Annotated in this window: 45 protein-coding genes and 1 pseudogene (2 of these 46 running past the window's edge); 32 read left to right on the top strand and 14 right to left on the bottom strand. The window is 70.5% G+C overall.

The features are described from left to right. Positions 1-415, top strand: the end of a protein-coding gene (locus ACYVK7_RS01705; protein ID WP_460885936.1) for an aminotransferase-like domain-containing protein. It extends 995 nt beyond the left edge of the window; the window shows 415 of its 1410 coding nt (coding positions 996-1410); the start codon falls outside the window, past its left edge; its stop codon occupies positions 413-415. An 87-nt stretch (positions 416-502) separates the two neighbouring features. Here ACYVK7_RS01705 and ACYVK7_RS01700 read toward each other — a convergent pair whose 3' ends face one another. From ACYVK7_RS01700 to ACYVK7_RS01690, 3 genes are read right to left on the bottom strand one after another with little or no spacing between them, the layout of a single operon-like run. Further along, positions 503-1879, bottom strand: coding sequence for an NAD-dependent succinate-semialdehyde dehydrogenase (locus ACYVK7_RS01700; RefSeq protein ID WP_460885935.1), 1377 nt, complete (start codon positions 1877-1879; stop codon positions 503-505). Beyond that, positions 1876-3156 (bottom strand): ectoine hydrolase, encoded by a 1281-nt coding sequence (gene doeA, locus ACYVK7_RS01695; protein WP_460885934.1) that lies wholly within the window; start codon positions 3154-3156, stop codon positions 1876-1878. Before doeA ends, ACYVK7_RS01700 begins: the two co-directional genes overlap by 4 nt. Further along, entirely contained in the window at positions 3156-4415 is a 1260-nt protein-coding gene (locus tag ACYVK7_RS01690; protein ID WP_460885933.1) for a diaminobutyrate--2-oxoglutarate transaminase, read from the bottom strand. Before ACYVK7_RS01690 ends, doeA begins: the two co-directional genes overlap by 1 nt. A gap of 192 nt (positions 4416-4607) precedes the next feature. Here ACYVK7_RS01690 and ACYVK7_RS01685 point away from each other — a divergent pair. The 6 genes and pseudogenes from ACYVK7_RS01685 to ACYVK7_RS01660 form a co-directional block, all read left to right on the top strand. Further along, positions 4608-6308, top strand: a pseudogene (locus tag ACYVK7_RS01685) (glycoside hydrolase family 2 TIM barrel-domain containing protein); the annotation flags it as partial. Positions 6309-6368: 60 nt separating this feature from the next. Continuing rightward, positions 6369-7592: a beta-galactosidase small subunit-related protein gene (locus ACYVK7_RS01680; protein WP_460885973.1), complete on the top strand. Its 1224-nt coding sequence runs from the start codon at positions 6369-6371 to the stop codon at positions 7590-7592. 85 nt (positions 7593-7677) lie between these two features. Further along, a complete protein-coding gene (locus tag ACYVK7_RS01675) occupies positions 7678-8793 on the top strand; it encodes a mannonate dehydratase (RefSeq protein ID WP_460885972.1) in 1116 nt (371 codons plus the stop codon). Between the two features lie 102 nt (positions 8794-8895). Further along, positions 8896-9312, top strand: coding sequence for a VOC family protein (locus ACYVK7_RS01670; RefSeq protein WP_460885932.1), 417 nt, complete (start codon positions 8896-8898; stop codon positions 9310-9312). A gap of 73 nt (positions 9313-9385) precedes the next feature. Beyond that, complete coding sequence (locus ACYVK7_RS01665) at positions 9386-9994, top strand: DinB family protein (protein WP_460885931.1); 609 nt, start codon at positions 9386-9388, stop codon at positions 9992-9994. Positions 9995-10004: 10 nt separating this feature from the next. Beyond that, positions 10005-10859, top strand: a complete 855-nt coding sequence (locus tag ACYVK7_RS01660) for an alpha/beta fold hydrolase (protein ID WP_460885930.1) — start codon at positions 10005-10007, stop codon at positions 10857-10859. Here the strand turns inward: ACYVK7_RS01660 and dhaL (ACYVK7_RS01655) are convergent. The 3 genes from dhaL (ACYVK7_RS01655) to dhaL (ACYVK7_RS01645) all read right to left on the bottom strand — a co-directional run bounded on the left by dhaL (ACYVK7_RS01655) (position 10849) and on the right by dhaL (ACYVK7_RS01645) (position 13402). Then, positions 10849-11481, bottom strand: coding sequence for a dihydroxyacetone kinase subunit DhaL (gene dhaL / locus ACYVK7_RS01655; protein ID WP_460885929.1), 633 nt, complete (start codon positions 11479-11481; stop codon positions 10849-10851). The two genes, ACYVK7_RS01660 and dhaL (ACYVK7_RS01655), sit on opposite strands and share 11 nt — an antisense overlap. Positions 11482-11566: 85 nt before the next feature. Then, positions 11567-12571, bottom strand: a complete 1005-nt coding sequence (locus ACYVK7_RS01650; RefSeq protein ID WP_460885928.1) for a dihydroxyacetone kinase subunit DhaK — start codon at positions 12569-12571, stop codon at positions 11567-11569. A gap of 180 nt (positions 12572-12751) precedes the next feature. Further along, positions 12752-13402, bottom strand: coding sequence for a dihydroxyacetone kinase subunit DhaL (gene dhaL / locus ACYVK7_RS01645; protein WP_460885927.1), 651 nt, complete (start codon positions 13400-13402; stop codon positions 12752-12754). 261 nt (positions 13403-13663) lie between these two features. Here dhaL (ACYVK7_RS01645) and ACYVK7_RS01640 point away from each other — a divergent pair, with 261 nt between their 5' ends. The 3 genes from ACYVK7_RS01640 to ACYVK7_RS01630 all read left to right on the top strand — a co-directional run bounded on the left by ACYVK7_RS01640 (position 13664) and on the right by ACYVK7_RS01630 (position 16368). After that, entirely contained in the window at positions 13664-14422 is a 759-nt protein-coding gene (locus tag ACYVK7_RS01640; RefSeq protein ID WP_460885926.1) for an IclR family transcriptional regulator, read from the top strand. Beyond that, a complete protein-coding gene (locus tag ACYVK7_RS01635) occupies positions 14392-15462 on the top strand; it encodes an RDD family protein (RefSeq protein WP_460885925.1) in 1071 nt (356 codons plus the stop codon). The genes ACYVK7_RS01640 and ACYVK7_RS01635 overlap by 31 nt, the downstream gene beginning before the upstream one ends. A gap of 90 nt (positions 15463-15552) precedes the next feature. Next, on the top strand, positions 15553-16368 hold the full coding sequence (locus tag ACYVK7_RS01630; RefSeq protein ID WP_460885924.1) for a DUF1206 domain-containing protein: 816 nt from the start codon (positions 15553-15555) through the stop codon (positions 16366-16368). Positions 16369-16374: 6 nt separating this feature from the next. Here the strand turns inward: ACYVK7_RS01630 and ACYVK7_RS01625 are convergent, their stop codons facing one another. Together ACYVK7_RS01625 and dnaB are read right to left on the bottom strand one after the other, a co-directional pair. Continuing rightward, a complete protein-coding gene (locus tag ACYVK7_RS01625; protein ID WP_460885923.1) occupies positions 16375-17541 on the bottom strand; it encodes an AI-2E family transporter in 1167 nt (388 codons plus the stop codon). Between the two features lie 95 nt (positions 17542-17636). Further along, entirely contained in the window at positions 17637-20225 is a 2589-nt protein-coding gene (dnaB, locus tag ACYVK7_RS01620) for a replicative DNA helicase (protein WP_460885922.1), read from the bottom strand. A gap of 373 nt (positions 20226-20598) precedes the next feature. Between dnaB and ACYVK7_RS01615 the strand changes: the two genes are divergently transcribed. Next, complete coding sequence (locus tag ACYVK7_RS01615; RefSeq protein WP_460885921.1) at positions 20599-21942, top strand: MATE family efflux transporter; 1344 nt, start codon at positions 20599-20601, stop codon at positions 21940-21942. A 55-nt stretch (positions 21943-21997) separates the two neighbouring features. Here ACYVK7_RS01615 and ACYVK7_RS01610 read toward each other — a convergent pair whose 3' ends face one another. Then, positions 21998-22903, bottom strand: coding sequence for a winged helix-turn-helix domain-containing protein (locus tag ACYVK7_RS01610; RefSeq protein ID WP_460885920.1), 906 nt, complete (start codon positions 22901-22903; stop codon positions 21998-22000). Positions 22904-23487: 584 nt separating this feature from the next. On the opposite strand from ACYVK7_RS01610, the gene ACYVK7_RS01605 reads away from it, so the two are divergent. Beyond that, on the top strand, positions 23488-27411 hold the full coding sequence (locus ACYVK7_RS01605; protein WP_460885919.1) for a S8 family serine peptidase: 3924 nt from the start codon (positions 23488-23490) through the stop codon (positions 27409-27411). An 87-nt stretch (positions 27412-27498) separates the two neighbouring features. Here ACYVK7_RS01605 and ACYVK7_RS01600 read toward each other — a convergent pair whose 3' ends face one another. Next, positions 27499-28590, bottom strand: coding sequence for an inositol-3-phosphate synthase (locus ACYVK7_RS01600; protein WP_460885918.1), 1092 nt, complete (start codon positions 28588-28590; stop codon positions 27499-27501). Then, complete coding sequence (locus ACYVK7_RS01595) at positions 28587-29234, bottom strand: PadR family transcriptional regulator (RefSeq protein WP_460885971.1); 648 nt, start codon at positions 29232-29234, stop codon at positions 28587-28589. The genes ACYVK7_RS01600 and ACYVK7_RS01595 overlap by 4 nt, the downstream gene beginning before the upstream one ends. Positions 29235-29684: 450 nt before the next feature. Between ACYVK7_RS01595 and ACYVK7_RS01590 the strand changes: the two genes are divergently transcribed. The 7 genes from ACYVK7_RS01590 to ACYVK7_RS01560 all read left to right on the top strand — a co-directional run bounded on the left by ACYVK7_RS01590 (position 29685) and on the right by ACYVK7_RS01560 (position 39385). After that, entirely contained in the window at positions 29685-32096 is a 2412-nt protein-coding gene (locus ACYVK7_RS01590) for a transglycosylase domain-containing protein (protein ID WP_460885917.1), read from the top strand. A gap of 305 nt (positions 32097-32401) precedes the next feature. Beyond that, positions 32402-34876 (top strand): transglycosylase domain-containing protein, encoded by a 2475-nt coding sequence (locus tag ACYVK7_RS01585; RefSeq protein WP_460885916.1) that lies wholly within the window; start codon positions 32402-32404, stop codon positions 34874-34876. 155 nt (positions 34877-35031) lie between these two features. Then, on the top strand, positions 35032-35322 hold the full coding sequence (gene rpsF / locus ACYVK7_RS01580; protein ID WP_460885915.1) for a 30S ribosomal protein S6: 291 nt from the start codon (positions 35032-35034) through the stop codon (positions 35320-35322). Positions 35323-35433: 111 nt separating this feature from the next. Continuing rightward, a complete protein-coding gene (locus ACYVK7_RS01575) occupies positions 35434-35985 on the top strand; it encodes a single-stranded DNA-binding protein (RefSeq protein WP_357463929.1) in 552 nt (183 codons plus the stop codon). A gap of 79 nt (positions 35986-36064) precedes the next feature. Continuing rightward, positions 36065-36301 (top strand): 30S ribosomal protein S18, encoded by a 237-nt coding sequence (rpsR, locus tag ACYVK7_RS01570; RefSeq protein WP_116673133.1) that lies wholly within the window; start codon positions 36065-36067, stop codon positions 36299-36301. 17 nt (positions 36302-36318) lie between these two features. Then, positions 36319-36768, top strand: coding sequence for a 50S ribosomal protein L9 (gene rplI, locus ACYVK7_RS01565; protein WP_460885914.1), 450 nt, complete (start codon positions 36319-36321; stop codon positions 36766-36768). A 412-nt stretch (positions 36769-37180) separates the two neighbouring features. Beyond that, the gene (locus ACYVK7_RS01560) at positions 37181-39385 is read left to right on the top strand and encodes a hypothetical protein (RefSeq protein ID WP_460885913.1); all 2205 of its coding nucleotides are present in this window, start codon (positions 37181-37183) and stop codon (positions 39383-39385) included. A 74-nt stretch (positions 39386-39459) separates the two neighbouring features. Here ACYVK7_RS01560 and ACYVK7_RS01555 read toward each other — a convergent pair whose 3' ends face one another. After that, on the bottom strand, positions 39460-40236 hold the full coding sequence (locus ACYVK7_RS01555) for a DUF305 domain-containing protein (protein ID WP_460885912.1): 777 nt from the start codon (positions 40234-40236) through the stop codon (positions 39460-39462). Between the two features lie 308 nt (positions 40237-40544). Between ACYVK7_RS01555 and ACYVK7_RS01550 the strand changes: the two genes are divergently transcribed. Together ACYVK7_RS01550 and ACYVK7_RS01545 are read left to right on the top strand one after the other, a co-directional pair. Continuing rightward, the gene (locus ACYVK7_RS01550) at positions 40545-41873 is read left to right on the top strand and encodes an LVIVD repeat-containing protein (protein ID WP_460885911.1); all 1329 of its coding nucleotides are present in this window, start codon (positions 40545-40547) and stop codon (positions 41871-41873) included. Between the two features lie 156 nt (positions 41874-42029). Continuing rightward, positions 42030-42809, top strand: coding sequence for a DUF305 domain-containing protein (locus tag ACYVK7_RS01545; protein WP_460885910.1), 780 nt, complete (start codon positions 42030-42032; stop codon positions 42807-42809). A gap of 8 nt (positions 42810-42817) precedes the next feature. Here ACYVK7_RS01545 and ACYVK7_RS01540 read toward each other — a convergent pair whose 3' ends face one another. Continuing rightward, complete coding sequence (locus ACYVK7_RS01540) at positions 42818-43636, bottom strand: CPBP family glutamic-type intramembrane protease (protein WP_460885909.1); 819 nt, start codon at positions 43634-43636, stop codon at positions 42818-42820. 61 nt (positions 43637-43697) lie between these two features. Then, on the bottom strand, positions 43698-44513 hold the full coding sequence (locus ACYVK7_RS01535) for a hydrolase (protein WP_460885908.1): 816 nt from the start codon (positions 44511-44513) through the stop codon (positions 43698-43700). A 286-nt stretch (positions 44514-44799) separates the two neighbouring features. On the opposite strand from ACYVK7_RS01535, the gene ACYVK7_RS01530 reads away from it, so the two are divergent. The 11 genes from ACYVK7_RS01530 to ACYVK7_RS01480 all read left to right on the top strand — a co-directional run. Further along, positions 44800-45957 carry a hypothetical protein gene (locus ACYVK7_RS01530; RefSeq protein WP_460885907.1) on the top strand — a complete coding sequence of 386 codons (1158 nt, stop codon included), beginning with the start codon at positions 44800-44802 and terminating at the stop codon, positions 45955-45957. Between the two features lie 169 nt (positions 45958-46126). Beyond that, positions 46127-47650, top strand: a complete 1524-nt coding sequence (locus ACYVK7_RS01525; RefSeq protein WP_460885906.1) for a sensor histidine kinase — start codon at positions 46127-46129, stop codon at positions 47648-47650. Then, positions 47647-48354 (top strand): response regulator, encoded by a 708-nt coding sequence (locus ACYVK7_RS01520; protein ID WP_460885905.1) that lies wholly within the window; start codon positions 47647-47649, stop codon positions 48352-48354. The genes ACYVK7_RS01525 and ACYVK7_RS01520 overlap by 4 nt, the downstream gene beginning before the upstream one ends. Positions 48355-48454: 100 nt before the next feature. Then, on the top strand, positions 48455-50155 hold the full coding sequence (locus ACYVK7_RS01515; RefSeq protein ID WP_460885904.1) for a carbon starvation CstA family protein: 1701 nt from the start codon (positions 48455-48457) through the stop codon (positions 50153-50155). A 3-nt stretch (positions 50156-50158) separates the two neighbouring features. Continuing rightward, entirely contained in the window at positions 50159-50440 is a 282-nt protein-coding gene (locus ACYVK7_RS01510) for a cory-CC-star protein (RefSeq protein WP_357463877.1), read from the top strand. Next, positions 50434-51435 carry an ArsA family ATPase gene (locus ACYVK7_RS01505; RefSeq protein ID WP_460885970.1) on the top strand — a complete coding sequence of 334 codons (1002 nt, stop codon included), beginning with the start codon at positions 50434-50436 and terminating at the stop codon, positions 51433-51435. The genes ACYVK7_RS01510 and ACYVK7_RS01505 overlap by 7 nt, the downstream gene beginning before the upstream one ends. Positions 51436-51643: 208 nt before the next feature. After that, the gene (locus ACYVK7_RS01500; protein ID WP_460885903.1) at positions 51644-52114 is read left to right on the top strand and encodes a hypothetical protein; all 471 of its coding nucleotides are present in this window, start codon (positions 51644-51646) and stop codon (positions 52112-52114) included. 644 nt (positions 52115-52758) lie between these two features. Continuing rightward, positions 52759-53658, top strand: a complete 900-nt coding sequence (locus ACYVK7_RS01495) for an ABC transporter ATP-binding protein (RefSeq protein ID WP_460885902.1) — start codon at positions 52759-52761, stop codon at positions 53656-53658. Between the two features lie 74 nt (positions 53659-53732). Continuing rightward, entirely contained in the window at positions 53733-54935 is a 1203-nt protein-coding gene (locus ACYVK7_RS01490; protein ID WP_460885901.1) for an ABC transporter permease, read from the top strand. Then, positions 54932-56713: an outer membrane protein assembly factor BamB family protein gene (locus ACYVK7_RS01485; RefSeq protein ID WP_460885900.1), complete on the top strand. Its 1782-nt coding sequence runs from the start codon at positions 54932-54934 to the stop codon at positions 56711-56713. The genes ACYVK7_RS01490 and ACYVK7_RS01485 overlap by 4 nt, the downstream gene beginning before the upstream one ends. Before the next feature lie 265 nt (positions 56714-56978). Beyond that, on the top strand, positions 56979-57671 hold the 5' end (the start) of the coding sequence (locus ACYVK7_RS01480; protein WP_460885899.1) for an outer membrane protein assembly factor BamB family protein. Its footprint extends 984 nt past the window's final position; only the first 693 of its 1677 coding nucleotides appear in the window; it begins with the start codon at positions 56979-56981; its stop codon lies beyond the right edge, outside the window.

Here is a 57671-nt window from a genome sequence, read left to right as displayed (position 1 = left end):
CATCCTCGCGGACGCGCAGGCCGAGGCCATGTATGTGAGCGGCCTGCTGCAGGCGGTCGCGCTCGACGTGGTCACCCAGCCGGCCTGGCGCACTCATCTGCGTGGCTTGCGCCAGCAGCTCGCCGCCCGGCGGGACCTGCTGCTCGGCGCGCTCCGGGAGCATGTTCCCGCGGCCCGGGTGGAGGCGGTGCCGCAGGGCGGGCTGAACGTCTGGGTGCGGCTCCCCGACGCCACCGACGTCGCGCGCCTGGTCCGCGACTGCGAGTCCGCCGGCGTCATCGTGGCCGCGGGTGACGAGTGGTTCCCCGCCGAGCCGACCGGTGCGTACCTGCGGCTCAACTACTCCGGGCCGAACCCCGGGGCTTTCCCCGAGGGGGCCCGGGTGATCGGGGAGATGCTGGCGCGGCAGGGCTGAACTCGTGCGCGGGTCCGCTTCGAGAATGCGATCGGGCACGCTCCGGGACACCGAACCATGCGAGATCGCATTCTCGAAGCGGACTGATCAGCCTGTCTTGGGCCCGACCCAGACCTGCTGGGCGTTCACGAACTCCCGGATGCCGTGCGGCCCCAGCTCCCGCCCGTAGCCCGAGCGCTTGATGCCACCGCTGGGCAGTCGGGGGTCGGACTTCACGATCCCGTTCACCGTCACCTGCCCGGCGAAGACGTGCCTGGCCATCGCCTCGCCCCGCTCGGCGCTGGTCCAGACGCTCGCCGCCAGCCCGTACGGGGTGTCGTTGGCCAGCGCGAGAGCCGAGTCGGCGTCGTCGGCGACCATGACCACGGCGACCGGACCGAACGTCTCCTCGGCGCACGCGGCCATGCCGGGCGTGACGTCCGTGAGCAGTGTGACCGGGTAGAACCAGCCGTCGCCGTCGGGCAGCTCGCCGCCGAGCACGCACGTCGCGCCGGCGGCGACGCTCTCGGTGACCTGGCGATGCAGGTTGTCCCGCAGGTCGGACCGGGCGATCGGTCCCACCTGGGTGGCGTCGTCGCGCGGATCGCCGACGACCAGAGCGCCCAGCCGTTCGGTGAGGAGCTCGACGAGCTCGTCGTGCACCGGCCGCTCGACGATGATGCGTTTCGCGGCGATGCAGGACTGGCCCGCGTTGATGATGCGGGACAACGCGATGACGTCGGCGGCCTGGACCAGGTCGGCGTCGGCCAGGACGATGCAGGGGTCCGAACCGCCGAGCTCCAGCACGGTGGGCTTGATCTCGCTCGCCGCCATCGACGCGACCGCCGAACCGCCGCGTTCGGAGCCGGTGAACGACACCGCCTGGATCCGCGGGTCGCGGATCGCCTGCTCCACGTCGGACGTCTCCGCCAGCAGCGCCTGGAAAATGCCGGGCGGGGCGCCGACCGCCTCGAAGACGCCCGCGATGGCCTCGGCGCAGCCCGGCACGTGCGGGTCGTGCTTCATGACGCAGGTGTTGCCGGCCATCAGCGCGGGTGCGCAGAAGCGGAAGGCCAGCCAGAACGGAGCGTTCCACGGCAGCACGCCGAGGATCGGTCCGAGCGGCAGGTACTGGACGTAGCTGGACGTCGCGTCCGAGTCGAGGACCTCGGTGGCCAGGTGCGCCTCGGCGTGCTCGGCGTAGTACTCCGCCGCCCAGGCCGCCTTGTTGACCTCGCCCCGCGACTCGGCCATGGGCTTGCCCATCTCCTCGGTCATCACCATGCCGAGCTTGTCCACGTTCTCGCGCAGGTAGGCGGCCACCGCGCGCAGCACGTCGCCGCGTTCCTCGAACGACGTGGTGCGCCAGCTCTCGAAGGCGGACTGGGCGCGGTCGATCGTCGCGGTGATCTCCTCCGGCGTGGCGGCGGCGACACGCCGCACGACGGCGCCGGAGGTGGGGTCGGTAGCGGTGAGGAAGCTCATGGTTCTCCTGTTCCTACGGCTGCTCCTGCGGCTGGTGCGACGGTGGGGTCCACCGCCTCGGCGGGCACGGTGTCCGGTTCGAGGTCGGCCACCGACGTCAGGGTCGTGGCGTCGCCGGAGTGCACCACGAAGTCCTCGTCCAGCGTGAAGAACGACTCGCACCCGTCGTCGGTGATCCGGATGGTGTCGGAGATGCCGACGGTCTTGTCGCCGTCGACCCCCCACATCCACGGGATCACGTGGAAGGTCATGCCCGGTTCGAGCACCGAGAAGTCGCCGGGGTTCAGCGACAGGATGTAGCCCTCGTCCCAGGACGGCGGGAAGGCGATCCCGATCGAGTACCCGGACCGGGTCACCAGCCGGGCGCCCACCTCGTTGTCGGAGATGATGCGCCGCACTATCGAGTCGGCGTCCGACACGGTCATCCCCGGTCCCATCAGGCTCTTCAGCTCCGCCAGGGCCGCCTTCATCCGCTCCTGCGACCGGTACATCGAGTCCGACAGCTCACCCGTGACCGCCGTGCGCATCATCGCCGTGTGGTACCGGCGGTAGCAGCCGCCGATCTCGAGGAGCACGTGGTCGTCCGGCTGGATGACGCGGCCCTCCCAGGTGGCGTGCCCGATCATCGACCGGGGCCCGGACGCCACGTATGGCATCACCGACGGGAACTCACCGCCGGCCCGGAACATCGCCGACGAGACGGCGGCGGCGACGTCGTTCTCGGTGGCCCCGGGGATCGCGGCGGCGAGGCCGGCGGCCATGCCGGCCTCGGTGGCACGGGCCGCCTTGCGCATCACCTCGATCTCGACATCCGACTTGCGCAGCCGTCCCGCCTCGACGATGCCGAAGCAGTCCAGGAGCACGCCGTGCTGGAACGACGTGTGGATGCGGTCCTGCTGGTAGGCGGGGAAGAAGTAGCTGTTGCGCTCGTAGCCGACCCGCTTGTGCCCGAGCCCGGACTGGTTCAGCGCCAGCACGAGCTCCTGGATGGCGTCGCCCGTGTCGGGGTACGGCCGCGTGTGCTCCACCCAGGTACGCTCGACGACGTTGGACTCCTCCATGGCCCGGGTGATCATCAGGGGTTCGCCGTCGAGGGGGACCACCAGCGCCTGGAAGAACGAGTACCCGGTGGTCTGGTAGTCGGTCAGGTACATCAGGTTCTCGGGGTCGGTGATCACCACGGCGTCCAGCCGTCGCTTGGCCATCCGTTCCCGCAGGTCGTGGAGCCGGCGCTCGTACTCCTGGGGCGGGAAGGTCATGTCGTCGCGGGCGCGCATCACGCCACCCCCGCCGCCGTCGTGATGGCCTTGTCGAGGATGTCCAGACCCTCCGCGAGGTCCTCCTCGGGGATGGTCAGGGGCGGGATCAGCTTGATCACCTGGCCACCGGTCCCACAGGGGCCGATGAGCAGCCCCGTCTCGAAGGCCGCCTGCTGCACCCGCTTGGCAAAGGCGCCGTCGCCGGTGTCGAGGGCCTGCATCATGCCGCGGCCGCGCACCTCCCAGCCCTGCTCCGGGTGGGCGGCGGCGATGGCCTCGAGGCGCTCCCGCATGACCGCACCCTTGGCCGCCACCTCGTTCATGAGGACGTCGTCGGTGAAGTAGTCGAGGGCGACGGTGCCGGCGACGAACGACAGGCCCTGGCCACGGAACGTCCCGGTGTGCGCGCCGGGGGACCAGTTGTCGTCGACGGACGGCTTGTTCAGGTTCATCGCGATCGGGGTGCCGAAGCCGCCGAGGCCCTTCGCCAGCGTGATGATGTCGGGGTCCAGCCCCATGCCGTCGAACGAGAAGTAGCTTCCGGTCCGGCCGCAGCCGGCCTGGATGTCGTCGATGATGAACAGCGCACCGACCTCACGGGCGAGGTCCTGGACCTGGTGCAGCCACGCGGCGGTGGCGAGGTTGACGCCGCCCTCCGCCTGCACCACCTCGACGAGAAAAGCCGCTGGTGGCGTGAGGCCGCTGGACGCGTTGCGCAGCGCGGCACCGTAGTCGGCGACGGCGGTGTCGCCACCGGGTGACGTCTCGAACGGCAGGCGTACGACGTCGGTCAGGGGCACACCGGCCCACTTCCGGAACGCGTCGTTGGCGGTGGCGGCCAGCGCCCCCAGGGTCATGCCGTGGAACCCGTTGCTGAAGGCCACGATCTCGCGGCGACCGGTGGTCAGGCGGGCCAGCTTGAGGGCCGCTTCTACGGCGTTCGTCCCGGTCGGGCCCGTGAACTGCATCCGGTGGTCCATGCCACGCGGCCGCAGGACCACGTCCCGGAACTTCTCGATGAAGTCCCGCTTGGTGGTCGTGTAGGTGTCGAGGCTGTGGGCGACGCCGTCGCTCTCGAGGAAGGCGATCATCGCCGCCTTCATCCGCGGGTCGTTGTGCCCGAAGTTCAGCACTCCCGCCCCGGCGAAGAAGTCGATGTAAGACGTGCCGTCCTCGGCCGTCTGTCGTGCACCTGACGCCGAGGCGAACACGGTGGGATACGCGCGGCTGTAACCGCGGACGCTGGATTCGGACTGCTCGAACGGGGTCATGTCCATGCCGCACCTCTTCAGGTCGTACAAAAGGGTCTGTTGTGGTCTCCTCGTTGCCGGCGCGTGCCGGGATGGCAAAATGCGAAACTTCCTGCGACGGAGGTGTCATCACCTCGGTGCAGGAAGCCAACACCTACAGCGTGAACCCCAACCTGTTCCGGGGCAACCCCCCGACAGATCCCGCCGCCTGGAGGAGACATGACCCTTTCTCACGAGTCCGTCGCCACACCCGACGGCGTCGTCGCCGCACGGTTCCGCCCGCCGGCCGGCGCCTCCAGCGCGTCGACCAGCCCGCTCGACGGGGAGTGGCGGTTCAGGCTGTTCCCGCACCCCGACACGGGTGTGGACCGCGGCGAGCGGGGCGACGACTGGGACCGCCTGGCCGTGCCGGGGCACTGGCAGCTCGCCGGGGCACCGCACGCCTGGCCCTACGGCGTCCCCGCGTACAACAACGTGCTCTATCCGTTCCCGGTGGATCCGCCGCACGTGCCGGACGACAACCCGACCGGCGAGTACCGCACCACCGTGCGCCGGCCCGCGGACTGGCCGGCCGGCGGTCGCACCGTGCTGCGGTTCGAGGGTGTGGACTCGTGGTTCCAGGTGGCGCTCGACGGCGAGGTGGTCGCCACGTCGCACGGGTCGCGGCTGCCCACGGAGATCGACCTCACCGACCGTCTGGGGGACGGTGACCACCTCCTCGCCGTCCGGGTCACGAAGTGGTCGGCCCTGAGCTACGTCGAGGACCAGGACCAATGGTGGCTGTCGGGCATCTTCCGCAGCGTCTCCCTGGAGCACCGGCCAGACGGGGGGCTCGACGACGTCCGCGTGCACGCGGACTACGACCACACGACCGGCGTCGGCACGCTGCGGGTGGACGCCTCGACGGTCGTGGGTGCGTCGGTTCCGGTCGCGGCCCGCGTGGCGGTACCCGAGCTGGCCGTCGAGGTACCGGCCGGTGAGGAGGTGCGCGTACCCGTCGAGCCGTGGAGCGCCGAACGGCCCCGCCTCTACGACGTCGTCGTCGCGACCGACACCGAGACGGTCACGCTCGCGGTCGGCTTTCGCAGGGTCTCGATCGAGGACGGGGTGTTCCTGGTCAACGGCCGGCCGGTCAAGCTCCGCGGCGTCAACCGGCACGAGTTCGACCCGCTGCGCGGCCGCGCGGTGACGCCCGAGCGGATGCTCGAGGACGTGCTGCTCATGAAGCGACACCACATCAATGCCGTCCGCACGAGCCACTACCCGCCCCACCCGCACTTCCTCGACCTGTGCGACCGGTACGGCCTCTACGTCGTGGACGAGAACGACCTGGAGACGCACGGGTTCCTCGACGAGGGCTGGGCGGGCAACCCTGTCGACGACCCGGACTGGACCGAGGTGCTCGTCGACCGCGTCACCCGCACGGTGCGCCGCGACGCCCACCACGCGAGCATCATCATGTGGTCGCTCGGCAACGAGGCAGGCGGCGGGCGCAACATCCAGGCGATGGCCGACGCCGTCCGGGCGCTCGACCCGAGCCGGCCCGTCCACTACGAGGGCGACTTCTCGAGCGACCACGTGGACGTGTACTCGCGGATGTACGCCGACAGCGCGGAGGTCGAGCTGATCGGCCAGGGCATCGAGCCACCGCTGGAGCGCGCCGCCGCCGACGCCCGCCGCCGGGCCATGCCGTTCGTGCTGTGCGAGTACGCGCACGCGATGGGCAACGGCCCCGGTGGTCTCGCCGACTACGACGCGATCGTCGACCGGTACCCGCGGCTTCTCGGTGGCTTCATCTGGGAGTGGATCGACCACGGGATCACCCGTGCCGACGCCGACGGGAACCTGTTCTCCGCGTATGGCGGCGACTTCGGCGAGCGGTTCCACGACGGCACCTTCATCGCCGACGGCCTGCTGCTGCCCGACCGCACACCCTCGCCGGGCCTGCTCGAGACGGCCGCCGTGTTCGCGCCGGTCCGCATCGACCCCCGGCCCGACGGCTCGCTGCTGGTCCGCAACCGCTACTCCTTCCGGGACACGAGCCACGCCGAGCTCCGCTGGACGCTGCACCGCGGCGCGGAGGAGCTCGCAGCGGGTGTCCTCGACCTGGTGCTGGAGCCGGGGGCCGAGACGGTGGTGCGGCCGCCGTCCGACCTGGTGCTGCCGGAACCGGGCGAGGACCCGGTCTGGTGGACCGTGCGCGCCGTGCAGCAGAAGGCGGACGCGTTCGAGGAGGGGTGGCTCGAGTCCGGCTTCCAGCTCGGCGCCGGCCAGCTCCTCCTCGTGGCGCCCGCGCCGCTCGCCGCTGCGGCCGGCCGGGTGTCCGTCGGGGCCGACGGCGGTTTCCGGGCCGGCCCTGCCGTGCTCGACGCCCGCGGTGACCTTCGTGAGCTCGCCGGCCGGACGGTGCATGGCTTCCGGGTCGATGCCTGGCGTGCTCCGACGGACAACGACCGCCGCCCGGCGAAGGGGCGCGGGCCCGGCGACGCCGACGTCGCCGCGTGGCGCGGCGCGGGTCTGCACCTGCTCGCGGAGCGCAAGGCCGGCGTGGGCGTCACGGCCGACGGTGCGCTCGAGATCGCCGCCAGAACGGCCGGACCCGCCACGCGGGCGGGCTTCGCCACGCGCTACCGCTGGCAGCCCGTCACCGACGCGCCGGACGCCGTGGACCTCCTCGTCGATCTGCGACCGGAAGGCCGCTGGCCCGAGTGCGTCGCCCGCCTCGGCCTGGTGCTCGCGCTCGACGAGCCGCAGGCTGCCGGGACGGGCGTGCGCTGGACAGGTCTCGGTCCCGACGAGTCGTACGCGGACTCGAGGCAGGCGGCTCTCGGGGGCAGCTGGCAGCACACCGTCGCCGACTGGCAGACCCGGTACACCCACCCCCAGGAGAACGGTGCCCGGCGCGGTGTCACGAGCGCCGTCCTGTCCTTCGTCGACGGTTCCGGCCTACGGATCGAGGCCGGCGACGTGACCGTCGGCGCTCGATCCCAGCTCGGGATCGAGCTGTCGCTGCGGCCGTGGTCCGACGAGGCGCTCGATCGTGCGGCCCACCCGCACGAGCTCGTGCCGGACGGCAAGCTGTGGTTGCACCTCGACGCCGCACAGCACGGTGTGGGAAGCGCCGCGTGCGGACCCGGCGTCCTGCCGAACGCTCGGCTGCACGCCGCGCCCGTCCGGATGCGCCTGCGGTTCACCGCCCTGTGAACACGTGCCCGACCCGCCCGGCGGGTCGGGCATGATGTATACAAGGGCGGTCATACAAGACGACGACGAGGAGTACACCGTGAAGATGGGCTTCCGCTGGTACGGCGACGGCAACGACACCGTGACCCTGGACCAGATACGCCAGATCCCTGGCGTGGAGACCATCGTGTGGAGCCTCCACCAGAAGCAGGCCGGTGAGGTGTGGGAGCAGGCGGAGATCGACGCGGAGGTCGCGCGGATCACGGGCCTGTCCTCCGATGCACGTGCCCAGGGAGTGACGCGGACGTTCGACGCCGAGGTGGTCGAGTCGGTCAACGTGCACGAGTCGATCAAGCTCGGCCGCACCGTGCTCGGCATGAGCAGGGACGAGGCGATCGCGAACTACATCACGACGATCGAGCGCCTCGGCCGGGCCGGGGTGAAGGTCGTCTGCTACAACTTCATGCCCGTCTTCGACTGGCTGCGCACCGACCTGTGGCACCCGCTGCCCGACGGCTCGACCGCCCTGTACTACGAGAAGGCGGTCGTCGACAAGATGTCGCCGGAGAGCCTCATCGCCGACATGGAGGCGAACACGCACGGGCTCACGCTGCCGGGCTGGGAGCCGGAGCGGCTCGCGAGCTTCCACGAGCTCAACGCGGCCTACGAGGGCGTGACCCACGACGACATGTACGCCAACTACCAGTACTTCCTCGAAGCGGTGATCCCCACCTGCGAGGAGTACGACGTCAAGCTCGGCGTGCACCCCGACGACCCGCCGTTCGACGTCTTCGGCTGGCCGCGCGTCGTCTCCAGCAAGGAGCGCATCGCGCGGGTGCTCGACCTGCACCCGAGCCCGTACCACGGCCTCACGCTGTGCCTGGGCAGCTTCTCCGCCAACCCCGAGCACGACGCCGTCGACGCCGTACGCACCTTCGTCGACCGCATCCACTTCTCGCACGTGCGCAACATCAAGCACTTCGACAACGGCGACTTCACCGAGGTGGCGCACCGCGCGTCCGAGGGCAGCGTCGACACGACCGGGATCATGAAGGCCTACGCGGAGGCCGGCTACCAGGGCTACATCCGGCCCGACCACGGCAGGCACCTGTGGGACGAGAACACCACCAACAAGCCGCGCCCCGGCTACGGCCTCTACGACCGCGCACTCGGCATCCAGTACCTCCTCGGCGCCTGGGACGCGTTCCACTACCGGGGGTGAACCTGCGGTAGTCGCGTTGCGCCGGTGCCCGACGGTGGGATTCTGGAAGAGCACGGTGCCCCGTAGCGAGGCTGCCGGTGTTCACAAGGGAGTGAGACAGCGATGTTCACTGTGCGCAAGGTGTTACCGAGCTTCTCGGCGAACGACTTGGACGCGGCACGCGCGTTCTATGCCGACACGCTCGGGCTCGGAGCAGTGCCACTCGGCGACGGAGCAGGTCTGCTGCTCCACAACGGCGGCGACGCCGCGGCGTTCGTCTACCAGAAGGACAACCATTCCCCCGCCTCCTTCACGGTCATGCACCTGACGGTCGACGACGTCGACCTCGCCGTCGACGAACTCGCCGGGAAGGGCGTGGCGTTCGAGCGGTACGAGGGGTTCGACCAGGACGAGAAGGGCATCGCGCGCGGCTTCATGGAGGGAGGCGACGGCGCCTGGTTCACGGACCCGGCAGGCAACATCATCGGGCTCGCGGACGGCGGCGGCATGGAAGCGTTCCTCGACCAGGCGGGTGGTTGAGGCCGAAGCGGCCAGGGGCCCGGACGGCCGATTTTCCATGGCGGGCGCTCCGGCCCGGGTTCATCATGTCGGGATGGGCACATCTGAGCAGTCCGAAGAGTCCCCCGCGAGCCGCTGGACGCAGTCCACGGTGTTCCCCGACATGTGGACCGACCCCGACGACGACCCGCGCGAGACCGAGATCCCGCCCGACGACGAGCGCGGCCTGCTGCTCGACTACCTCCGCTACTACCGGCTCACCCTGGAGCTGAAGTGCGGAGGCCTCGACGCCGAGCAGCTCGCCCGCCGCTCGGCCCCGCCGTCCACCATGTCCCTGCTCGGGCTCGTGCGGCACCTCGCCGACGGCGAACGGCACCTGCGCCGCGTCATGGCGGGCGAGGACGCCCCCGACCTGTACCGCACCGAGGAGGACCGCGACGCGCAGTGGAACGGCGCCGTCGCCGACCCGGCGGTCGTCGAGGACGCCTGGCGGCAGTGGCACACCGAGATGGACGCCACGGACCGGTACCTCGACGGCGAGTCCGACCTCGGAAGGTGGAACACCGGCACGTCCGACTTCGGGCCGGAGGGCGGGGACCTGCAGCTTCGCGACGCCCTCGTGGGGCAGATCGTCGAATACGCGCGGCACTGCGGGCACGCGGACCTCCTGCGCGAACGGATCGACGGCCGCGTGGGCCAGTAACATCCGACCCATGTCTCCCACGTTCGTGCTGGTCCACGGCGCTTTCGCCAACTCGTTCTCGTTCGCACCACTCCAGGCGGAGCTGGCCCTGCTGGGTCACCGCTCCGCCGCCGTCGACCTCCCGGGCCACGGGTTCGAGGCGACCTACCCCGCCGCATACCAGGCCCCGCAGGACCTGACCGGACTCGCGACGACGCCCGGCAGCATCAAGGGCGTCACCCTCGCCGACAACGCCGCCCGCGTCATCGAGACGCTCGAACGCGCCAAGCAGCACGGACCCGTGATCCTGGTCGGCCACAGCCGGGGCGGCGCCACCCTGACCGCCGTCGGCAACGCCCGGCCCGACCTGATCGACCGCATCGTGTACGTCGCCGCCTGGGCGCCCGTGGACCTCGACGTCGGCGACTACTACGCGGAACCCGAGATGGCCTCCGTCGACGCAGGGGCGCTCGCGGCCGCGATGGTCGCCGACCCCGCCGCCGTCGGCCTGCTGCGGTCCAACTTCCGCACGGCGGACCCGGCAGCGCTCGCGGGTTTCAGGGAGGCGTTCCTCGCCGACGGGACCGACGACGAGTTCTTCGCGTTCCTCAACACGTTCCAGCCCGACGAGAACCTGGACATGGGCACCTCGGCCGACCGTGCGCAGGCCGAGACCTGGGGCACGATCCCCAGGACCTACGTACGGCTCAGCGCGGACACGAGCGTCCCGCCCGCGATGCAGGACCGGATGATCCGGGAGGGTGACGCGCTCACCCCGGACAACCCGTACGACGTGCACACCCTGGACTCGAGCCACCTGAAGTGGCTCGTGCGGCCACGTCCGGCAGCGGAGGTGCTGGCCGGCCTGGCCGGGCTCAGCCGCTGACGACCGCGGCGCCCGCCTCGAAGAACAGGGCCACGGTGACCGCGCCGGGGTCCTCCACGCCGCGCGCCAGCTCGCCGACGTAGCTGGCCCGGCCGCGCGCGGCCAGCAGGTCCGCGGTCGAGGCGGCGCCGGCGCGGGCCGCCTCGGCTGCCCCCGCAAGGGCCTTGTCGACCGTGAGACCGCTCGTGGCCGCGTCGAGCAGGGCCTGGGAGGCCGGAGCGAGCGCGTCGATCATCGTGTTGTCCCCGACCGAGGCACCACCGAGCTGCTGGACCTTGGCCAGACCGGCTGCCACGCCCTGGGCCAGCAGGTCGGTACCGGCGCCCTCGGGGTCGGCGGACCTCGAGATCGCCCGGAACCACATGCCGAACAGCGGGCCGCTGGTGCCACCGGTGGCGAGGAACCCGTTGGCGGTGGCCGTGAACACCGAGGCGAAGGTCGCCTCCCGGGCGGTGGGCAGCTCGGCGTCGACCTTGCGCAGCGCCGAGGCGATGTTCGTGCCGAAGTCGCCGTCGCCGGCCTTGCGGTCGAGGTCGGTGAGGGCCTGCTGGGCGTCGTGGAAGTCGGCGGTGAACCTGGTGATCCAGTCCAGCGCCAGCGCGCCGTCGATGTGGTCGGTCATGTCCGTCTCCTGTGCTCGGTGGGGTCTGTGCGGTGCGGGTCCGTGCGGTGCGGGTCCGCGCGGTCGGCGTGGGTCGGTGTGCGGGTCACCACGTGAGTGACGGCGTGCGGACGGGTGCGTCCCAGGCGCTGACGAGGTCGTCGTCGGCGACGGTGAGGGTGACCGAGGCACCGTGCATGTCCAGCGACGTCACGTACGAGCCGGTCAGGGTCCTGGCCACCGTGATGCCGCGCGCGGCCAGCAGCCGGTGGACCTGGCGGGTGATGACGGCCAGCTCGAGCGGGTAGGTGCTGCCCAGCCCGTTGACCACGGCGATCACGCCGTCCCCGCGGCCCAGCGAGAGGTCCTGCGCCAGGGGGTCCACGAGCTGCTCGACCAGCTCGTCGGCCGACGCGAACGGGATGCGTCCCGTGCCGCGCTCGCCGTGGATGCCGACCCCGAACTCGACCTCGTCGTCGGGCAGGTCGAAGGCGGGCCGGGACTCGCCGGGGTGTGCGCAGGCGTCCAGCGCGATCGCGAGGCTGCGCGAGCGGGCCACCACGTCGCGGCCGCGTGCGGCGACCGTCGCCAGGTCGGCGCCGGCCTCGGCAAGAGCGCCGCAGACCTTCTCGACGACGACCGTCGCCGCGGTGCCCCGTCGGCCGGGTCCCCCGGTCGCGCTGGTGGTGGCCAGGTCGTCGTCGACGAGCACCGACTCGACGGTGACCTCGTCCTCGGCGAGCTCGGCGGCGATCTGGAAGTTGAGCACGTCCCCGGTGTAGTTCTTCACGATGTGCAGCACGCCGGCACCGCTGTCGGCCAGCAGCGTTCCCGCGCGGACCTGGCTGGCGGTCGGGCTGGCGAACACGGCGCCGGCCACCGCGACGTCGAGCATCCCGGTGCCGACCAGTCCGGCGTGCAGCGGCTCGTGCCCCGAGCCGCCCCCGGACAGGAGCCCGACCTTCCGGGGGGCCGGCTCGGCACGGGAGACCAGGCGCTCGGCCGGGTCGAGCCTCAGCAGGCGCGGGTTGGCCAGCACGAGGCCCTCGAGGGCCTCGTCGATGACGTCGTCCGGAGCATTGATGAACTGGCGGCGTGCGGACGTTGACATGGCTGCTCTCCCTTGAACCGCGGTGCGACCGTCTTCGGTTTCACCGAATGGCATTCGACATTATCGAATGCTGTCCCGACGGCGGGATGTTGTCAAGGGGAGTGTCGGGCGTGCGGTGTGCTGTCGTGGGCGGGAGCGCGGACGTGCGCCAGGGGGCGTGCGGGCGTGGGCCGCCCCCGCCTAGCCCTGAGCTACGGCCTCGACCAGGGCGATGACCAGCATCGTCGCCGACGCGGCCCCAGGATCCACGTGGCCGACCGACCGCTCGCCCAGGTAGCTGGCCCGGCCCTTGCGCGCGAGCATGGGCGCGGTCGCCTCGCGTCCGGCCACGGCCGCCGCCGCGGCGGCCGCGGTCGCCGGACCGAGCCCCGCGCCGTCGACGGCCGCCTTCCGTAGCGCCTCGACCGCGGGGTCGAGGGCGTCGAACATCGTCTTGTCGCCGCTCTCCGCGCTACCACGGCGCACGAGCTCGACCAGCCCGGCCCGCAGGCTGTCGGCCAGCTCGCCCGCCTCCAGCCGGGTACGGTCCGCCGCCGCCGCACCGGCTCCCAGGAAGAGGGCGGAGTACAGGGGGCCGGCCGCGCCGCCGAGGGAGGCGAGCAGGCCGTCGCCGATGTGCCGCAGGAGGGCGCCGGTCGAGCCGTCGGGGCCGCCGTCCGGCCGGTCCAGCGTCGCCACGACCTGGGCCAGGCCGCGGTCCATGTTCACGCCGTGGTCCGCGTCCCCGATCGCCGAGTCGAGCTCGGTCAGGTAGGCGCGCTGCTTGGCGACGATGTCGTGAAACCGGGCCAACCAGTCGATGATCACCTCGTTGGTCACTGCGGTGGCCATGCTCTGTCCTCCCGTGGAGCTCCGGATGGGTGGCACCTGACCGTGTCACCGCGCGCGCCGGTCCCTGTAGGGAGGGTGCCATACGGTGCGTACCCCGGCTCGGGGGTACGGCCGGCAGTGACGGCACGGGCCCCGTCGTCGGAACCTCATTCGGTAATGCCGAAGCCTCTCCGCTGTGGCGGGAGCGTGTCAAGAGTCCTGTGTACGGTTGGCCTCGCAGGGACCCTCACGCAGAGGTGGAATCCGAGGAGGGACAGACCCGTGATCCAGGCCATCGACCGCGCCGCCAAGGTCCTGTCGTCGTTGCAGGGGGCGCGCCGGCTGGGGATCTCCGAGCTGTCGACAGCGCTCACCCTGCCGCCGTCGACGGTGCACGGCATCGTCAAGTCGCTGCAGCAGCACGGCCTGGTCGCCAAGGAGCCCGGTGGCAACAGGTACATGCTCGGTCCGGCGTTGCTGAAGCTGAGCAACGTCTACCTCGACACCCTGGACGTCCGTGCCCGTGGCATGCGGTGGACCCACGAGCTCGCGCGGCGTACCGGGCTGGCCGTGCGCCTGGGGGTCCGGCTGCTGGACGAGGTGGTCATCATCCACCACGACAGCCGGCCCGACGGCAGCGAGCAGATGCCCGAGACCGGCCTGGCCATCCCTGCGCACGCGTCAGCCATGGGCAAGGTCCTGCTCGCGTACCAGCCGCACGAACAGGCGGCGGAACTGAGCCTGCGCAGCCTGACGGGCGACACGATCACCGATCCAGGGGTGTTTCGCGCCGACCTGGAGAAGGTCGCCGAGGAGGCGCTGGCGACGGAGAAGAACGAGGCGATCCTCGGTGAGTCCTCCGCGGCGGCACCGGTGGTCGACCACTCCGGTGCCGTCGTGGCGGCCGTGGCCCTGGTCATGCCGACCACCGAGTTCCCACCCGCGCCGACGATGCTCAACGACCTGCGCGAGACCGCCCGCAACATCTCCCGGGAGCTGGGCGCCGCCCAGTGGCCACCGTCGTCGGCGTCGGTGCGGTGACCGCACCCGGGTACGCGACCTGGGGAGAACGGGTCATCGCCGCGGTGCTCGACAACGCGATCCTGGCCGCGGTCACCTGGGTGGCGTTGGGGACGGGCATCACGCAGCCCACGCTCACGCCCGGGCTCGTCGCGAACGGTGACGGCGGCTCGCTCACCGACCCGATGATCCTTGTGCCCATCGGTGCGCTGGTGGTCCTGCTCGTCCTGCAGGCCACGACGGGCTGGACGCCCGGCAAGCTGGTGCTGGGTATTCGGGTGGTCCGGGACGACCCGGACGGGAGAGCGGAGCCGGCAGGTCTGTGGACGACGGCGGCTCGGTGGGTCCTGCACCTCCTCGACGCGATCCTGCTGATCGGATACCTGCGCCCCCTCTGGCACCAGCAACGGCAGACCTTCGCCGACGGCATCGCACACACCGTCGTGGTGCGGGCGATGCCCGAGCTCTCCCGGCGTCCACGGATCACGGCGTACTCGGCGGCGCTGGTCGTCTGCGTCCTGGGGCTCGGATACGGATGCGTGCCGATCAGCAGCGCCGGCTCGTTGCCGGTGGACGACGTGATCTCGTGCCGGCAGGAGCGCCATGGGCCTCTTCTGATCGCCGGGGACATCTCGCTCGGCGGGTCCGTGGAGTTTGCTCGGGACCGCCGGATGTGGACGGTCCGGGAGACCCGGACGGCGCTCCCCGGCGCGACGCTCTCCTGGACGAGCGATCCGTCGGTGCGCGACGTCGACTACCGGGTCGAGCTCGATGCCCGGTCGCGCTCGGAGAGCGGCGGCCCGGTGGTCCCCCGGTCCTGGAACATCGGCACGGGCGGAGTCGCCGGCCCGATGGATGATGACACCGCCACGCACTCACGGAGCGTCTCGCCGGACGGAGACAGGCACGTCGCGAAGGTCGAGATGACCGGCTCCGACGAGGTAGCGGTGCGCCTCGGGACGGACCTGCTGCTCGACGTACGGCTGATCGCCGAAGGTGAGGTCGTGGCCGCGTGCGGGGGCACGATGAGCTACGCGGGCGGGAACCACCCCACGAACTGACGACACCAGGACGAGGTAGGGGTGCGGAATACGGTGAAATACGCGAATGTGTACTCCACCGCGATCCGCGCGCGTGACGGAGGTGCCAACGTGTCCGAGAAATCCTTTCCGGATGCCCCTGACGCCGTCCGGCGCGCCCGGAACAGCGATGCCGTGCGAGGCCTGGCCAGAGCCGGATACGTCGCCTCGGGCGTGCTGCACCTGCTGGTCGGCTGGCTGGCGGTCCAGCTCGCGCTCGGCCAGCCCGCGGGCCAGGCAGACGGGTCCGGTGCCTTCAGGATGCTCGCCCAGATGCCGGGCGGCGACGTCGTGCTCTGGGCGGTCGCCGTGGGGTTCGCCGCGCTCGCGCTGTGGCAGCTCGCCACGGCCGTCGTGGGCGTGCCGAACACGAAGCACCAGGCGGCGGCACGGGCCAAGAGCGTCGCCAAGAGCGTGCTCTACGGGGTCCTGGCGGCTACGGGTATCCGGAACGCGCAGGGTGCCGGCGGATCGAGCAGCAGCGAGGAGAGCATGACCGCCGGGGTCCTGGGCATGCCGGGTGGCGTCTGGCTGGTCGGCGTCGCGGGCCTGGTCATCGTCGCCGTCGGTGCGTACCACGTCGTCAAGGGCGCGCGGAAGAAGTTCCTGCAGGATCTGACCGGTACGGGCGGCAGCTCCGTGCGTCCCGTGGTGGTGCGGCTCGGTCAGGCGGGCTATGTGGCCAAGGGGATCGCGCTCGCCGTCGTCGGCGGGCTGGTGGTGGCCGCCGCGGTGACGACGGACCCGTCGCGTGCCGGCGGGCTGGACGAGGCGCTGCGGACGATGCGCGACCAGCCGTACGGCACGGTGCTGCTCCTGGTGGTCGGGCTGGGGATCGCCGCGTTCGGCGGCTACTCCTTCGCGCGCGCCCGGTTCGCGCGGCTCTGAGCCGCGTCAGACGGTCTCGGCGCGCTTCTTGCGGGCGAACCGGGCCGGCAGGTCCGGCCCGTCCCACACCTGGATCGCGCGCCAGATCGACGCGGCGATCGGCACGGCGAGGACGGCACCGATGATGTTGGCGAGCACTGTCCCCGCGGTCAGGGCGAACAGGATCACGAGCGGGTGCAGCCGCAGGGTCCTGCCCATGACGATCGGCTGCAGGAAGTTGCCCTCCAGCTGGTTCACGACGACGACGATCGCGACGACGACGAGCGCCTCGACCGGCCCGACGGCCACGAGCGTGACCAGGGCCGCGAGGATGCCGGCCAGGGTGGCGCCGACCAGGGGGATGAAGGCGAGCAGGAAGACGAGCACCGAGAGCGGGATGGCGAGCGGGACGCCCACGATCGCGAGGCCGATCCCGATGCCGACGGCGTCGACGATCGCCACGATCGCCGTTCCCCGCACGTAGCTGCCGAGCGTGCGCATGGTCGCCGCGCCGACGCGCTGCCCCCGCTCGTACTGCTGGCCCTCGAACGGCCGCAGCAGGAACTCCCACATCGCGGGACCGTCCTTCAGGAAGAAGAACAGGACGACGATCATGATGAAGAAGCCCGCGACGAAGTTGGCGGTCTGGGAGACGCCCGCGATGGCGCCCGAGCCCACGGCGTCGGACTGCAGCAGGCTCAGCGCGGACTCGCGTACCGACGCGATCTGTTCTTCGGTGATGTCGAAGGGCAGGCCCTCGACGTAGGTCTGCAGCGAGTTGAAGCCCTCGAGCGCCTGGCTCTGCAGCTCGTCCCACTGGTCCGCGACGGCCAGCACGACGAGCCAGACGGTCGCCGACAGCAGCGCGACCAGCGCAAGGAGCGAGATCCACGTCGCGAGTATCGACGGCAGGCCGCGGCGCCTCAGGAGTGCCACGAGAGGGGAGATCGCCGCGGCCAGCACGAGTGCGATGAGCACGGGAATCACGACGAGCGTCAGGCGCGTTCCCACGTATCCGAAGATCGCGATGACCGCGATGACCGCGAGGATCTGCAGCGACCGGGTACCGACGCGGCCGAAGCCGTCCGACCACAGCCGTGACGCCCCGCGTGCGCCGCGCGTCACCGGTAGGCGCACCTCGACGTCGTCGCTCGTGCGGGCGGCTGGCGGTCTGCGGCGGCCGAAGAGACCCATCGACTGTCCTCCTTGTGCTGGGTCCGGGGGCCGGACTACCTGACGCTATTGTCGTAGTGTCCGGGCCGCACGCTGGCCTCGGCGGAGGGCGGCCGTCACACCTGCATGTCGACGAACCGCTGGTAGTGGCCCTGGAAGGCCACGGTGATCACGTCGGTGGGGCCGTTACGGTGCTTGGCCACGATGAAGTCCGCCTCACCGGCGCGCGGGGACTCCTTCTCGTAGGCGTCCTCGCGGTGCAGCAGGATCACGACGTCGGCGTCCTGCTCGATGGAGCCCGACTCACGAAGGTCCGACATCTGCGGCTTCTTGTCGCTGCGCTGCTCGGCGCCACGGTTCAGCTGCGAGATCGCGATCACGGGCACCTCGAGCTCCTTCGCGAGCAGCTTGAGCGAACGCGAGAACTCGGAGACCTCCTGCTGGCGCGACTCGACGCGCTTGCCGGACGACATCAGCTGGAGGTAGTCGATGACCACGAGCTTGAGGTCATGCTTCTGCTTGAGCCGCCGACACTTGGCGCGGATCTCCATCAGTGACATGTTCGGCGAGTCGTCGACGAACAGGGGCGCGTCGGAGACCTTGCCCATGGTCGCGGCGAGCTTCTGCCAGTCGCCGTCGTCCATGTTGCCGCTGCGCATCTTGGTCAGCGGCACGCGCGCCTCGGCAGCGAGCATTCGCATGACGATCTCGTTGCGGCTCATCTCCAGGGAGAAGATCACCGCCGCCTGGTTGTGGTGGATCGCGGCGTGAGCGGCGACGTTGATGCCGAGCACCGAGTTGTGGGTCGGAACCATCGACCGGCTCGCCAGATATAGGTGCGACGGGTGCTCCACCTCGACGCAACGCACGGGCACCGACTCGATCGCTCGAACGTTCACCACGAATCGTGATGTCAACTTGGCCGTTGCGGGTCGACGGCGGGACTTGTGGGCGAGTCGCTTTCGCTCCAGAGCGAAGACGTCGTCCTCGGTGGTGAAAGTGATCGTGAACGCCGTCGACGACGCCTCGGTCCGTCCGTTGACTCGCTTCTCCGACCAGCCTGTGCGGTAGCCGAGGGACAGGATCAGCTCGCGTGTGTCGAGCGCCAGTTGCTTGTTGGTCACGGCGATCTGGATACTGCCTTGCGGATCGACCGTTCCATCAGAATCGAGCAGCCCGGCGAGCAGCGCACGCCGCTGTTCTTCACTTGCTCGAAGGTACTCGGTCGGTATGTGCTTGTTCTGGAGCAGGTTCAGACTGCGGAGTCGACCGCCCATCGTGCCGTGGGTGTTGTGGCATTCCTGGCACCGTCGGAAGCCCCAGCCGGGCTTGCCACAGTCGGGGCATGTCGGCTGCTCCGGACGCGACATACCGCGGGAACGTGCTGCGCAAGCGTTGCTGCAGGCGAGCAGCGATGCCATCTTCGGCACGAACTCGGTGTCACAGGCGATGCATGGCTGCGACCGCGCCTCGGGCTGGGGAAGCAGCATCGAGTAGGTGCGAGCAGAGCCCTTCACCGCGCCCCGAGCTTGGGCTACGTAGCCCAAGCCTTCGATCATCATCGCGATCCCGGGGTCGGCCGACGTGAACTCGGCGCGTCGGGACGTGCCGTCGCCGAGCCAGACGCCGAGCGCATAGGGATGGATCGGCAAATCTGCGTCCGGCAGATGGAGTGGTTGAGCTGTGGCGACTGAATGGTTGGCACGCTTGTCAGCCGTAGCCGTCCGCAGCGATGCCAAGATCTCTTCGGTGGTGCGAACCGAAGCGTCCGGTGCGATACCCACGCGAACCTTGCGGCGCTGCGTGCGGGTGCTCGTCACCCACTGGTGCTGAGCATCAGCGACGATCACGGTTCCGTCGTCGAACTCCACCTCATAGGTGGGGCGTCCGTGCATGACCTCGGTTGCCCCGACCACCCGTGTCGGGGTGCCGTCCGCAGCCAGGATCAGGTCGCCGACGGCGACCTCGCCCATGGTGGTCCACCCGGTGGGCGTCGGAAGCGGCGTGTCGAGTGCCAATGCCTTGCCCACAGCAGGCCGGGCCGCCACGACGATCATCTGGCCGCCGTGCAGCCCGTTCGTCAGGCGGTCGAAGTCCGAGTACCCGGTCGGCACCCCGGTGAGCCCCTCGCCGCGGCCCTGCGCGGCGTCGATCTCGTCGAACGTCGGCCCGATGATGTCGGCCAGCGGCAGGTAGTCCTCCGACGCCCGTCGCTCGGTCACCGCGTAGACCTCGGCCTGCGCGTTGTTGACGACGTCGTCGACCTCGCCGCCGTCGGTGGCGTAGCCCATCTGGACGATGCGGGTGCCTGCCTCCACGAGGCGGCGCATGATGGCGCGCTCGCGCACGATCCGGGCGTAGTAGCCGGCGTTCGCGGCGGTCGGCACACCCGCCATGAGGTCGTGCAGGTACGGGGCCCCGCCGACGCGGGCGTGCTCGCCGCGGCGCTGCAGCTCGGCGAGCACCGTGATGGCGTCGGCCGGTTCACCCCGGCCGTAGAGGTCGATGATCGCGTCGTAGATGGCCTCGTGCGCCGGCCGGTAGAAGTCGTTGCCGCGGATCTGCTCGATCACGTCGGCGATCGCGTCCTTGGACAGCAGCATGCCGCCCAGCACGCTCATCTCTGCGGCGACGTCCTGCGGCGGCGTGCGGTCGAGGCCGGGGCTCCGGTCGGAATAGCTCGACTCGAGCTCTTCGATCGACATCGCACCCCCTACCTTCCTCATCTCATGACGCCTCGGCGCACGCTGCGCGTGCGCTCCGTCGACGTCCTACATCTGTTCTACTCCTCGCCGCTCGGACTCCCGGGACCTGGGCCACGACACGCCTTTGTGTCGTGTGCGACAGTCCTGCGAGCTCTGGGTCAGCGAGAAGGCTCCGCTGACGCTAAGCCCCTGCGCAGCCGAACGCAACGAGACCTGTGGACAAGCCTGTGCACATCCATGTGGAAAGGTGGCCCAGGGCTGTGCACAGCGGGTGGACAACCCTGTCCCCAGCTGTGGATAAACCCTGTGTAAAACATCACCATTGCCTCTGACCTGCGTTGACGCAACCCCCAGCCTGTGGAGGAAAGAAAAGTTGGGCGAGCCTCGCCACACCCCCGGATTTCGGCGGTCGATCGACCGGGAGATCCTCGCCCTCGCCGTACCCGCGCTCGGCGCGCTCATCGCCGAGCCCGTCTTCGTGCTGGTGGACAGCGCCGTGGTGGGTCACCTCGGCACGGCCCAGCTCGCCGGCCTCTCGCTCGCGAGCAACGTGCTGCTCACGCTGGTCGGCCTGTGCATCTTCCTCGCGTACACGACCACGGCGTCGGTGGCCCGGCTCACGGGTGCGGGCAAGGAGCGGGAGGCGCTGCAGTCGGGGATCGACGGCATCTGGCTCGCGCTCGGGATCGGTGTCGCACTCGTCGCCGTCCTGCTGCTCGCCGCGCCGGCGACCGTGTCCGCGCTGGGTGCTGACGGCGCCGTCGCGCAGTACGCGGTGACCTACCTGCGGTGGTCGGCGCCCGGCCTCGCAGGGATGCTCGTGGTCCAGGCCGCCACCGGTGTGCTCCGCGGCCTGCGCGACACCCGCACCCCGCTGGTCGTCGCGGCCTCCGGGGCCCTGCTGAACACGGTGCTGAACGTCGCGCTCGTGTACGGCGCGGGGATGGGGATCGCGGGGTCCGGGCTGGGCACGGCCGTCACCCAGCTGCTCATGGCGGTCGTGCTCGGCGTGATCGTGGTGCGCGGTGCCCGCGCGCGTGGCGCGAGCCTGCGCCCGCATCGTGCGGGCATCCTGTCGGGTGCTCGCGCGGGCCTGCCGCTGGTGGTCCGCACGCTCAGCCTGCGCGGGGCCATCCTGCTGACCGTGGTCGTCGCGACCGACCTCGGGGCCGTCGCGCTCGCCGGGCACCAGGTGGTGAGCTCGCTGTGGGGGCTCGCGGCGTTCGCGCTCGACGCGCTCGCCATCGCGGCGCAGGCGCTGGTGGGGCACGGGCTCGGAGCCGGCGACGTCGGCCACGTCCGCCTGGTGCTGCGCCGCTGCCTGCAGTGGGGCATCGGGTCGGGTGCCGTGATCGGCGTGGTGCTCGCGGCGGCCGGCTGGTGGATCGCGCCGCTCTTCTCGTCCGACCCCGACGTGCGGGTCGCGATCGCCCTCGGCATCGCGGTGTGCGGCGTGCTGATGCCCATGGCCGGCTGGGTCTTCGTGCTCGACGGCGTGCTCATCGGTGCGGGGGACGGCCGGTACCTCGCCTGGGCCGGTATGGCGACGCTCGTGGTGTACGTCCCCTTCGCGTTCGCCGTCTCCGCCTGGGCGCCGGACGGCGCGCACGGGCTCGCCTGGCTCTGGCTCGCGTTCGCCGGTGTGTTCATGGCGGCTCGCGCCGTGACGACGGGGTGGCGTGCCCGCGGCGACCGCTGGCTGGTCACGGGCGCGTGACACGGGCCGAGGCGCGCCGTCCGCGGCTCGCGCCCCGAGGCCCCGGCCCGCACTCTCAGACCCGGACCTTGAGCCGGTAGCCCACGCCGCGTACCGAGGCGACCTCCACGTCGCGTACCGGCGCCAGCCGTTTGCGCAGCCGCTTCACCGCGGAGGTCACCGGGTCGGAGTCGCCGAGGTAGGGCAGCTGCCACACCCGCGCCGTGAGCTCGGCGAACGACCAGACCCGGCCTGCTTCCAGGGCGAGTGTCGCGAGCAGGTCGAACTCCCGCGCCGACAGGTAGACGCGCCGGCCCAGCGCGGTGACCTCCCGGCCGGCCAGGTCGACCAGCAGCGGGCCGGCCACGAGCGGTTCCACGGTGGGCGGAGCGATCATCGGCACCGGTCCCGTGACGACCGGCACCGCACCGGTGTCGGTTCGCCCGGCACGGGACCGGCCGGCCGCGGCGCCCGCACTCCCTGCACCGCCCGCGCCCGGCCGCGTCGGAGCGGAGATCGTCGAGCTCGGCACGGGCTGCGCCAGCACGCTTCCCGGCGCCGGGCGGAACCGCCCGCGCCGATCACCGGCCGCGGCGTCGGGCCTGCCGGGTGCCGGGCGGCGTGCGGCGGAGGACAGCGCGGTCGAGCGCAGGGAGTCGGAGTCGGTGGGCGTCTCGGTGAGGTTGTCGTGCTCGACGTCGACGGGGTGTTCGGGGAGATGGCGGCCGTAACCGCGGTCGACCGACGGGCCGGGGTTGTCGTACCGCTCGGCCTGCGCGCCGAGACCACGCCGGGCGGTGCCGCCGCCCGGCCGGGGTGCGGCCTGGTTGTCGAGGACGGCGCGGGCGCCTTCCGCGTCGGGGGTGGCGAGCACCGTCGCCCGGCCACGGAGGAGGTGAGCGATCTCGATGATCTGGTCCGAGGGCAGGCCGACGCAGACGACGAGGCCGGGGGCGGAACCTGGTGCGGGGTCGTTGGTCACGTGCGTCACCCTCCGTGGGTCGGCCGTTCAGGCGCATGCCGGGTCGGCCCGGGCAGCGCGTGCCAGTGTGCCGCCGAGTCGTACCGTCGAGGTCAATTTTTCGTTACCTTCCCGTTGCGTGCCGGAAATGACACATTCCCGCCTGGTTGGCATTTTTACGCCACATACGTACCGGTAGAGGGTGAATTCTTCTGTTGAAGGGGGTGAAAAAGAACCGAAACCATTGACATGGGCAATTGCCATTTATTCGACCCTGGTTTGACCGAGAAGTGACCCCTGCCTGACCGTGAACCGACCTTGTCGGGCGGAACTATGCAAACGACGGTTAGGGCTGGCCCACGACCGTGGTCCGTCCAAGCGCATCCGATGTCGCGGATGCGCCGGGTAATGGAGGGTTCATGCACCGTCGAACTGCTCTCGCACAACGCTCGGCAACCGCTACAGCGGTTCTCGCGCTTGTTGCGACATCAGCGCTGAGCGTCGCCCCGGCGGCGTTCGCAGGAACGTCCCCGACAACGGCAGCGACAACGACCAAGGCCGTCGCGGCCAACTCCGAAGACAAGTTCACCGACTTCGCGCGAGAGATGCTCACCGAGCGCAAGACCGCCGACTTCTGGGTGGAGCTGGCCGACGAGGCCGACCTGTCGGACGCCCGAGGCATCAGCAGCTGGGGCGAGCGCGGTCAGTACGTCTACGACGCGCTGACCAGCACCGCCAAGGCATCCCAGGCAGGCCTCATCAAGGAGCTCGAGGCCGTCGACGCCGACTACGAGAGCTACTGGATCAGCAACCGGATCCTCGTCGAGGACGGCACGCTGGCGCTCGCGGACAAGCTCGCCAAGAGTGGCGAGGTCCAGCGGATCAGCGAGACGGTCAAGCTCAACCTGGTCGAGCCGGTCAAGCGCGCCCCCGTCAGCGACCAGGGCACGCAGGCCGTCGAGTGGGGTCTTGACGCCATCAACGCGCCCGAGGTCTGGGACATGGGCTACACGGGTGAGGGCATCACCGTGTCGAACATCGACACCGGGGTGCAGTACGACCACCCGGCGCTCGCCGACCACTACCGCGGCATGCAGCCCGACGGCACGGTCGTCAACGACTACAACTGGCAGGACACCTCCGGGTCGGCCGAGCTGCCCTTCGACGACAACGGGCACGGCACCCACACCGTGGGCACCATGGTCGGTGACGACGGCGCCGGCAACCAGATCGGTGTCGCCCCCGGCGCGGAGTGGATAGCCACGAACGGCTGTGACACCTGCTCCGACGTGGACCTGCTCGAGTCGGGCCAGTGGATCATCGCCCCGACCCGCACCGACGGCTCGGAGCCGGACCCGGCGCAGCGGCCGCACGTCGTGAACAACTCGTGGGGCGCCGTCGCGGCGGGGTCCATCGACGACTGGTACACCGACACCACGGCGGCCTGGGAGGCCTCGGGCGTCTTCGGCACCTGGTCGGCGGGCAACTCGGGGCCGTCGTGCCAGACGACGTCGTCCCCCGGTGCCAACACCGGCTCCTACTCGGTCGGTGCGTTCGGCGTCTCCGGGGCCATCGCGGACTTCTCGTCGCGCGGCCCGGGCCAGGACGGCATGGTCAAGCCCAACATCGCGGCGCCCGGCGTGAACGTGCGCTCCGCGGTCCCCGGTGACGGCTACGCGGCCTTCAACGGCACCTCCATGGCGGCCCCGCACCTCGCGGGCGCCATCGCGCTGCTGTGGAGCGCCGCACCCGCGCTCGTCGGCGACATCGAGGGCACGCAGGCGCTGCTCGACGAGACCGCCGTTGACACGGACGACACCTCCTGCGGCGGCACCGCCGACAACAACAACGTCTGGGGCGAGGGCAAGCTCGACGCCGCCGCTCTCATCGACGCGGCACCGATCGGCGCCACCGGCTACGTCGCAGGGACCGTGACCGACGCGTCCGGCGCCCCGATCGCGTCCGCCGACGTCGTCATCGACGGTGAGCACGACCGGAACGTCCGCACCGACAGCGACGGCACGTTCACCGCGCGCGTCGCCACCGGTGACTACGCGGTCTCCGCGTCCGCCTTCGGCTACCTCGCCTCGGAGCCGGCCGCGGCCACCGTCGTCGAGGACGGCACGGTCGACGTGCCGATCACGCTCGAGGCCGCCCCGTCGCACACCGTGACGGGCACCGTGACCTTCGCCGGCTCGGGTGACCCCGTCGCGGGTGCCCCGGTCAGCCTCGGCAGCCACTTCGAGGACGTCACCACCGGCGCGGACGGCACCTTCGCCTTCGCCGACGTCCCCGAGGGCACCTACCCGCTCAGCGTGACGATGGGCGGCTGCGCCTCGTCGTACGAGAGCGACGTGGTGGTCGACGGCGCGGAGGACGTGCCGGTCGAGATCACCGCGGTCACCGACGACTTCGGCTACTCGTGCGCCACGTCGACCGGTGACTACCTCCAGGGCGACACCCTGGTCGACCTCCGGGGCGACGATGTGCAGACGTCGCTCGACCTGCCGTTCGCCTTCCCCTTCTACGGCGTCGGCTACGACTCCGCTTTCGTCACGTCCAACGGTCACCTGAACTTCCTGGCCGCCAGCACCGTCTACTCGAACGGGACGATCCCGAGCAGCGCGGTGCCCAACGCCGCCCTGTACCCCTTCTGGGACGACCTCAACCTCGACGCGGAGTCCGGCCTCTACACCGGGACCACCACGGTCGACGGTGAGGACGCGTTCGTGGTCGAGTGGCGCAACGTGCGCAAGTACTCGCCCGCGACCGACCGCCTGAACTTCTCGGTCACGCTCGTCGCGGACGGCACGGTGCTGTTCGGCTACGGCGCGGTCACCGACACCGAGTCGGCCAAGGGCAGCTCCGCGACGATCGGCATCGAGAACGAGTCCGGCACCGTCGGTCTCCAGTACTCGGCCAACACGCCGGTCGTCACCGAGGGCCTCACGGTCACCTACACGGCACCGGTGCTCTCGTACCTCGAGGGCACGGTCACCGACCGCAACACCGGTGAGCCCGTCGAGGGTGCGACGGTGACCGCCGTGGCCGACGACGTCACGCGCACCGCCACGTCGAAGGCGGACGGCACGTACTCGGCCATCGCCCTGCCGGGCGAGTACACGGTCGACATCACCGCCCCCGACTACGAGACGGAGTCCGGCGTGGTGAGCCTCGCCCCCGAGGGCACCAGCACGTTCGACGCCTCGCTCGCGGCGGGCATGCTCGCGGTCAGCACGGAGTCGATCGGCGCCACCCTGCCGCTGGGCAGCTCCACGACCAAGCGGTTCACGGTGACGAACGAGGGCACCGCGCCGGCCGCCGTCGAGATGGCGGGCACCGGCGGCGGGTTCGAGATGCTGGGCACGGAGGGCGCTGCCGTCATCCAGCACACCGAGGGCAAGGCCACCGTGGCCGAGTCCAGGAAGCCTTCGGCCACGCTCGGCGGCTCGTTCGGCAGCTCGGACTCGCGGTTCCAGGCCGCGGGCAAGGGCGCGACGGGTGCGACCGTGACGCCCGAGTCGATCCCGGTCTCGCCCGACGCGACCACGATCACCCACTCGGCGTCGCAGGACATCACGGAGCTCAACTCCGCGTCGTGCGGTGGCCTGGCGGGGACCACGGAGAACCACTTCTTCCGGACGTTCACGCTGAGCGACTTCGGCATCGACGGTGACTTCGAGGTCTCGGAGGTCTCCTTCGGCGTCGAGAAGGCCACCGCCCAGACGCTGACCGTGAACCTCTACACGCTGGACGGTGAGCTGACCTTCGCCAACCTGACCTCGATCGGGACGGCGGAGGCGAGCATCCCGGCGTCGACCCTGACGATGATCTCGGTGCCCGTGACGGGTGAGGTGCCCGCGGGCGCCACGCTCGTGGTCGAGGTCGTCTCGCCCAACCAGCAGTCGAACGGTGGGGTCTTCTACATCGGGTCCAACGCCGCGGGGCAGTCCGCGCCGTCGTACCTCTCCGCCACCGACTGCTCCCTCCCGGAGCCGGCGACGACGGACTCCATCGGATGGCCCGACATGCACATCGTCATGAACGTCTCCGGTGACACCGCCGGTGGCGGCATGGAGTGGCTGACCATGGACCCGACGGAGTTCACGCTCGAGCCGGGCCAGTCCAAGACCATCACGGCGGCCATGAGCGGTGTGGTGGCCCAGCCGGGCACCTTCACCGGCTCGCTGGTGGCCGGCGCGGAGACGCCGTACGACGCCCCCGCCGTCGACGTCACCATGACCGTGAACCCGCCGCGCAGCTGGGGCAAGCTCGCCGGCACCGTGTCGGGCTTCACCCCGGACGGCGTGGTCTCCCTCGGGGACGCCGTGGTCCAGGTGAACGGCGCGTACTCGGCGGTCACCCTGATCACCGGGTCCGACGGCACCTACGAGTACTGGTTCGACCGGTCGGAGAAGACGGCGCAGATCATCGCCACGGCGAACGGGTACGTCCCGGAGGTCGGCTCCGCGAAGGTGGCGCCGCGCACCACCGTCGTGACCGACTTCGAGCTGGACCCGATCAAGTAGGGGTCTGACCCGTCGTGTTCGGCACAAGGTCAGGTGATCGGTAGCCCGAGCTGCCGATCACCTGACCTTCTGCCGACCGCCCGCGCCTCAGCGCTCGATGTCGCCGCGGATGAACGACTCCAGCTGGGCGCGCCCGGCGGTGTCCTCCATCTGCACGGGCGGGGACTTCATGAAGTAGGTGGACGCCGACAGGATGGGCCCGCCGACCCCGCGGTCCTTGGCGATCTTCGCCGCCCGGACCGCGTCGATGATGATGCCGGCCGAGTTGGGGGAGTCCCACACCTCGAGCTTGTACTCCAGGCTGAGCGGCACCTCACCGAACGCGCGACCCTCGAGGCGCACGTACGCCCACTTGCGGTCGTCGAGCCACGCCACGTAGTCCGACGGCCCGATGTGGACGTTGCGGTCGTCCTTCTTGCCGGCCAGCGCACCGGTCAGGTTGGACGTCACGGCCTGCGTCTTCGAGACCTTCTTGGACTCCAGGCGGTCGCGCTGCAGCATGTTCTTGAAGTCCATGTTGCCGCCGACGTTCAGCTGGTACGTGCGGTCGAGAACGACGCCGCGGTCCTCGAACAGCTTGGCCAGCACGCGGTGCGTGATGGTGGCGCCGACCTGCGACTTGATGTCGTCGCCGACGATCGGCACGCCCGCGTCCTCGAACCTCTTGGCCCACTCGGGGTCGGACGCGATGAACACCGGCAGTGCGTTCACGAAGGCGACGCCCGCCTCGATGGCACACTGCGCGTAGAACTTGGCCGCCTCCTCCGAGCCCACCGGCAGGTAGCAGACGAGCACGTCGACCGCTGCCTCGCGCAGCGTGGCCACGACGTCGACGGCCTCCTTCGTGGACTCGTCGATGGTGTCGCGGTAGAAGTCGCCGAGGCCGTCGAGGGTCGGACCGCGCTGGACCGTCACGCCGGTCGGCGGCACGTCGGCGATCTTGATCGTGTTGTTCTCGGACGCGTTGATGGCCTCGGCCAGGTCGAAGCCGACCTTCTTCGCGTCGACGTCGAACGCCGCGACGAACTCGAGGTCCGACACGTGGTAGTCGCCGAACTGCACGTGCATAAGGCCCGGGACGGTGCTCGCCGGGTCGGCGTCACGGTAGTAGTGCACGCCCTGGACCAGGGACGAGGCGCAGTTTCCTACGCCGACGATGCCCACGCGGATGGAGGTCATCCTCGCTCCTTCTTCGTTTGTTCCTGCTGCGGTGGGCGGTTCTGCGCCGTGGCGCGTCCCCGCTCGGTGGAGATGAGGCCGTCGAGCCAGTGCACTTCGCGCTCGACTCTCTCGAGCCCGAACCGCTGGAGCTCGAGTGCGTACTCGTCGAGCCGCGAGCGGGGATGCGTCGCGGCCTGGCGGAACGTCTCCAGGCGCTCGGTCAGCCGGGTACGGCGGCCTTCGAGGACCCGGAGGCGGGTCTCGGCGTCGGTCTGCGCGAAGAGCGCGAACCGCACGTCGAAGTTGTCGTCCTCCCAGGCCGCCGGGCCGGCGGTGGCCAGGACGTTCTGGAGGTGTTCCTTGCCCTCGGCGGTCAGCTCGTAGACGACGCGGCGCCGTCCGAGGGGCTTGGGCTTGCCGGTCCGGCCCGGGATGCCGGTCTTCGCCCTGCGGGGCGGGGGCGGCAGGGGATCGTTCTCCGTCGTCGCGATCAGACCGCGGGTGACCAGCGCCTTCAGTGCGGGATAGAGCGTGCCGTACGAGAAGGCGCGGAACGAGCCGAGCACCAGGTTGAGGCGCTTGCGCAGCTCGTAGCCGTGCAGCGGGGACTCGTTGAGCAGGCCGAGGACGGCGGTCTCCAGCACGTCGGACCGGCTGCGCACGGTGGCCTCCTCCTCGGGCCCGTTGCGGTTGCCCGGGCGAATCACTTGCTCACGATGTATCGACTCGATACATCGTGAGGATAAGCATCCGGATCGCGCAGCGCAATCCGCGCCCCCGAGGCGGTCCCGGACGGCCTGTACGTGGACGAAATGTGAAGCGGCGGCAGACGGAGTGGGCTAAACCTGGGTGAAATGTCCCGCCAGAGGGTGCTCAGCGGTTGCGGGCTGTTGGCATCTGTGAGTGATCCCCTATGGTTTCGGGTTGTCCGCCGTGGCAGTGCGTCGTCCGCACCGGCGGGCACAAGTCGAACCGAGGAAGAGGCTGACGTGTCGAACTGGAGTCCCCCTCCGATCTGGCCGCAAACTCCCCGACGGCGGCAGGGAATCTGGAACTACCCCCGTCCGTATCGCACCGGGATCCGCGCATGGATCCCGTCGTGGCGGGTCGTCGTGGGCACGCTGCTGACCGGTACGTCGCTCGTGGCGGGCATCGTCATGGCGGCCTGGGTGAACGTCACCGTGCCGGCGGAGCTGGACAGCGTCGACTTCGAGACCACCACCGTGTACTACGCGGACGGCAAGACGCTGGGGAAGTTCGCGGCGCAGGACCGGACGCTGGTGTCCCTCAAGGACCTCCCGTCCCACGTGCCCGACGCCGTCATCGCGTCGGAGGACCAGGGCTTCCGGACCCACCCGGGCATCAATCCGCAGGCGATCGTCCGGGCGGCGCTGAACAACCTGACGGGCGGCGCCCAGCAGGGCGCCTCCACCCTGACCCAGCAGTACGTCGAGAACTACTACGTCGGTGTCGGCGAGGCGACGTACGTGGACAAGTTCCGCGAGGTGATCCTGGCGCTCAAGGTGACGGACGAGCAGTCGAAGGACCAGGTGCTCGAGGGTTACCTCAACTCCATCTACCTGGGACGTGGCGCGTACGGCGTGGACGCGGCGTCGCAGGCCTACTTCGGGCACTCGGCGACGGAGATGACCATCTCGGAGTCAGCCTTTCTCGCCGGGATCATCCCGAACCCCACGTACTGGGACCCGCGGCAGGGCGAGGCCGCGCAGGCCCAGGCGGAGGCGCGCTGGAACCGCACCCTGGACTTCATGGTGGAGACCGGTGCCATCACCCAGGAGGACCGCGACGCCGCGGAGTACCCCAAGCTCGTCAAGTACCAGCAGGGGTCGGGTGACAACCGCACGGCCTACCTGATGGAGCAGGTGGCGAACGAGCTCGACGAGGTAGGTATCTCGGCCGACCAGCTCACGAAGAACGGCTATGAGATCCACACCTCGATCGACCGCAAGATGCAGGCCGCCGCGTACGAGACGATGAAGCTGCCGGAGGACGCGAACGACTTCGCCCGTGCATCGCTGACCTCGATCGACCCGCAGACGGGCGAGATCAAGGCGATGTACGGCGGGCCGAACTACTCGAAGAAGCCGACCAACGCGGCGACGTTCGAGGCCCAGGGCGCTTCGACGTTCAAGCCGTTCACGCTGATCGGGGCACTCGAACAGGGCATCCCGCTCACCAAACGCTACGGGGCCGTCGACGGCACCGTGATCGAGGGCTGGAACCAGGAGGAGGGTGGCCCCGACGTCCCCCTGTACAACTTCGACAACGAGTCGTGGAGCAGCCTCGACCTGACGGCGGCCACGGCGGACTCGGTGAACGTCGTGTACGGCCAGCTCAACAAGGAGATCGGCCCGGAGACGACGGCGCAGGTCGGCTACGAGCTGGGCATCCCGCAGGCCGACGACGACCCGGAGACGCGCGACTGCTGCATGATCGGCGGCAACCTGGCCAACGTGCTGGGCACCGCCTACGTGACCAACGTCGACCTGGCCCACGCCTACTCCACCATCGCGGCGCAGGGTTACCGCACCGAGCCGCACATGGTCGTCAAGGTGACCGACGGCGAGACGCTCCGCCACGAAGGTCCGACGACGCGCGAGCAGGTGTTCGACGACGAGGTCATGGCGGCGGCGACCTACGCGATGAGCAAGGTGGTCGAGGAGGGTTCGGGCACACCTGCCCTGGAGCTCGACCGGCCGGTCGCCGGCAAGACGGGGTCCTCCAACGACAACATGTCGGCGTGGTTCGCGGGATTCGTGCCGCAGCTCACGACGGTCGTCGGCCTCTACGAGTACAACATCGACGAGAACAGGTACGAGCAGATCAAGCCGTTCGGCGGCTACGAGCAGATCACCGGTGGTTCCTGGCCGGTGGAGGCGTGGACCGACTACATGGCGCTGGCCACCGAGGGCATGGAGGTCGTCGACCTCCCGACGTACACGCCGCCCGCGCCGCCCGAGCCCACGCACTCGCCGTCCCCGACGCAGAGCGCTTCGGAGGAGCCCGAGCCCGAGATGGTCACGGTGCCCACGGGGCTGGTCGGCCAGCAGTACCCGGCCGCCGCGTCGGCGCTCGCGGGCGCCGGGCTCATCCCCCAGCAGGTGGACGTGGACAGCGACCAGCCGGCGGGCACCGTGCTCGCCGTCGACCGCGAGGGCCAGGAGGTCGAGAGCGGCGAGACCATCCGGGTGGAGGTCTCGAACGGCTCCGAGGTGGAGCAGGAGACCACGGCGGTGCCCTGGGGGTTGACCAACCAGGACCAGGCCTACGCCGAGGAGCAGGTCAGCGCCGCGGGTCTGGAGCCGGTGGCCCAGGAGGCGCCGTCCGACTCGGTGCCCGAGGGGCGGGTGATCTCGGTCGACCCGGCCGAGGGCACCGAGGTGCCCGAGGGCAGCCAGGTCACGCTCGTGATCTCCACCGGGCCCGAGGAGGGCGAGGGCGAGCCGACGGGCGAGCCGACCGGCGGGGGAGACGGCGGGGACGGCGGCGGGATCTTCGGGTAGCTGCCTCGACGGGCTCGACCGGTGACGCGTCGCACAGCGTTGGTCGGGCCCGTCGGACGGCGGGTGAAAGGTCCGTGAGACCGCTGCTTGAACACGCGGCGTACACACAGAAACCGCGTTTGTGCTACTTGCCGTGAACATCGATCCTCTATCGTTTCCGGGTTCAGTGCGATCACTGGATCGATACGAGGAACGAGGAAGACGTGGCGAACTGGAGTCCTTCTCCGATCTGGCCGCAGACGCCCCGGCGTCGTCGGGGAATCTGGAACTATCCGCGACCGCACCGCACGGGACTCCGTGCGTGGGTGCCGTCGTGGCGTGTTGTCGTCGGAACTCTGCTGACCGGGCTGTCGCTGGTCGTCGGCGTTTTCACCGCGGGGTGGATCGGCTGGGCCGTACCCGACGAGCGCCAGGGGATCGGTTCGGAGACCACGACCGTCTACTACGCGAACAACCAGGTGATGGGTAAGTTCGCGGCGGTGGACCGCACGATCCGGAGCCTCGACGAGATGCCTCCCTACGTGGGCGAGGCCGTGCTCGCGTCCGAGGACCAGAACTTCCGGGACCACCTGGGTGTCGACCCCCTGGGCATGGTTCGCGCACTGATCAGCAACGTGACCGGCGGCCCGCGGCAGGGCGGTTCCACCCTGACGCAGCAGTACGTGGAGAACACCTACTTCGAGCCCGGTCAGACGTCGTACGCGGACAAGTTCCGCGAGGTCGTCCTGGCCGTCAAGGTGGACCAGGAGAAGACGAAGGACGAGATCCTCGAGGGTTACGTCAACAGCATCTATCTCGGGCGTGGCGCCTATGGCTTCGAGGCGGCCGCGAAGGCGTACTTCGACAAGCCGGCGGCCGAGCTGACCGTCTCCGAGACCGCGATGCTGGTGGGGATCATCCCGTCGCCGTCGTACTGGGACCCGCGGTTCGGTGAGGAGTCCCGGGCCGTCGCCGAGGAGAAGTGGGCCCGCGTGCTGCGCAACATGGCGGAGCAGGGGGTCATCACCGAGGAGGAGCGCGCCTCCGCCACCTTCCCCGAGCCGGTCAAGTACAAGCCGGTGTCCCGTGCCGGCCAGGTGGGGTACCTGCTCGAAGAGGTCCGCAAGGAGCTGGCGGACAAGGCCGGCCTCGACGAGGAAGACCTCATGAACAACGGGTACGAGATCCACACGACGATCAACCCGAAGTGGCAGAAGGCCGCGGTCGAGGCGGCGAACACCATCCCGATGGAGGGTGAGGGCGCCGCCTCGAAGCGGCTCGGCGTCTCGATCGTGACCGTGGACCCCAAGGACGGCGCCATCCGAGCCCTGTACGGCGGCAAGGACTACGAGAAGGTGCAGTACAACGCCGCCACGGACGGCATGGCGCAGGGCGGGTCCACGTTCAAGCCGTTCACCCTGATCGGCGCGCTCGAGGAGGGGCACGAGCTCGACGAGTACTACACGGGCAACAGCCCGATGCAGATTCCGGGCTGGACCGAGACGCCGGGCGGACCCGAGGTGGAGCTGACCAACTTCGGCGCCCCGGGGTCGGGCGGTGAGTCGTTCGGCGACATCGATCTGATCGACGCCACCGCGAACTCGGTGAACACGGTCTACGCGCAGCTCAACGTGGAGATCGGCCCGGAGAAGTCGCAGGACGTCGCGATCCGTGCGGGCATCCCGGAGAAGTCGACGAACGCCGAGCTGTCGAACGTGCTCGGCACCTCGACCGTGCGCGCCGTCGACCTCGCCGGCGCGTACGCCACGTTCGCCGCCCAGGGTACGCGCACCGAGCCGCACATCGTGACGTCCGTGAAGGACGGCGAGCAGTTCCGGTACGAGTGGAACGGCATGCCCGAGCAGGGGGCGATCGACCCCGAGGTGATGACCAAGGCCACGTACGCGATGCAGCAGGTGGTCGAGCAGGGGTCCGGTACCCCCGCGCTGGAGCTCCTCGGTCCTGACGGCAACCCGCGCCCGGTGGCCGGCAAGACGGGCTCGACCAACGACAACAAGGCGGCCTGGTTCGCCGGCTACACACCCCAGGTGGCGACGGTCGTCGGCCTCTACCAGTCGACGGAGGAGGGCGGGCAGGACACGATCACGCCCTTCGGCCAGTGGGCGGGCGGCAGCCTGACCGGTGGTACCTGGCCCGTCTGGGCGTGGACCGAGTACATGAAGACCGTGACAGAGGGCATGGAGGCGCAGGAGTTCCCGGAGTACGTGCCGCCGCTCCCGCCGCCGCCGCCCACGCCGAGCCCGGACCCCTCGCCGACGATGTCGGACGACCCGGAGGACAAGGTGCTGGTCCCGGTCGGCCTCGTCGGCCAGATGATCGCGCCGGTCTCGGCCGCGCTGTCCACCGCCGGAGTGGCCCCGGTCCCGGTAGAGGTCGAGAACCCGGCACCGCCCGGCACCGTGCTGTCCGTGCAGCACGAGGGCCAGGAGGTGAAGCGCGGATCGAGCATCCGGGTCGAGGTCTCGTCGGGCCCGCCCCAGCCGCAGGCGGTGCAGGTGCCGGGCGGCCTGATCGGCGGTGACGAGGGCAACGCCAGGGGCAAGATCCAAGGTGCCGGGCTCGAGCCGGTCGTCGAGTACCAGACGTCCGAGGACCACGAGGAGGGCATCGTCATGAACGTCAGCCCGGGCGAGGGCTCGCAGGTAGAGCCGGGTAGCCAGGTGCGGGTGCTCGTGTCCTCCGGGTCGTCGGGCGGCATCTTCCCGACCGACGAGCCGACGGGCGGCGAAGGGAACGGCAACGGGAACGGTGGTGGCGGGGGCAGGAACAGCAGCCCGTAGCGTCGTCGCCCCAGCGGCGAGATCTCGCGTGTGAGAGGGGTCTCGCCCGCTCGATTCCGCCGTCGTCCACATGGCAGGTAGGCTTGGCCCTTGCTGTGAACCCTCCTGTCACGGAACGACCGTGACCGCTGAGACCAGAGGAGGTGGGTATACACATGCGTCAGTACGAACTGATGGTGATCCTGGACCCGGAGGTCGAGGAGCGCACCGTTGCCCCGTCGCTCGACAAGTACCTGACGGTCATCTCGACCGAGGGTGGCTCCGTCGACAAGGTGGACATCTGGGGGCGCCGCCGTCTGGCCTTCGAGATCCAGAAGAAGACCGAGGGCATCTACGCCGTCGTCGACTTCACCGCGACGTCCGCCACCGCCAAGGAGCTGGACCGTCAGCTCGGCCTCAACGAGGTCGTGCTGCGTACCAAGATCCTGCGCACCGGCGACAAGTGAGTCGTCGGAGCTGAACCTTCCTGCGCCCGCGCGAGTGTCAGTGGTCCGTGGTTGCATTCACCGCGAACCTAGTTACCGCGCACGGAACGTCGACTGAATCGAGGAATTGGCATGGCTGGTGAAACTGTCATCACAGTGATCGGGAACCTGACCGGGGACCCGGAGCTGCGCTTCACCCCTTCAGGTGCTGCGGTCGCCAACTTCACGGTGGCGTCGACCCCGCGCACCTTTGACCGCCAGAGCAACGAGTGGAAGGACGGGGAGACCCTGTTCATGCGCTGCTCGATCTGGCGAGAGGCTGCGGAGAACGTCGCGGAGTCGCTGACCAAGGGCACGCGCGTCATCGCGCAGGGTCGCCTGGTCCAGCGGTCCTACGAGACCCGTGAGGGCGAGAAGCGCACCGTCGTCGAGCTGCAGGTGGACGAGATCGGTCCGTCCCTGCGCTACGCCACGGCCAAGGTCACCCGGGCCCAGCGGTCCGGTGGTGGCGGCGGCTTCGGTGGCGGCGGCGGTGGCTACAACGGCGGAGGCGGCGCCCAGCAGGGCGGCGGTTCCGGCGGAGGATTCAGCTCTTCCGGTGGCGGTCAGAGCAATGACGACCCGTGGGCCACGGCAGGCCCGGCGTCGTCCGGTGGTTCGTTCTCGGACGACCCGCCGTTCTGATCGGCACCACCCCGTTCACCTTTTTTCGCTCGCCGGCCCGCCAGGCCGAGTGAGCAGCACCTGACAAAGGAGCAACGCCATGGCGAAGCCTGTGGTGCGCAAGCCCAAGAAGAAGATCAACCCGCTCAAGTCGGCGAAGATCCACAACATCGACTACAAGGACACGGCGCTCCTGCGCAAGTTCATCTCCGACCGCGGAAAGATCCGCGCTCGTCGTGTCACCGGCGTCTCCGTGCAGGAGCAGCGTCAGATCGCGAAGGCCGTGAAGAACGCCCGCGAGATGGCCCTGCTGCCGTACACGTCGACGGCTCGCTGAGGAAGGGATCGAGAACAATGGCAAAGCTGATCCTGACCCACGAGGTGACCGGCCTGGGCGAGCCCGGCGACGTGGTTGAGGTCAAGGACGGGTACGCCCGTAACTTCCTCATCCCGCGTTCGCTGGCGACGCCCTGGACCAAGGGCGCCGAGTCTGACATCAACGCGATCCGCAAGGCTCGCAAGAGCCGCGAGATCGCCTCGCTCGACGACGCGAAGGCGCTGGCCGCCTCGCTGTCCGCGAAGCCCGTCGTCGTCTCGGCGAACGCCGGCCCCGGTGGCCGTCTGTTCGGCGCGGTGACCACGGCGGACATCGCCGGCGCGGTCTCCGCTGCCGGTGGCCCGTCCGTCGACAAGCGCAAGATCGAGATCGGCCAGTCCATCAAGACGACCGGTGACTACACCGTGGCGATCCGCCTGCACCCCGAGGTGTCGGCCAAGATCGGCGTGAAGGTCGTCGCCGACTGAGCTAGCGCTCGGTCGATCGTCTGATCGAGAAGGCCCCGGCCTCCGCTGTTGCGGGGGGCCGGGGCCTTCTGCGTGCGCGGGGTTCCCCGGGCACCGGACCGGTCGCACGTGTCGGACCTTCCGGGTGCCCGTGCGGTGGTTCGATCCCCGCGGCGCTTCGTGGGTGATCTTCCCCCCTTTACTGAGTTGTGATCAGTAGAAGCGTTCCGCACGGCACGGTCCGCCGGTACCTTCAGCGCAGATGCCCGAGATGACGGGCTTCGTGCTCGCCAACGGCGGCGGGCCCGGCGGACAGTGGCGCCGGTCGGACAACTTTTCGCGGGGCAAGGAAGCCCGCGGAGCGAGAGGCGAACCGATGACGCAGTTGCATGCATCCCGAGCAGCACAGCCAGGTCCAGCACCGACGATCCTGATGGCAGTGGGTGTGGCCCTCCTGCTCATCGGCGCGATCGTGGCCACGGCCGTCATGCTCGTGTTCCAGGGCGAGGTCGCGTCCGGCGCGGACCGGCTGGCCGACGGCGCGGGTCAGGTCAACGACGGCGTCCAGACCAGCCTGGCCTCCGGTGTCGGCGAGCTCAGCGCTGGAGCCACCAAGCTCAACTCCGGTGTGCAGAACGACGTGGTGCCGGGCGTCGAGGCGCTGGCCGACGGCGCCGGACGTCTCGACTCGGGGGCCTCGGCGCTTCGTGAGGGCGTGATCAAGCTGCACGACGGATCCAAGAAGATCGCGGACGGCACCGCCGAGACCGCTGCGGACGTCTCCGACCTCGCGGACGCGTCGCTGCTGCTGACCGACGGTTCGACGCGGCTGAACGAGGGGCTCGGCCAGATGAACACCAGGGCGCCGGACCTGGCGGCCGGGGCCGAGGACCTGGCGGCCGGCTCAGCCCTGGTGCGGGCCGGTGTGGTGCGGGCGAGCGATGGTGTGACGCCGCTCGCCGCGGGCGCCGCAAAGGCTGCCGCAGGCGCGGACGACGTCGCGGCCGGGGCCGCACGGGCCGATGACGCCGCCGGGCTGCTCGCCGCTGGTTCGGGCGACGTTGCTGCTGGCGCTGCGCGGGCTCACTCCGCCGCAGCGCAGCTCGCCGACGGTTCCGCGCAGGTCTACCTCGGCAACCAGTCGCTCAACAGCGGGCTGGCCGAGATCACCGCGAACAACGAGATCCTGCTCGGCGGGGCGGCTGCCGTCCAGGCCGGCGCGGGCGACCTGGCCGTCGGCGCCACGGCACTTGACGCAGGCGCCGACCAGCTTGCCGATGGTCTTGGGCAGCTCCACGCCGTCGCACCGACGGTCGCGCAAGGTGCCGCGGATGTCTCGACCGGTGCCAAGAACGTGGCCGCCGGTGCTGCTGCGCTGAGCGAGGGCATCAGATCGGCACAGGGCGGTGCGGGGGAGCTGGAGACAAAGCTTGGTGGCCTCGGTGTCGGCGCCGAAGGGGTCCAGAACGGAAACCTTGCTCTGCAGGAGAGCCTGACCGAGCTGGCGCGCTCCACCACTGACGCAGCGCTGAAAGAGCAGCTCACGGCCTTGGCTGCCTCGGCAGGAAACCTGGCGGCGGGTGCCGGCGACGTCGGTGCAGGGGCGGGAGAGGCCCAGGCCGGGACCGCTGCCCTGGGGGCATCGCTGGGCACCATGGCCAGTGGAGCAACGGAAGTCGCGACCGGCTCGTCCAGGGTGGCGACAGGTGCCGCCCGGGTCGCGGATGGAGCACGACAGGTCTCCGGCGGTATCGGAGTCCTGACGGACGGCGGGATCCGGCTCGCCGGCGGCGCGGAACAGCTGAAGGCAGGTAGCGCCGAGCTGCAGGTAGGTGTCGCCAGGCTCACTCCCGGGATCCAGCAGTACGTGGCAGGTGTGGGGACCGTGCACAACGGCAGCGCGGCGCTCGTCGCGGGTGCTGGGCGCGTCGCCGGTGGGAATGCCGACCTGGCGGAGAAGACGCCGGAGCTGGCGGCGGGCGCTCAGCGCCTCGCCGGCGGCAGCGCCGCTCTCGCCCAGAAGACGCCGGCGCTGGCAGCCGGTGCCGTGCGGCTGGCCTCCGGCAACGCAGACCTGGCCGCAGGGACGGGCCGGCTCAAGGGTGGCCTCCCGGAACTCCTCTCCGGCGCCACACGGGTTGCCGACGGCAACGCAGAGCTGGCAGGCAGGACGCCGGCTCTCGTCTCCGGCGTCGAGCAGCTGCACACCGGGTCCGGCAAGCTCGTCGACGGCATCATCGAGGTTCGTGACCGCGTGGTCCCGAAGGTCGAGAAGTCGCAGCGCCTCGCCGACGGGTCGGTCACGGTCCGCGACGGGCTCAGGGACGCCCGGCAGGGCACCCGAACGCTCGCCAAGGGCACGGGCGCGCTCGACGACGGCACGCAGGCACTGGCGGCTGGTGCCAGCGACCTCGCCGACGGTACCCAGCAGCTCGCCGACGGGTCCGGTGAGCTGGCGTCCGGGACCACCGAGCTGGCGTCCGGCACGGAACGGCTCTCCGACGGGACGGGCAAGCTCCGGACCGACGTGGGCGGCTCGCTGGTCGGTCCCATCGGCGTCGGCGTCATCATCGCCGCCGCGGTCGGCCTGCTCGCGGTGCTCGCGGGTCTGATCCTGCTGAACCGGCGCCGCGCCTGACCTGACGATCGCCGGGCCGGAGCATTCCCGCCCGGCGATCGAAGGGCTCCCCGGCCAGAAGCCGAGGAGTCACGTCACAGGTCGGCGAGCATGGTGGCCATCCGGTCGATCTCGGCCATCTGGTCGGCGGCGATGTTGGTCGCCAGCTCGAGGACCCGTTCCTCGCTGCCGGCGCCCGCCACCTCTTCGCACATGGTGAGCGCGCCCTCGTGGTGCTTGATCATGCCCTGGAGGAACAGCCGGTCGAACTCGGCGTCCGACGCCTCCTCGAGCGCGGCCATCTCGCCGTCGGTGAGCATTCCTGGCATGTCGTCGGCGTCGTGCCCGTGCTCCGGGGCGCGCGGGCCTGAGCCGTCCCCTCCCTCGACGTCCAGCGGGACGGCGTACTCGTTCTCCTCCAGCCAGCCGGACATGAGGTCGATCTCGCTGTCCTGGACCACGTCGATGCGGGCGGCGAACTTCTTGACCTGCTCGGACGCACTGCGGTCCGGGACCAGGCCCGCCATGTCGGTCGCCTGCCCGTGGTGCAGGATCATGTCGCTCAGAAAGTCGGCGTCGGCCTTCGTGAACGGTGCCTGGGAGGCCTGGCCCTCGTAGTCCTCGGGGGCGATCGTCTCGGCCTTCTCGCCGGGCCTTCCCGGTTGCAGCACCACGGAGCTGGGCGTCGAGGCGGCTTCCGGCTCGTCGTCCGACCCGGTACAGCCGGACAGGCCGAGCGTGAGCGGCAGCAGCACGGCCAGGCCGACCGCGGCCGTCCGGGGCGTCGGCGCGAACCGCCGGAGCGTGCGCTGCCCGCGCGCCGGGCTGCGGCGGAGGGCCTTCGGGGAACGGACCTCGATCTCTGTCTCCACGCGACGAGCCTCCCGGCGATTTTGTCACTGCACTGTTAAGGCTTGACCCGAATGCGACGTCGAATTGGCGTGCTCGACGACACGTGCGATGGACCCTACCAAGGAGGTGGCGGTCTGGTGTCGCTTGGGGCAATTGTCACCACTGTGTAAAAAAACGCCAAGAATCCTGGTGCTGGGAGGTTGCTGTGGGTGAGACTGCCTCAACCGACCTAGGAGGTGTGACGCCCGTGCGTCGACCAACCCTTACTCGATCTCGCGCTCGGGGTGCCACTGGCGTCGCCCTCACAGCGTTCTTCGCTGCGGCGGCCGTGGCACTCGCGGGTCCCGTCGCGGCATCGGCCGCCGAGCCGGACGTCCCGCCCGGCGAGACCGCGTCCTCCAACATGACCCACCTGAGCAACCAGCCCAAGAACGGTGCGCTGCAGGGCACCGGCTCGGACATCGCGTTCCAGGGCAAGTACGCGTTCGCCGGCAACTACGACGGCTTCACCGTCTACGACCTGTCGGACAAGGAGAACCCCGAGCAGGTGGTGCAGGTCTCCTGCCCCGGCGCGCAGAACGACATCTCCGTCTACAAGAACGTCCTCGTGCTGTCGACGGACTCCTCGCGCAGCGACGACTCGTGCGAGTCGACGTCGCTTGCAGCAACCAACAAGGAAGCCTGGGAGGGCATCAAGGTCTGGGACATCTCCAACCCGCTGGAGCCGGAGTACGTCCAGTCCGTCGAGACGAGCTGCGGTTCGCACACGCACTCCCTGGCCCCGTCGAAGAACGGCCGGACGGTCTACGCGTACGTGTCGTCGTACTCGCCGAGCGCCACCTACCCGGACTGCCAGCCCCCGCACGACAGCATCTCGATCGTGAAGATCCCGGTGAAGAACCCGGCCTCGGCCGAGCTGGTCGCCACGCCGAACCTGTTCCCGGACGGCGGCTACGAGGGTGACCCGGATCGTCGTGCCTCCACCACGAGCGGCTGCCACGACATCACCACCTACGTGAAGTACGACCTTGCCGCGGGTGCCTGCATGGGCGACGGCATCCTGATGGACATCAAGGACCGCGAGCGTCCCCGCGTGATCAGCCAGGTGCGCGACACGGAGAACTTCGCGTTCTGGCACTCGGCGACGTTCAACAACGACGCCACCAAGGTGGTCTTCACCGACGAGCTCGGTGGAGGCGGTCTGGCGACCTGCACCGACGAGTTCGCACCGGAGCTGGGCGCCAACGGGATCTACGACATCGAGCGCTCGCGCCACGGCAAGACCGAGCTCGAGTTCGCGTCCTACTACAAGATCCCCAGGATCAACACCGCCGCGGAGAACTGTGTGGCGCACAACGGTTCGCTGATCCCGGTCAAGGGCAAGGACCTGATGGTCCAGTCCTGGTACCAGGGCGGCGTCTCGGTGTTCGACTTCACCGACTCCAGCAACCCGCGCGAGGTCGCCTGGTTCGACCGTGGCGAGGGCGTGAGCAGCGGCGGCACCTGGTCCACGTACTACTACAACGGGTACGCCTACTCGAACGACCTCGGCATCGGGTTCGACACGTTCGACATCGACGACTCGATCGACGGGCCGGCCGAGAAGGTGCGGCAGAAGTCGCTCAACCCGCAGATGCAGGAGCCGTTCCGCGGCTGATCAGCGGTGCCGTAGCAGCGAGGGCCGCACTCACCCCACGGGTCGGGTGCGGCCCTCGCTGCTGCGCCGGCGGGAGCGTCCGGTGGACGGTCCCGGCCGGCCGGCGGCAGGTCCGGGCCTGGCGCTCCCTCGCCGAAGTATGGGAATCTCCCCTCCATGACAACCCGGGACGCCACGACCGACGACACGACCCCGCCGTCGGGCGACGCGCCGGACCAGGAGGCTGCCGCTACGCCGTCGGCCTACGGGCTGGGGCGGCGACTCCGGATCATGGGTGCCGTGCTCGCCGGAGGGCTCGCGGTCGTGCTGGCCCTGCTGTTGTGGCTCGGCGTGCTGGTCCCGGCCAAGCAGGAGGCGGCCGGGTACTCCGCCGCCGACTCGGCCTACGCGGCGGTGGCGATCGAGCACAACGCGCAGGCGGTGCAGCTCGCCGCGCTCGCGCCGGGGCGGTCGACCGACGATGCGGTGCTCGCGCTGTCCGTCACGATGGGCGAGGCCTCGGCCGGGCGCGTCCGCGAGCTCGCCGCGTGGCTCGAGGAACGCGAGATCGCGGTCCCGGCCGCGGGCCGGGAGGCGCTAGCACTCGCGGCGGACGGCCTCGACACCGAGCTGCCCGACAACGGCAGCGGGCCCCGCGCCGGGGCCAGCGCGCACTCGCACGAGGGCGGTAACCACGGCATGCTCACCGACGAGCAGGTCGACGCGATCGCGTCGCTCGACGGCTCGGAGTTCGACATCGCGCTGTTGTCCGCGCTCGTCGAGCACCACTACGGCGGGCTGCAGCCGGCCGACGAGCAGATCGCCGAGGGCAAGGACGCCGAGGCAAAGGCGCTCGCGCAGTCAGAGGCCGACGCGAGCCGTGTCGAGGTGGAGGAGATCCGCGATGTGCTGGCCGCCATCGGGGGGCCGGGGTCCAACGACGGCTCGGGTTCGTAGCGGGAAGCTCAGGGCGCCGTCACGAAGATGTCGAACAGCTCCGGGTGGTGCCCGTGCACCAGCACGGCGAACACGACGGCGTCGAACAGCAGGTGCACGGCCACGACGTAGCTGAGCGACTTGAACTTGGCGAAGATCCAGCCCTGGACGAGCGCGAACGGGATGGTGAGCAGCGGACCCCACTCGCGGTAGCCGAGCTCCCACAGGAACGACACGAAGATCATGGCCTGCAGCACGTTGGCCTGCCACATCGGGAAGTGCTTGCACAGCAGGGCGAACGCCACGCAGATGAAGAACAGCTCGTCCCAGATGCCGACGGCGTTCACACCGACGAACAGCCGCCAGATGTCCTGCGACCCCTCGAGGTCCGGCCAGTTGAGGTACGCGCCGGAGCCCAGGAAGTAGAACGGCAGCAGCACGTACCCGAGCGCGACGACGGCGGCGAGGTAGACCCACTGCCCGCGGGTCCAGCGGCGCCCGGTCAGCACCGGGAACTGGATGGTGTCCTGCCGCAGCACGAACCGGGACAGCGCCCAGGGCACCAGCACCGACCCGCCGAGCGCGAGCGTGAAGCGCAGCATGCCGGCGTCGGACAGGTCCGCCTCCAGCGAGATCAACGAGATGATCCCCATGCCGACGCCGATCAGTGCGAGGTCGCGGCCGAGCGCCCGGTCGGCCCACAGGCCCAGTGCGATGCCCAGCACCAGCGGCACGTAGGCGACCGGCCGGATGTGGATGGCGAAGAGCAGGATCGCCGACGCCGAGACGAGAAAGGCGGCGGTGAGGCGCGCTGGGCCGACCAGCGAGGCAGGCAGGGAGAGGTTCACGGGGACGAGGCTCCCACATCCCGGCCCGGCGGTGTGGAGCCGTGCGGTGCGCCCGGGCGCGTCACGTCAGGTGATCGTTGGCACCGCTCGTCCAGGCCGCGTGCCGGTCCGCGGAACGCAGCACGATCTCTCGGGCGTCGGACGGGATGACACCGCGAAAGTTGTTGTAGAGCCGGTCGAACGCGAACCGTGCCACGTGGTGCGCCACCCGCTGGACCACTGGTCCGGACAGCGGGATCCGGTTCGGATAGCTGCGCATGAACGAGACCGACGTCCGGTCAGGGTTCGCGAAGATCGTGTCGCCGCTCAGCAGCACTCCCTTGCCCGAGGCGCCGGACGCCCAGTGCGCGACCGACGAACCCGGGAAGTGCCCGCCCGGCTGGCTCAGCGTCACACCAGGGAGGATCTCGCGGTCGCCCTTCCACAGCTCGACGGCGTCGTCGGAGCGGGCGAGCCAGCTCGCGTCGGGCTCGCTGATCAGGATCGGCACGCCGCCGAGCCGGCGGCTCCACTCGACCTGAACCCCGTACATGTGAGGGTGGCTGGCCACGATGTACGCGAGCCCGCCCAGGCCGCGGACGGCGGCGACGGCGGCGTCGTCGACGTACCCGGGCACGTCGAACATGAGGTTGCCCGCCGCGGTCCGCACGATCTTCGCGGTGGGACCGATGCCGACGTCGGGCACGGTGTCGATGGCGAACAGGTCGGGCTCGAGCTCCTCGACGGCGATGCTCTGCCCCTCGGCCGCGAGCTCCGCGAGCGTGGTCCAGACCTGGCCGTCGGCCGGCACCCACTGGCGTTCGTCGGCGCAGATGGCGCAGACGTCCGGGCGGGACTCGTGCTCCACGCCGCACGTGCGGCAGATCCAGAACGTCATGTCGACGGGTCCCCTTCGTTCGATCCGATGTCTCGTCACCATGCGCCTCGGTGCGAACCGTGTCCAGCATTTTCGTCCCGTCGCGAATGCTGCCGGTGTCCGGGCCGCTCGTTCGCGGGAGCCGGCCCGCCCGGCTCGCGGGTCCTCGCGGCGCGCCGCACCGGCGTGCCGCGGGGTGAATCGTTTCGGAACGCCGGTCGGCCTGGTGCCGTGGGCTCGCGGTCCCTACGCTCGTGGCCACGTGGCTCTACAACGTTGTAGGGCCGGATCTCACGGAGGAGTGACCATGGCACCAACGTCACAGCGTCGCCACCGGCTTCTCGCCGCCGGTGCCGCAGCACTGTCGGTAGTCGTCTCCCTGCTCGCCGCGCCGGGTGTCGCCGCGGCGCCGACCAGCCCGGCGCCGACCAGCCCGGCGGCGGGCACGGCCGCCGTCGCACGTGCCGCCGCCTGCGGTGACGGTGCCGACGCCCTGGTCACGGGGAGCCAGGCGTCGGGATTCACCGCCACCTATCACGGGCAGACCGTTTACCAGGGCGAGTACTACATCACCGCGATCTGGGAGGCGATCGGCGCGCTCGACCCGAACCGGACCAGCCAGGAGAAGGTGTCGGTCATGGCCAGCGCCTGGATCGGCGACAACACGATCGATCTGCCGAGCCACACGGCGTTCGAGGTCTGCGGAACCCTCGACACCGGCTACGTCGCGGGCCGGGGCGCCATCCAGGCCATCGGGGTCCGGGACGTGTCCATCCCCACCCTGAACATGACCGGAGCACCGTACTTCGGTCTGCGCTTCGCCGACGTCGACGACCTGCATCTCGGCCAGATCGACCTGCGGATGACCGGCGGCATCGGTATCCGGTTCGAGCGCGACCTGCCCGGCAGCTCGAACGTGCGCATCGACTCGGTCTACGCCTCCGGCATGCCCGGCCACGCGATCGAGACCTGGCACATCGACGGCCTGCGGATCGGCACGCTCACCGCGCGGGACGTCGGCGAGTCGGGGCTTCTGATCCAGGGGACGAGCGACGCCGTCATCGGCACGGTCGACGGTGAGAACGTCGGCACGGGCACCGGTTACGCCACCTTCCGCATGGCCAACGAGAACGGGCCGAACGTCACGGTGGACCACGTGCGGTCGCGGGGCGGCGGCCGGGGCGTGTTCTGCGTGTCCAACTCGCGCGGCGCACGGATCAACTCGGTCGACCTGGCGAACAACGGCAACAACTCGGTCCTCATCGAGAACTGCTCGGACATCACGATCGCGGGCGGCACGGTCAACGGGGGCGGCGAGGTGCGGCTCGCCGCACGTTCCGAGTTCCCCAACAACCGGAACATCCACATCGCGCTCCGTGTGGACAACACCTCCGTGCGCGAGTCGCCGTGCGGGGAGAACACCACCTGGAACCTGAGCGGGAACGGCGCACGCAACATCTGCTGACCCGCCACGGCCCGTGGCCCCCGAGATGTCCTGCGGTACTGACTCGCCGTACCGGTACGGCGAGTCAGTGCCGCAGTCCGACACGGGCCCGGTCTCGTACCGCACTCGGGTTCGCCGGCTCCACCTTCAGGCGGAAGCGGGCACGCCCCGGAGTTCCTACCCTGAGGGCATGGTCCACGCCCCACCCCGGCCCGACGTCCGGCAACGAGACGGCGAGCAGCCCGCCGTCGGCCCCGACGCCCCCCGCACCGCGGGGCGCATGGCACGCCTGCTCGACTGGTTCGGCGTGGACTCCGACTGGGAGCGGGTGCCTGCGGGCAGGGACGCCTACCGCAAGGACCTGCTGCTGGGCGCCGGGTTCGCGGTGTTCGCGGCGGTCTCCGTGGAGCTGGGCCGCAGCATGGGTCTCTTCGAGGGGGCCCGGGAGCCGCTGTGGCTCATCATGCTGCTCGGCGTGGCCAGCATGCTGCCGCTGGCCTGGCGCCGCCGCTACCCCCTGGTCTCCCTCGTGCTCGTGTACGGCATCTGGCTCGCGCTCGGCCTGACCATCAGCGCGATCACCGTGCTGATGCCGATGCAGATCCTCTACTTCGTGTCGCTGTTCACCGCCGTGGCGTGGGCGCGGGACCGGCGGGCGATGCTCGTGGTGGTCAGCCTCTGCGTGCTGATGATGTTCACGTGGCTCATCTGGATGTTCGCGGTGCAGCAGGGCATGGAGACGCTGCTCGAGGAGTTCCCCACCCGTGCGGACTGGCCGGGCCTCCTCGAGCCCTACCTCGCGAACGCCGTCTACCAGCTCATCATGAACATCGCGTTCTTCGGGGGCGCGGTGGTGGCGGGCCAGATGCAGTGGAACGCTGCCCGGCGCCGGCGGCAGCTCGCCGACCAGGCGGTCACCATCGAGAAGCAGGCGGCCGCGCTGACGAACCAGGCCATCGTGGCGGAACGGGTGCGGATCGCGCGGGAGCTGCACGACGTCGTCGCGCACCACGTGTCGGTGATCGGGATCCAGGCGGCGGCCGCTCGCCGGGTGCTCGACCGCGACCCGGCCCTGGCCGCCGAGGCGCTCGTCACCATCGAGCGCGAGTCGCGCGAGGGCGTGGCGCAGATGCGGAACCTGGTGGGGACGCTCCGTTCGGTCCCTGACGGCGGAGCCACGGACGCGCCAGGGGCCGACGGCGCGTCCCGGGCGCCCGAGCCCGGGATCGCCGACCTCCCTGCCCTGACCGCGGCCGACCACGACGGTCTGGACACCACGTTCCACCAGGTCGAGGAACCACCGGGCGTCGTGGCCGACGTGCCTGATCCGATGGGGCTGAGCCTCTACCGCACCGCCCAGGAGGCGATGGCGAACGTGCGCAAGCACTCGACGGCGCGGTCCGCGACGGTCACGCTCCGCGTGGTCCGTGACGCCACGACGTCGGAGGGCGACCGGTTCGCGCACGGGTACGCCGAGGTGGAGGTGCTCGATGACGGGCGGCCGCGCCGCGGAACCTCCGGTTCCGGGCTGGGGCTGCTCGGGATCCGGGAGCGTGCGGCGACGCACCAGGGCGTGGTCGAGATCGGCACCCGGGCGACCGGAGGGTTCCGGGTCCGGATGCGGCTGCCGCTGCCCGCGCCGGGATCCGGCGTCCGGCCGTCCCCGGACACCGCCACGCAGGCCGCGACCACAGGCTCGGAGGAGGACGCATGATCCGCGTGCTGCTGGCCGACGACCAGGCGCTCGTGCGCTCGGGCTTCAGCCTCATCCTCTCGGTGGAGGACGACTTCGAGGTGGTCGGCGAGGCTCCCGACGGCGCGTCTGCGATCGAGCTGACGCGGGAGCTGCGCCCCGACATCGTGCTCATGGACGTGCAGATGCCGGTCATGGACGGTATCGAGGCCACGCGCCGGATCGTCGCGGAGGACCTGGCGAAGGTGCTGGTGCTCACCACGTTCGACCATGACGAGTACGTGTTCGACGGGCTCGCGGCCGGGGCGTCCGGGTTCCTGCTGAAGAACTCGGACGCGGAGCATCTCGTCGAGGCCGTACGGACGGTGGCGGCCGGGCACGCGCTGCTCGCGCCGCAGATCACGCGGCGGGTCATCGAACAGATGGTGGCGGGCGAGCGGCCGGCCCAGGGCGACCCCGGTGCGCTCCGGCAGGCCGAGCCCGCTGCTGCCGCCACCAGCCTGCGGCCGGTGGTCGAGACGCCTGCCGGTCTCCTGCTCCTCACGCCACGGGAGCGCGAGGTGCTGGAGCTGGTGGGTACCGGCCTGTCGAACGCGGAGATCGCCGCGACCCTGTACCTCGGCGAGGCGACCGTGAAGACCCACGTCTCGAACGTGCTGTCCAAGCTGCACCTGCGGGACCGGGTCCAGGCGGTGGTCCTCGCCCACCGGGCCGGGCTGGTGTGAGACGGGTGAGACGGCCTGATCGGTCAACCCTCTGTATAGGTAACCATCGAAACTAGTATGGTGTGCCGGTCCCCCGTCGACGATGACCCTGGAGGCCCCCGTGAACTCCCTCGTCCTGGCCGTCATCGGTATTGCACTGATGCTCGCCGGATACCTGCTGTACTCAAAATTCCTCGGTAAGAAGGTTTTCCGGCTCGACCCCGCGTTCAAGACCCCCGCGCACGAGCTGAACGACGGTGTGGACTACGTCCCCACCAACAAGTTCGTGCTCTGGGGCCACCACTTCACCTCCGTCGCGGGCGCCGCACCGATCGTCGGCCCCGCCGTCGCCGTGATCTGGGGCTGGCTGCCCGCTGTGCTGTGGGTGACCATCGGCACCATCTTCTTCGCAGGCATGCACGACATGGGTGCCCTCTGGGCGTCGCAGCGCCACAAGGGCCAGTCGATGGGCATGCTGTCAGGCAAGTACATCGGCCGCCGTGGCCGTGCCCTGTTCCTCGTGGTGATCTTCCTCCTGCTGCTCATGGTCGTGGCCGCGTTCGCCGTGGTGATCAAGAACCTGCTGATCGGCACGCCGACGGCGGTCATCCCGGTGTGGGGCGCGATCCTCGTCGCCCTCGTGATCGGCCAGATGATCTACCGCTGGAAGATCAACCTGCTGGTCACCACCATCATCGGTGTCGTGGCGCTGTACACGCTGATCATCGTCGGTGACGCCAACCCGATCGTCCTGCCCGACCCGATCCTCGGCATGTCGCCGGCGACCTTCTGGATCGTGGCGCTGTTCGTCTACGCGGGGATCGCGTCCCTGCTGCCGGTGTGGGTGCTGCTGCAGCCGCGCGACTACATCAACGGCGTCCAGCTGTTCATCGGCCTCGGCATCCTGTTCGGCTCCGTGCTGCTGTCGGCCCCGGCGATCGTCGCTCCCGCGATCAACCAGAACGTCCCGGAGGGCACACCGCCGCTGGTCCCGCTGCTGTTCGTGACGATCGCCTGTGGCGCCATCTCGGGCTTCCACGGCATGGTGTCCTCCGGCACGTCGTCGAAGCAGCTCGACAAGGAGACGGACTCCCGGTTCGTCGGCTACTTCGGCGCGGTGGGTGAGGGTCTGCTGGCTCTCGGCGCGATCATCGCGGCCACGGCCGGCTACCGGACGCTCGCCGACTGGGAAGCCGTCTACACCGCGTTCAACGAGGGCGGTGTTGCCGCGTTCGTCCAGGGCGGCGGCAACATCCTCAACGCGGGCCTCGGTATCCCCCTTGGCCTGTCGGCCACGATCCTCGCCACCATGGCCGTCCTGTTCGCCGCGACCACCATGGACACGGGGGTGCGTCTGCTGCGCTTCGTGGTCCAGGAGGCCGGCGAGCTCGCGAAGGTCAAGGTCGGCGGCATCCTCGGTACGGTGATCGCGCTCGTCGTGGCCGTCGGTCTGGTGTTCAGCCTCGGCGCCGACGGCGAGGGCGGCATGCTGATCTGGCCGCTGTTCGGTACCACGAACCAGCTGCTGGCGTCCCTGACGCTGTCGGTGATCGCCGTGATCCTGCTGCGCAAGAAGATCAACCCGCTGCCGGTCGTGATCCCGCTCGCCGTGGTCATGGTCATGTCGATCTACGCGCTGGTGCTCCAGCTCGGCACGTTCTACGCCGAGCAGAACTGGATGCTGCTGGTGCTCGACGTCATCATCCTCATCGCCTCCCTCTGGGTGGCGCTGGAGGCGTTCATCGCCATGGGCAAGGCCCGTGGCGGGGTGATCGACGAGGACGACGCGGACAACAAGCCCGTCGCGAGCGTCGAGGGCTGACCTGTGCTCAGCCGCCGGTTCGGCACCGCCCGCCGGCGGCTGAGCGCTGTCTCCGAGGGGCTGCGTGAGTTCTACGTGGCGCCCTACCGCCGCACGTTCGCGCGGGCCCAGCGTGACGAGGACGACCTCTTCATGCTGCTCGTCCTGAGCGAGGCCCTCGGAGTGCCCAACCCGGCGTCGTACTACACGGCGGAGCTGCTGCCGCTCGTCTACGAGCGTGTGCACGAGTGGCACACCCGGATGGGCATGGACCGATCACCGCTGGAGGACGTGTCGTGCTGCTGACCGACGTCATACGCGGCCGGCGGGTCCTGTTCCTCGGCGGCAAGGGCGGCGTGGGCAAGACCACGACGGCGTCCGCCCTGGCACTCGCGCAGGCACAGTCCGGGCGACGGGTGCTGGTCGTCTCGACCGACCCCGCGCACAACCTGGGTCATCTGTGGCAGCGGGACGTCGGCGACGCCGTCGTGCCGCTGTGGCGGGTCGAGGCGGACTCCGGCCCGTCGAACGGCGCGGGTCCGAACGGCGCGGCGGGGCTGCTCGACGGGGTCGAGATCGACCCTCGGCGCACGACCGACGCACATCTGGCCCAGGTCGGGTCCACGCTGCGCCGTCTGATGCCTGATCACCTCGCCAAGGAGGTCGACCGGCACCTCGACCTCGCCAGGGACGCTCCGGGAACGCACGAGGCGGCGGTGCTCGAACGGATCGCCGACGCCGTGGAGACCGGGCTCGCCGGCTACGACCTCGTCGTGTTCGACACCGCGCCGTCGGGACACACCGCCCGGCTCATGGCGCTGCCCGAGACGATGTCCGCCTGGACCGAGGGCCTCCTGCGGCGGCGTGACCGGGCCGACAAGTTCTCGGGCGCGCTCTCCGGACTCGGTGTGCGCGACCCGAAGGCGGAGCGGGACAGCGAGATCCGGCGCACGCTGCTGCGGCGCCGGGAGCGTTTCGAACGCCTGCGGTCGGTGCTCACCGATCCCGGGACGACGTCGTTCCTCCTGGTGCTGGCCGCGGAGCGGCTGCCGGTGCTGGAGACCGTCGAGCTCGCCGGGACCCTGCGGAAGCTGGGGGTCCCGGTGGGTGGGCTGGTGGTGAACAAGCGCTCGCCCGACGGCGCGGGCGGGCTGCTCGCGGCCCGGCGCGCGCACGAGGACGAATGGCTGGCCGTGCTGGACGCCGAGCTGGGTGACCTGCCGCGCATCGAGTGCGAGCTGCTGCCCGGTGAGGTCACGGGTGTCGCGGGACTGGAGCAGTTCGGGGCAGCCCTGCGGTAGCAGGGTGTCATCGACCGCTGTCATTCATGACGCATGTCGCCGATCGGTGACATTGCCGGGTCGTGCTTTCCGGCAAATCGGGCATCGCATCGCGAGATAAGCCTCTCCCGGAAAGGGAGGGAAAGCACAGAGAAGCGGACCCTCGGCAAAAGGGCCCGCTTCTTTCTGTGGAGCGGCGCTCGATAAAACGGACTATTCAGACGGTTCGGTGGAAGGCTCGGGAGAAGGCTGCGTCGAAGGGTCCGTCGACGGGTCCGGAGAAGGCTCGGTCGAGGGCTCTTCCGACGGCTCGGCGCTCGGCTCGGCCGGCGGCGGGTCGGTCGGCTCCTGCGACGGCGGGGTCGTGGGCTCCTCCGACGGCGGGTCGGTCGGCGTCGGCTCCGGGGTGGGCGTCGGCGTCGGAGTGGGCTCCGGCGTGGGCGTGGGCGTGGGCGTGGGTGTGGGCGTCGGCTCGGGCGACTGCGACGGCGGGGTGGTCGGCCCCTGGGTAGGCGGCATCGTCGGCCGCACGGTCGTCCCGTCCGAAGGCCTCGTGGGCGTGCTGGGCGTGCTGGGCCAGGATCCCCCACCGAAGTCGACCGTCGGCGGCGGCGTCATCGTGAAGCTGCTGCCCGGCTGGTCAGCGCTCGGGTTCGCCATGTGCTTGGGGGTGTACGTCGACGCCGGCGGCGGCGTGTAGGTGAAGAGGTTGCCCTGCGGCTCCGGGTTCGAGCGCACGTCGACCGTGCCCTTCTCACCCGGGCCGGTCGTCGGGTCGCGCTTCACCATCATGGGCGGCAGGCCCAGCGACACGTCGGGCTCGGCCGGCGCGGCTGTGGTCTCCCGGTCCTGGTCCTGTCCTGGCTGCACTGCGACGGCACCCACGATTCCCGCCGTCAGCACCATGGCTGCGGCTGTGCCTGTGACGATCAAACGCTTGCGCACGTTGAGCTCCCCCTGCGGGTTCAGATACTGCGTCGTGGCCCCTGTGTCGCGCCGTCCCGGCCGTGGTGCACCGAGCCGCGAAACACGCCCGGGAGGGCGTCGCGCATTTCCCGGGAAGGGCTGTCGAACCTTTCAACGCCGCTCTCGTTCTCGCGGCGTTCCGGATGGGACAATACGTGGCAGAACACCATCGGCAACCGGGGCGTGTAATACCAGGTCAGATGTGGTGCGCACAACTGTGGTCGGCAGAATGTCACGAGATCGGCAACTCGAAATGCCGATCTTCTGACATTTTGCCGATCACCTGCGTGGATGGCCCGCACAGGCCATCCACGAGGCGGAGGAAGGTCCACCTTGCGGCGGATCCCGCGGCGGACACCGGACCCATAGCGTGCTGCCATGAGCGATCTGGAGGTGCGGGACCTGACCCGCGTGTTCTCGACGAGCGGCGTGCCCCGCCGAGCGGTGGACGGGGTGTCCTTCACGGCCTCGTCGGGCCTGCTCACGGGGTTCGTGGGTGGCAACGGCGCCGGCAAGACGACGACCATGCGCATGATCATGGGCGTGCTGGCGATCACGAGCGGCGAGGTGCGGTTCGACGGGTCACCGGTGACCCGGAACGACCGCCGGGAGTTCGGCTACATGCCGGAGGAACGCGGCCTCTACCCGAAGCAGCCCGTGCTCGAGCAGCTCGTCTACCTGGCCCGGCTGCGCGGGATCGCCGCACCGGCCGCCCGGCGCGAGGTGCTCGAGCACCTGGACCGGCTGGGGCTCGCGGACCGGTCGAAGGAGCACGTGGAGAAGCTGTCGCTGGGCAACCAGCAGCGCGTACAGATCGTCGCGGCCATCATGGGCCAGCCGAAGGCCCTCGTGCTGGACGAGCCGTTCAGCGGCCTGGACCCCGCGGCCGTCGACGCCATGGTGGACCTGCTGCGGGAGCACACCCGGCGCGGTGTGCCGGTGCTCTTCAGCTCGCACCAGCTCGACCTCGTGGAGCGGCTGTGCGAGCGGCTGGTCATCCTCGGCGGCGGCAAGGTCCTCGCGAACGGAACGCCCGACGGGCTGCGGGCGCAGGGCGTGACGCGGCACCGGCTGGTGCTCTCGGGCGACGCGGGTTTCGTCCGCGGTGTGCCGGGTGTCCTGGCGGTGGACGTGGACGGCCCGACCGCGCTGGTCGAGGTGCCCGACGACGCGGCGGCCGGCCGCCTCCTGTCCGCGGCCCTCGAACGCGGCGCCGTCAAGGAGTTCACGCCCGTGCGGCCGACGCTGGCCCAGATCTACCGCGAGGTGACCGCATGAGCGGGCGGCGCGCCGCTGGGGACAAGGCTCGCGTCCTGGACCGGGCCGCTGGAACGAGCCGAAAGGTCGATGGTGTGAGCAACGCCTGGATGGTCGTGGCGACCCGCGAGATCGTGGTCCGCGCGCTCAACAAGGGATTCCTGATCGGCCTCGCGGTCACGGTCGCCATGATCGGCGGCCTGATCGGCTTCACCGCCTACCTGGACGGCCGCACCCAGTCGTTCGACGTAGCGGTCGTCTCGGGCGACGAGCCGGCCCGGACCGCTCTGGAGTCGGCGGCCGTGGAGTCGGCGTCGGACGATCGGAACATCGAGCTGAGCGTGGTGCGCGTGGACTCCGCCGCCGCGGCAGAGGAAGCCCTCGACGAGGAGACCGCCGACGCCTGGCTGAGCTCCGCCGCCACTTCCGGGGCCGACGGCTGGACCCTGTCCGGCTGGCGCGAGCCCGACATGGAGCTCACCCAGCTGATCGAGACCACGGTGCGCGACCAGGTCCTCGCCGACCGCGCGGCCGACGCGGGAACCACGACGGACGCCCTCACCGCGGGCAGCGAGGTCGAGACCGTACGGCTCGACGGCAACCCGGTGGATCCGCAGATCGTGTTCGTGGCCGGGTTCGTGCTCGCGTTCCTGTTCTTCATGGGGGCCGTCGGCTCGGGCGCGATGATCGCGGGCAGCGTGATCGAGGAGAAGCAGTCCCGGCTGGTCGAGATCATCGCGACCGCCGTGCCCCTGCGTCAGCTGCTGGCGGGCAAGATCATCGGCAGCTCGGTGATCGCGCTGGGACAGAATGTGCTGCTCGCCGCCGTCGGGCTCATCGGGGCCTCGTTCACCGACCTGTCGGCGATCCTGCCCGCGATGACCACCACCATGCTCTGGTTCGTCGTCTTCTTCACCGTGGGGTTCGTCGCGGTCGCCGCCCTGTACGCGGTCGCGGGCTCGCTCGCGTCGCGCACCGAGGACCTCCAGTACACGACCAGCCCCCTGATGATGCTGCTCATGGGTGTGTACGTGGTGACGTTCTCCGCCGACGGCATGCTGGAACGCGTCCTGTCGTACATCCCGCCGGCGTCCATCGTCTCGATGCCCGTGCGGGTGCTGGGCGGCGACGCGCTCTGGTGGGAGCCGCTCGTGTCGCTCCTCGTCCTCGTGGTGGCCACCCTCGGGGCCGTGCTCCTGGCCGAGCGGGCCTATCGCGGGTCGCTCATGCAGACCGGCGGCCGGGTGACCTGGAAGTCGGCTCTGGCCGCGGACCGGGGCACTACCCTCGGGGCGTGACCGAACGCACCCAGCACGACGACGCCGCGCCCGGGAGCCCTGAGCCGTCGAAGGTGCACACCTTCGACCTGATCGACGAGGTTCCCGGTGTCTCCGACGGCGCCGACCCGGACGGCGCCGACCGCGACCCCGAGGAGCCGGCCACCGAGCCGGACCAGGCTGCCGAGCCGGCTCCCCGTGAAGCCGGGCGGGTCGCGCTCGCGGTCGCGGACGCCCGAGCCGCTGCAGGGCGAGCCGCGCGGCGCGGTGGGGCAGCGGTCCGGCGACGGCTGCCCACCACCCGTCGCGGCAAGATGCTGCTGGTCGGGGGCACGGCGTCGGTGGTCGTGCTGGCGGTGGCGGCCGGCGTGCTGGTGAACGCGCAGCTGCGCGAGCGAGCGCTCCTCGCCACCCCTGGTGGCGTGCGGAGCCTTGCGGAGAAGCCGGTCGAGCAGTGGTCGATCGACCTCGACGACCCGATCTCCTCGACCCTCGTGGAGATGCCGGGGGTGCTCGCCGTCGCCGGTGACGGGAAGGTGCGTGGCGTCGACCCGGCGTCGGGCGACGTCCGCTGGACGGTCGACGTCGGGGACGGCCAGCGCTGCGGCCCGACGACACCGCTCGGGACCGGCGGCCCGGCGCCGGTGGGGGCAGCCGCCCCGCTGGTCTGCGTGGCGTACTCCGCCACTGGCGACGGCGACGGCACGGGCGGCACCGCGCGGACGGTCACGGTCATCGACGCGGACGGCGCGGCGCGTACGCGCGAGCTCGACTCGGAAGCCCTGGTGCTGCCCGTCGCGGGCGGGCGGCTGATCCACCTGGAGCCCACGGGCGGCGACCAGGAGCGACGCCCCGTCGTGGTCGACAAGCTGGGTGCGCCGCACCTTCCGAAGGACTTCGCCGGACCGGACCTGACGGTCCGCGTGGAGGACGCCGCGACGGGTGCCGAGCGCTGGAGCGAGACCGTGGCCTTCGGCGCCCCGCGCCCCGACAGCTGCGTCACCTACGACGAGAACGCCGCACCGGTCCTCGACATCGTCGGCGCCCTGGGCTGGGACCTGCAGGGCGAGGTCCTGGAGGTCCAGGGCTGCGGCGTCTCGGCGGCGTTCCTGCTCGACGGCACCCGGCTCGACGACCCGGAGGACCCGACGGACCCGCCGGCCGACGGCGTGCACACGGCGTCGTTCGCACCACTGCCGGACGGCGGCTGGGTGGGCCCCGACACGAAGGCGACCGAGGCGAAGAGGCCCGACGGGGTGCACCTGCCGCACGGGGCGGGCTTCGCGCTCGACGGTCAGGTCCTGGTGCCCTGGGCGACCGACGGCCGTGACCCCGGCCTGCTGCTCGAGCGGGTCGGCGTCCACGTCGAGGCCAGGTCCACCGACGAGAGCGACGCGGGGGCACGGCTCTGGTCGGCGGACGAGCTCCGTGCCACGTCGCTGCTGGCCCGCGTGTCCGGAACCGCCGTCGTCGTGGACGAGGAGGGTGCCGTACGTGCCATCGACCTCGGCACGGGCGCGAACCGTTGGACGCTCGACCCCGAGGTGCTCTCGTTCGGTGACCTGGCCTGGTCCGCGGAGGCGGCGATCTTCGGTGTCTACACGGACGGCGACACGCTGCTGCTCCCGGTGGCCGCCGACCCGAGCGGCAGCAGTCCCGGCCTGCGGCTGCTCGCCGTGGACCTCGACGACGGATCCGTGCGCTGGGAGATCCCGCAGGACACGCCGTACACCCAGCTCATCAGCGTCGACGGGCACCTCGCACAGATCACGCAGCAGGGTGTGGTGGGTCTGGGCTGAGCCACCGGCCTGGGCCGGAAGCCGGGCGGCGGGGCGGACACCGAGGAGTTCGACCAGGCGGCCGGGTACAGCTGCCCGTCTGGGTGAACGAGCTCGGTACCGGCCGCTACGCCCTGAGCGGGAGCGGAACGTCCACCGTCGTGGTGGATGCCGCAGGGAAGATCGTCCGCAGTCTGGACGGCATGCTGCAGGCCGCTCCGGCGTCGGGGGGTGAGTCCCGCCGGACCGGCTGAACCGCGCGGGGCCCGGGATTACGCTCGGCCGCATGGCGCGCGACCCGGACGAGGGTGAGGCGTTCGTCTTCGACCTGGTCGACGACGACGCGGCCGCCGCTGCGCCGACGACACCGGCCGGACCGCACGACACCCCGGATCCCGGCGCCGGGGACGGTGCCACGGGTCCTGCGGCGTCGGGCAGCCCTGGACGCACGTGGCGGGCGGTCGCGCAGGCTGCGGCGGTCCTGGCGGTGGTGCTCGGGACAGGGCTCGCCGTCGAGGGCGTGCGGGATCACGCGCGGATCGAGCAGATGCGCGACGTCCCGGGGGGTGTCGCCGACGTGTCGTCGCCCCTCGCGGAGACGTGGGCGTGGCACGGCACCGTCGGTCTCGGCGGGGGCACCACCGACGTCGCGGTGCTGGGCGACGTGCTGGCGTTCGAGTCCGACGGCGAGCTGGTGGCGCTGGACCCGGCCACGGGGGAGGAAGCCTGGACGGTCGCCCTCGGCGCCGACGCGAGCTGCGGGCCCACCCTCTCCCCCGCGCAGGGCGATCCGGCGACCTCGGCACTCGTGTGCCTGCGGGGCCCGGCCACCGCGCGCGAGGCCGTCGTGGTGGGACCTCGGGGCGTGTCCGCCGCGCCGCGGCTCCTGGACGACGCGGAGGTGCGCCGCCACGGCTCACCGCACATCGGGCCGGACGGGACGGTGCTGCGTGCGGAACGGGTGGGATCACTGTCCGCG

Source organism: Promicromonospora xylanilytica (assembly GCF_054782895.1).
This window is presented reverse-complemented; position numbering and strand designations above follow the sequence as displayed.

What these genes read in the sequence shown, in the direction of transcription:
- rpsR (WP_116673133.1), top strand. Translation starts at nt 36,065, where the DNA reads ATGGCGAAGCCTGTGGTGCGCAAGCCCAAGAAGAAGATCAACCCGCTC.
- ACYVK7_RS01545 (WP_460885910.1), top strand. Translation starts at nt 42,030, where the DNA reads ATGACAACCCGGGACGCCACGACCGACGACACGACCCCGCCGTCGGGC.
- doeA (WP_460885934.1), bottom strand. Translation starts at nt 3,156, where the DNA reads ATGCGCGCCCGCGACGACATGACCTTCCCGCCCCAGGAGTACGAGCGC.
- ACYVK7_RS01495 (WP_460885902.1), top strand. Translation starts at nt 52,759, where the DNA reads ATGAGCGATCTGGAGGTGCGGGACCTGACCCGCGTGTTCTCGACGAGC.
- rpsF (WP_460885915.1), top strand. Translation starts at nt 35,032, where the DNA reads ATGCGTCAGTACGAACTGATGGTGATCCTGGACCCGGAGGTCGAGGAG.
- dhaL (WP_460885927.1), bottom strand. Translation starts at nt 13,402, where the DNA reads ATGGCCACCGCAGTGACCAACGAGGTGATCATCGACTGGTTGGCCCGG.
- ACYVK7_RS01530 (WP_460885907.1), top strand. Translation starts at nt 44,800, where the DNA reads ATGGCACCAACGTCACAGCGTCGCCACCGGCTTCTCGCCGCCGGTGCC.
- ACYVK7_RS01675 (WP_460885972.1), top strand. Translation starts at nt 7,678, where the DNA reads ATGGGCTTCCGCTGGTACGGCGACGGCAACGACACCGTGACCCTGGAC.
- ACYVK7_RS01605 (WP_460885919.1), top strand. Translation starts at nt 23,488, where the DNA reads ATGCTCACCGAGCGCAAGACCGCCGACTTCTGGGTGGAGCTGGCCGAC.
- ACYVK7_RS01665 (WP_460885931.1), top strand. Translation starts at nt 9,386, where the DNA reads ATGGGCACATCTGAGCAGTCCGAAGAGTCCCCCGCGAGCCGCTGGACG.
- dnaB (WP_460885922.1), bottom strand. Translation starts at nt 20,225, where the DNA reads ATGTCGATCGAAGAGCTCGAGTCGAGCTATTCCGACCGGAGCCCCGGC.
- ACYVK7_RS01600 (WP_460885918.1), bottom strand. Translation starts at nt 28,590, where the DNA reads ATGACCTCCATCCGCGTGGGCATCGTCGGCGTAGGAAACTGCGCCTCG.
- ACYVK7_RS01525 (WP_460885906.1), top strand. Translation starts at nt 46,127, where the DNA reads ATGGTCCACGCCCCACCCCGGCCCGACGTCCGGCAACGAGACGGCGAG.
- ACYVK7_RS01560 (WP_460885913.1), top strand. Translation starts at nt 37,181, where the DNA reads ATGGCAGTGGGTGTGGCCCTCCTGCTCATCGGCGCGATCGTGGCCACG.
- ACYVK7_RS01650 (WP_460885928.1), bottom strand. Translation starts at nt 12,571, where the DNA reads ATGTCAACGTCCGCACGCCGCCAGTTCATCAATGCTCCGGACGACGTC.
- ACYVK7_RS01690 (WP_460885933.1), bottom strand. Translation starts at nt 4,415, where the DNA reads ATGGACATGACCCCGTTCGAGCAGTCCGAATCCAGCGTCCGCGGTTAC.
- ACYVK7_RS01700 (WP_460885935.1), bottom strand. Translation starts at nt 1,879, where the DNA reads ATGAGCTTCCTCACCGCTACCGACCCCACCTCCGGCGCCGTCGTGCGG.
- dhaL (WP_460885929.1), bottom strand. Translation starts at nt 11,481, where the DNA reads ATGACCGACCACATCGACGGCGCGCTGGCGCTGGACTGGATCACCAGG.
- ACYVK7_RS01660 (WP_460885930.1), top strand. Translation starts at nt 10,005, where the DNA reads ATGTCTCCCACGTTCGTGCTGGTCCACGGCGCTTTCGCCAACTCGTTC.
- rplI (WP_460885914.1), top strand. Translation starts at nt 36,319, where the DNA reads ATGGCAAAGCTGATCCTGACCCACGAGGTGACCGGCCTGGGCGAGCCC.
- ACYVK7_RS01670 (WP_460885932.1), top strand. Translation starts at nt 8,896, where the DNA reads ATGTTCACTGTGCGCAAGGTGTTACCGAGCTTCTCGGCGAACGACTTG.
- ACYVK7_RS01520 (WP_460885905.1), top strand. Translation starts at nt 47,647, where the DNA reads ATGATCCGCGTGCTGCTGGCCGACGACCAGGCGCTCGTGCGCTCGGGC.
- ACYVK7_RS01575 (WP_357463929.1), top strand. Translation starts at nt 35,434, where the DNA reads ATGGCTGGTGAAACTGTCATCACAGTGATCGGGAACCTGACCGGGGAC.
- ACYVK7_RS01535 (WP_460885908.1), bottom strand. Translation starts at nt 44,513, where the DNA reads ATGACGTTCTGGATCTGCCGCACGTGCGGCGTGGAGCACGAGTCCCGC.
- ACYVK7_RS01625 (WP_460885923.1), bottom strand. Translation starts at nt 17,541, where the DNA reads ATGGGTCTCTTCGGCCGCCGCAGACCGCCAGCCGCCCGCACGAGCGAC.